Annotated in this window: 49 protein-coding genes and 12 pseudogenes (2 of these 61 only partly in view); 30 read left to right on the forward strand and 31 right to left on the reverse strand. The window is 61.8% G+C overall.

Annotation, left to right across the window (positions count from 1 at the left end; translation table 11 throughout):
• Together ACRY_RS00455 and ACRY_RS00460 are read left to right on the forward strand one after the other, a co-directional pair.
• Positions 1 to 170, forward strand: the end of a protein-coding gene (locus ACRY_RS00455) for a DUF3141 domain-containing protein (protein ID WP_011930497.1). 2095 nt of this gene lie to the left of the window's left edge; the window shows 170 of its 2265 coding nt (coding positions 2096–2265); the start codon falls outside the window, past its left edge; the stop codon is at positions 168 to 170.
• 129 nt (positions 171 to 299) lie between these two features.
• On the forward strand, positions 300 to 2981 hold the full coding sequence (locus tag ACRY_RS00460) for a plasma-membrane proton-efflux P-type ATPase (protein ID WP_011930496.1): 2682 nt from the start codon (positions 300 to 302) through the stop codon (positions 2979 to 2981).
• Positions 2982 to 3234: 253 nt separating this feature from the next.
• Here the strand turns inward: ACRY_RS00460 and ACRY_RS00465 are convergent, their stop codons facing one another.
• From ACRY_RS00465 to ACRY_RS00475, 3 genes and pseudogenes are all read right to left on the reverse strand, one after another.
• Positions 3235 to 4266: an IS110 family transposase gene (locus ACRY_RS00465; protein WP_011941795.1), complete on the reverse strand. Its 1032-nt coding sequence runs from the start codon at positions 4264 to 4266 to the stop codon at positions 3235 to 3237.
• A 124-nt stretch (positions 4267 to 4390) separates the two neighbouring features.
• A complete protein-coding gene (locus ACRY_RS00470; RefSeq protein WP_011930494.1) occupies positions 4391 to 5197 on the reverse strand; it encodes an IS5 family transposase in 807 nt (268 codons plus the stop codon).
• A 173-nt stretch (positions 5198 to 5370) separates the two neighbouring features.
• Positions 5371 to 6138: pseudogene (locus tag ACRY_RS00475) on the reverse strand (IS6 family transposase).
• A gap of 29 nt (positions 6139 to 6167) precedes the next feature.
• Here ACRY_RS00475 and ACRY_RS18305 point away from each other — a divergent pair.
• Positions 6168 to 6347, forward strand: a pseudogene (locus tag ACRY_RS18305) (IS5/IS1182 family transposase); the annotation flags it as partial.
• Between the two features lie 221 nt (positions 6348 to 6568).
• A pseudogene (locus tag ACRY_RS00480) lies at positions 6569 to 7330 on the forward strand (IS5 family transposase); the annotation flags it as partial.
• 40 nt (positions 7331 to 7370) lie between these two features.
• Here the strand turns inward: ACRY_RS00480 and ACRY_RS00485 are convergent.
• A complete protein-coding gene (locus ACRY_RS00485; RefSeq protein WP_011930491.1) occupies positions 7371 to 8594 on the reverse strand; it encodes an IS256 family transposase in 1224 nt (407 codons plus the stop codon).
• A 58-nt stretch (positions 8595 to 8652) separates the two neighbouring features.
• On the opposite strand from ACRY_RS00485, the pseudogene ACRY_RS00490 reads away from it, so the two are divergent.
• Positions 8653 to 9264, forward strand: a pseudogene (locus tag ACRY_RS00490) (IS5/IS1182 family transposase); the annotation flags it as partial.
• 1 nt (position 9265) lies between these two features.
• Here the strand turns inward: ACRY_RS00490 and ACRY_RS00495 are convergent.
• Entirely contained in the window at positions 9266 to 9958 is a 693-nt protein-coding gene (locus tag ACRY_RS00495) for a Crp/Fnr family transcriptional regulator (RefSeq protein WP_011930489.1), read from the reverse strand.
• Between the two features lie 1408 nt (positions 9959 to 11366).
• Between ACRY_RS00495 and ACRY_RS00500 the strand changes: the two genes are divergently transcribed.
• Complete coding sequence (locus ACRY_RS00500) at positions 11367 to 11708, forward strand: hypothetical protein (protein ID WP_155856283.1); 342 nt, start codon at positions 11367 to 11369, stop codon at positions 11706 to 11708.
• A 241-nt stretch (positions 11709 to 11949) separates the two neighbouring features.
• Here ACRY_RS00500 and ACRY_RS00505 read toward each other — a convergent pair whose 3' ends face one another.
• Positions 11950 to 12153, reverse strand: coding sequence for a hypothetical protein (locus ACRY_RS00505; RefSeq protein WP_043508786.1), 204 nt, complete (start codon positions 12151 to 12153; stop codon positions 11950 to 11952).
• 284 nt (positions 12154 to 12437) lie between these two features.
• A pseudogene (locus ACRY_RS19995) lies at positions 12438 to 12542 on the reverse strand (IS5/IS1182 family transposase); the annotation flags it as partial.
• A 109-nt stretch (positions 12543 to 12651) separates the two neighbouring features.
• Here ACRY_RS19995 and nhaA point away from each other — a divergent pair.
• The 3 genes from nhaA (at position 12652) to ACRY_RS00515 (ending at position 15742) form a co-directional block, all read left to right on the forward strand.
• Complete coding sequence (gene nhaA / locus ACRY_RS00510; protein WP_011930488.1) at positions 12652 to 14022, forward strand: Na+/H+ antiporter NhaA; 1371 nt, start codon at positions 12652 to 12654, stop codon at positions 14020 to 14022.
• A gap of 457 nt (positions 14023 to 14479) precedes the next feature.
• Positions 14480 to 14773 (forward strand): DUF2147 domain-containing protein, encoded by a 294-nt coding sequence (locus tag ACRY_RS18315; protein ID WP_269214160.1) that lies wholly within the window; start codon positions 14480 to 14482, stop codon positions 14771 to 14773.
• Positions 14774 to 14914: 141 nt separating this feature from the next.
• Complete coding sequence (locus ACRY_RS00515; RefSeq protein ID WP_011930487.1) at positions 14915 to 15742, forward strand: class I SAM-dependent methyltransferase; 828 nt, start codon at positions 14915 to 14917, stop codon at positions 15740 to 15742.
• Between the two features lie 57 nt (positions 15743 to 15799).
• On the opposite strand, the gene ACRY_RS18320 is transcribed toward ACRY_RS00515, so the two are convergent.
• Positions 15800 to 16054, reverse strand: a complete 255-nt coding sequence (locus tag ACRY_RS18320; protein ID WP_011930486.1) for a hypothetical protein — start codon at positions 16052 to 16054, stop codon at positions 15800 to 15802.
• Positions 16055 to 16348: 294 nt separating this feature from the next.
• On the opposite strand from ACRY_RS18320, the gene ACRY_RS19390 reads away from it, so the two are divergent.
• A complete protein-coding gene (locus tag ACRY_RS19390; RefSeq protein WP_155856284.1) occupies positions 16349 to 16603 on the forward strand; it encodes a hypothetical protein in 255 nt (84 codons plus the stop codon).
• Between the two features lie 145 nt (positions 16604 to 16748).
• Here the strand turns inward: ACRY_RS19390 and ACRY_RS00520 are convergent, their stop codons facing one another.
• Positions 16749 to 17000 carry a zinc-binding dehydrogenase gene (locus ACRY_RS00520; RefSeq protein ID WP_196796254.1) on the reverse strand — a complete coding sequence of 84 codons (252 nt, stop codon included), beginning with the start codon at positions 16998 to 17000 and terminating at the stop codon, positions 16749 to 16751.
• Between the two features lie 151 nt (positions 17001 to 17151).
• On the opposite strand from ACRY_RS00520, the gene ACRY_RS00525 reads away from it, so the two are divergent.
• Entirely contained in the window at positions 17152 to 18360 is a 1209-nt protein-coding gene (locus ACRY_RS00525; RefSeq protein ID WP_011930484.1) for an IS256 family transposase, read from the forward strand.
• On the opposite strand, the pseudogene ACRY_RS20000 reads toward ACRY_RS00525, so the two are convergent.
• Positions 18276 to 18596 (reverse strand): annotated as a pseudogene (locus ACRY_RS20000) (hypothetical protein); the annotation flags it as partial. The gene ACRY_RS00525 and the pseudogene ACRY_RS20000 overlap by 85 nt on opposite strands.
• Before the next feature lie 318 nt (positions 18597 to 18914).
• Here ACRY_RS20000 and istA (ACRY_RS00530) point away from each other — a divergent pair.
• Positions 18915 to 20417 (forward strand): IS21 family transposase, encoded by a 1503-nt coding sequence (gene istA / locus ACRY_RS00530; protein ID WP_419465237.1) that lies wholly within the window; start codon positions 18915 to 18917, stop codon positions 20415 to 20417.
• Positions 20414 to 21289 (forward strand): IS21-like element helper ATPase IstB, encoded by an 876-nt coding sequence (gene istB, locus ACRY_RS00535; RefSeq protein WP_011930482.1) that lies wholly within the window; start codon positions 20414 to 20416, stop codon positions 21287 to 21289. The genes istA (ACRY_RS00530) and istB (ACRY_RS00535) overlap by 4 nt, the downstream gene beginning before the upstream one ends.
• Before the next feature lie 62 nt (positions 21290 to 21351).
• Here istB (ACRY_RS00535) and ACRY_RS00540 read toward each other — a convergent pair whose 3' ends face one another.
• Complete coding sequence (locus tag ACRY_RS00540; protein WP_011930481.1) at positions 21352 to 22998, reverse strand: IS1634 family transposase; 1647 nt, start codon at positions 22996 to 22998, stop codon at positions 21352 to 21354.
• A gap of 106 nt (positions 22999 to 23104) precedes the next feature.
• On the opposite strand from ACRY_RS00540, the gene ACRY_RS00545 reads away from it, so the two are divergent.
• Positions 23105 to 23527 (forward strand): SOS response-associated peptidase, encoded by a 423-nt coding sequence (locus ACRY_RS00545; protein WP_255540005.1) that lies wholly within the window; start codon positions 23105 to 23107, stop codon positions 23525 to 23527.
• 61 nt (positions 23528 to 23588) lie between these two features.
• On the opposite strand, the gene ACRY_RS19400 is transcribed toward ACRY_RS00545, so the two are convergent.
• The 3 genes from ACRY_RS19400 to mobF form a co-directional block, all read right to left on the reverse strand.
• Complete coding sequence (locus tag ACRY_RS19400) at positions 23589 to 23798, reverse strand: hypothetical protein (protein ID WP_155856286.1); 210 nt, start codon at positions 23796 to 23798, stop codon at positions 23589 to 23591.
• Complete coding sequence (locus tag ACRY_RS00550; protein WP_011930479.1) at positions 23795 to 24433, reverse strand: DUF6338 family protein; 639 nt, start codon at positions 24431 to 24433, stop codon at positions 23795 to 23797. Before ACRY_RS00550 ends, ACRY_RS19400 begins: the two co-directional genes overlap by 4 nt.
• An 85-nt stretch (positions 24434 to 24518) precedes the next feature.
• Positions 24519 to 28433, reverse strand: coding sequence for a MobF family relaxase (gene mobF / locus ACRY_RS00555; RefSeq protein ID WP_231295191.1), 3915 nt, complete (start codon positions 28431 to 28433; stop codon positions 24519 to 24521).
• A 9-nt stretch (positions 28434 to 28442) separates the two neighbouring features.
• On the opposite strand from mobF, the gene ACRY_RS20005 reads away from it, so the two are divergent.
• Positions 28443 to 29585, forward strand: a complete 1143-nt coding sequence (locus tag ACRY_RS20005; protein WP_231295192.1) for a hypothetical protein — start codon at positions 28443 to 28445, stop codon at positions 29583 to 29585.
• A 26-nt stretch (positions 29586 to 29611) separates the two neighbouring features.
• On the opposite strand, the gene ACRY_RS00560 is transcribed toward ACRY_RS20005, so the two are convergent.
• Entirely contained in the window at positions 29612 to 29950 is a 339-nt protein-coding gene (locus ACRY_RS00560) for a hypothetical protein (RefSeq protein ID WP_011930477.1), read from the reverse strand.
• Between the two features lie 263 nt (positions 29951 to 30213).
• Here ACRY_RS00560 and ACRY_RS18325 point away from each other — a divergent pair, with 263 nt between their 5' ends.
• The 4 genes from ACRY_RS18325 to ACRY_RS00575 are packed head-to-tail and all read left to right on the forward strand — an operon-like array spanning position 30214 to position 32778.
• On the forward strand, positions 30214 to 30768 hold the full coding sequence (locus tag ACRY_RS18325; RefSeq protein WP_081432810.1) for a hypothetical protein: 555 nt from the start codon (positions 30214 to 30216) through the stop codon (positions 30766 to 30768).
• 9 nt (positions 30769 to 30777) lie between these two features.
• Positions 30778 to 31668: a hypothetical protein gene (locus ACRY_RS00565; RefSeq protein ID WP_011930475.1), complete on the forward strand. Its 891-nt coding sequence runs from the start codon at positions 30778 to 30780 to the stop codon at positions 31666 to 31668.
• The gene (locus ACRY_RS00570; protein WP_231295193.1) at positions 31665 to 32369 is read left to right on the forward strand and encodes a hypothetical protein; all 705 of its coding nucleotides are present in this window, start codon (positions 31665 to 31667) and stop codon (positions 32367 to 32369) included. Before ACRY_RS00565 ends, ACRY_RS00570 begins: the two co-directional genes overlap by 4 nt.
• A 4-nt stretch (positions 32370 to 32373) precedes the next feature.
• Positions 32374 to 32778 carry a hypothetical protein gene (locus ACRY_RS00575; RefSeq protein ID WP_011930473.1) on the forward strand — a complete coding sequence of 135 codons (405 nt, stop codon included), beginning with the start codon at positions 32374 to 32376 and terminating at the stop codon, positions 32776 to 32778.
• Between the two features lie 467 nt (positions 32779 to 33245).
• Here the strand turns inward: ACRY_RS00575 and ACRY_RS00580 are convergent.
• The 4 genes and pseudogenes from ACRY_RS00580 to ACRY_RS00595 all read right to left on the reverse strand — a co-directional run.
• Positions 33246 to 34439 (reverse strand): annotated as a pseudogene (locus ACRY_RS00580) (heavy metal translocating P-type ATPase); the annotation flags it as partial.
• Between the two features lie 63 nt (positions 34440 to 34502).
• Entirely contained in the window at positions 34503 to 35309 is an 807-nt protein-coding gene (gene istB, locus ACRY_RS00585; RefSeq protein ID WP_011930470.1) for an IS21-like element helper ATPase IstB, read from the reverse strand.
• Complete coding sequence (gene istA, locus ACRY_RS00590) at positions 35299 to 36825, reverse strand: IS21 family transposase (protein WP_011930469.1); 1527 nt, start codon at positions 36823 to 36825, stop codon at positions 35299 to 35301. The genes istB (ACRY_RS00585) and istA (ACRY_RS00590) overlap by 11 nt, the downstream gene beginning before the upstream one ends.
• Before the next feature lie 97 nt (positions 36826 to 36922).
• The gene (locus tag ACRY_RS00595) at positions 36923 to 37957 is read right to left on the reverse strand and encodes a heavy metal translocating P-type ATPase (RefSeq protein ID WP_011930468.1); all 1035 of its coding nucleotides are present in this window, start codon (positions 37955 to 37957) and stop codon (positions 36923 to 36925) included.
• 65 nt (positions 37958 to 38022) lie between these two features.
• Here ACRY_RS00595 and ACRY_RS18335 point away from each other — a divergent pair, with 65 nt between their 5' ends.
• Positions 38023 to 38451 carry a MerR family transcriptional regulator gene (locus ACRY_RS18335; protein WP_081432812.1) on the forward strand — a complete coding sequence of 143 codons (429 nt, stop codon included), beginning with the start codon at positions 38023 to 38025 and terminating at the stop codon, positions 38449 to 38451.
• Between the two features lie 9 nt (positions 38452 to 38460).
• Here ACRY_RS18335 and ACRY_RS00600 read toward each other — a convergent pair whose 3' ends face one another.
• A complete protein-coding gene (locus ACRY_RS00600; protein ID WP_081432813.1) occupies positions 38461 to 39708 on the reverse strand; it encodes an MFS transporter in 1248 nt (415 codons plus the stop codon).
• Complete coding sequence (locus ACRY_RS00605; RefSeq protein ID WP_011930465.1) at positions 39705 to 40436, reverse strand: MBL fold metallo-hydrolase; 732 nt, start codon at positions 40434 to 40436, stop codon at positions 39705 to 39707. Before ACRY_RS00605 ends, ACRY_RS00600 begins: the two co-directional genes overlap by 4 nt.
• A gap of 85 nt (positions 40437 to 40521) precedes the next feature.
• On the opposite strand from ACRY_RS00605, the gene ACRY_RS00610 reads away from it, so the two are divergent.
• The gene (locus tag ACRY_RS00610) at positions 40522 to 41187 is read left to right on the forward strand and encodes an ArsR/SmtB family transcription factor (protein WP_011930464.1); all 666 of its coding nucleotides are present in this window, start codon (positions 40522 to 40524) and stop codon (positions 41185 to 41187) included.
• 172 nt (positions 41188 to 41359) lie between these two features.
• On the opposite strand, the gene ACRY_RS18340 is transcribed toward ACRY_RS00610, so the two are convergent.
• The 3 genes and pseudogenes from ACRY_RS18340 to ACRY_RS18345 all read right to left on the reverse strand — a co-directional run.
• Positions 41360 to 41647, reverse strand: coding sequence for a HigA family addiction module antitoxin (locus ACRY_RS18340; RefSeq protein ID WP_011930463.1), 288 nt, complete (start codon positions 41645 to 41647; stop codon positions 41360 to 41362).
• Positions 41648 to 41658: 11 nt separating this feature from the next.
• Positions 41659 to 41937: a type II toxin-antitoxin system RelE/ParE family toxin gene (locus ACRY_RS00620; RefSeq protein ID WP_011930462.1), complete on the reverse strand. Its 279-nt coding sequence runs from the start codon at positions 41935 to 41937 to the stop codon at positions 41659 to 41661.
• 328 nt (positions 41938 to 42265) lie between these two features.
• Positions 42266 to 42496: pseudogene (locus tag ACRY_RS18345) on the reverse strand (site-specific integrase); the annotation flags it as partial.
• A gap of 1204 nt (positions 42497 to 43700) precedes the next feature.
• On the opposite strand from ACRY_RS18345, the gene ACRY_RS18355 reads away from it, so the two are divergent.
• Positions 43701 to 43865, forward strand: coding sequence for a DUF4160 domain-containing protein (locus ACRY_RS18355; RefSeq protein WP_231295194.1), 165 nt, complete (start codon positions 43701 to 43703; stop codon positions 43863 to 43865).
• Positions 43866 to 44012: 147 nt separating this feature from the next.
• Here ACRY_RS18355 and istB (ACRY_RS00630) read toward each other — a convergent pair.
• Positions 44013 to 44758: pseudogene (gene istB, locus ACRY_RS00630) on the reverse strand (IS21-like element helper ATPase IstB).
• Between the two features lie 17 nt (positions 44759 to 44775).
• Positions 44776 to 45123 carry an IS21 family transposase gene (locus ACRY_RS00635; RefSeq protein WP_043508791.1) on the reverse strand — a complete coding sequence of 116 codons (348 nt, stop codon included), beginning with the start codon at positions 45121 to 45123 and terminating at the stop codon, positions 44776 to 44778.
• A 93-nt stretch (positions 45124 to 45216) separates the two neighbouring features.
• On the opposite strand from ACRY_RS00635, the gene ACRY_RS00640 reads away from it, so the two are divergent.
• Positions 45217 to 46440: an IS256 family transposase gene (locus ACRY_RS00640; RefSeq protein ID WP_011930460.1), complete on the forward strand. Its 1224-nt coding sequence runs from the start codon at positions 45217 to 45219 to the stop codon at positions 46438 to 46440.
• Positions 46441 to 46479: 39 nt separating this feature from the next.
• Here the strand turns inward: ACRY_RS00640 and ACRY_RS00645 are convergent.
• Positions 46480 to 47100, reverse strand: a pseudogene (locus ACRY_RS00645) (helix-turn-helix domain-containing protein); the annotation flags it as partial.
• Positions 47101 to 47324: 224 nt separating this feature from the next.
• Between ACRY_RS00645 and ACRY_RS18360 the strand changes: the two are divergent.
• From ACRY_RS18360 to ACRY_RS00660, 5 genes and pseudogenes are all read left to right on the forward strand, one after another.
• Positions 47325 to 47558: pseudogene (locus ACRY_RS18360) on the forward strand (DUF2442 domain-containing protein); the annotation flags it as partial.
• On the forward strand, positions 47555 to 47728 hold the full coding sequence (locus ACRY_RS19405; RefSeq protein ID WP_155856287.1) for a hypothetical protein: 174 nt from the start codon (positions 47555 to 47557) through the stop codon (positions 47726 to 47728). The pseudogene ACRY_RS18360 and the gene ACRY_RS19405, both read left to right, overlap by 4 nt.
• 2 nt (positions 47729 to 47730) lie before the next feature.
• The gene (locus ACRY_RS00650; RefSeq protein WP_011930457.1) at positions 47731 to 48009 is read left to right on the forward strand and encodes a type II toxin-antitoxin system RelE/ParE family toxin; all 279 of its coding nucleotides are present in this window, start codon (positions 47731 to 47733) and stop codon (positions 48007 to 48009) included.
• A 406-nt stretch (positions 48010 to 48415) separates the two neighbouring features.
• On the forward strand, positions 48416 to 48976 hold the full coding sequence (locus tag ACRY_RS00655) for a heme NO-binding domain-containing protein (protein WP_011930456.1): 561 nt from the start codon (positions 48416 to 48418) through the stop codon (positions 48974 to 48976).
• Positions 48977 to 48981: 5 nt separating this feature from the next.
• Entirely contained in the window at positions 48982 to 50844 is a 1863-nt protein-coding gene (locus ACRY_RS00660; RefSeq protein WP_011930455.1) for a putative bifunctional diguanylate cyclase/phosphodiesterase, read from the forward strand.
• A 310-nt stretch (positions 50845 to 51154) separates the two neighbouring features.
• On the opposite strand, the gene ACRY_RS00665 is transcribed toward ACRY_RS00660, so the two are convergent.
• Positions 51155 to 52408 (reverse strand): ISL3 family transposase, encoded by a 1254-nt coding sequence (locus ACRY_RS00665; protein WP_011930454.1) that lies wholly within the window; start codon positions 52406 to 52408, stop codon positions 51155 to 51157.
• 342 nt (positions 52409 to 52750) lie between these two features.
• Between ACRY_RS00665 and ACRY_RS18370 the strand changes: the two genes are divergently transcribed.
• Positions 52751 to 53557: a response regulator transcription factor gene (locus tag ACRY_RS18370; RefSeq protein ID WP_081432816.1), complete on the forward strand. Its 807-nt coding sequence runs from the start codon at positions 52751 to 52753 to the stop codon at positions 53555 to 53557.
• A 182-nt stretch (positions 53558 to 53739) separates the two neighbouring features.
• Here the strand turns inward: ACRY_RS18370 and ACRY_RS18375 are convergent, their stop codons facing one another.
• The 3 genes and pseudogenes from ACRY_RS18375 to ACRY_RS00685 all read right to left on the reverse strand — a co-directional run bounded on the left by ACRY_RS18375 (position 53740) and on the right by ACRY_RS00685 (position 55969).
• Positions 53740 to 54423 (reverse strand): PEP-CTERM sorting domain-containing protein, encoded by a 684-nt coding sequence (locus tag ACRY_RS18375; RefSeq protein ID WP_231295195.1) that lies wholly within the window; start codon positions 54421 to 54423, stop codon positions 53740 to 53742.
• 563 nt (positions 54424 to 54986) lie between these two features.
• Positions 54987 to 55280, reverse strand: a pseudogene (locus ACRY_RS00680) (recombinase family protein); the annotation flags it as partial.
• A 23-nt stretch (positions 55281 to 55303) separates the two neighbouring features.
• Complete coding sequence (locus ACRY_RS00685; protein ID WP_011930452.1) at positions 55304 to 55969, reverse strand: metalloregulator ArsR/SmtB family transcription factor; 666 nt, start codon at positions 55967 to 55969, stop codon at positions 55304 to 55306.
• Between the two features lie 85 nt (positions 55970 to 56054).
• Here ACRY_RS00685 and ACRY_RS00690 point away from each other — a divergent pair, with 85 nt between their 5' ends.
• Positions 56055 to 56169 carry the 5' end (the start) of an MBL fold metallo-hydrolase gene (locus tag ACRY_RS00690; RefSeq protein ID WP_011930451.1) on the forward strand. The gene runs 617 nt beyond the window's last position, so 115 of the gene's 732 nt are visible here — the first part of the coding sequence; the start codon lies at positions 56055 to 56057; its stop codon lies off the right edge, out of view.

The raw sequence follows: 56169 nt of genomic DNA on the forward strand, positions 1-56169 counted from the left end.
CGCGGACAGCGCTGCTGAGCCAGGTGCGCGCGATCGTCGGCGCGGCCGGCCCGCCGAGTTCGGCCGAGAGCGACCGCCTGCTCCGACTGAAACAAGCGCTGGCGCCGCCACCGCGCCGCCCGACCGCCACCGCCGCGGCCTCGGGAAAGCCGCAGGCGGTGTCGCACTGAATCGAACGTGCCCGATCTCGGCGAGCGGGACGGCGCGTGACGATGGCAATGCCCTGGTGACCCAGGCGTGACATCACCCATGCCGCGGCTCACCCGACGCGAGGCGCGGCGCAGACAGGACGATGAGACATGACGAAGACCGCTGTCGGTCACGCCGACGCGCCCGCCTCCAAGCCGAACGCCGAAGCCGTGGCCACGGCGGGATCGAAATCCGAGGCGAAGGACGATTTGAAGACGCTGCCTTTGGCGGCGGTCGAGAAAGAGCTGCGCTCCTCGCCCGACGGTCTCAGCCAGGCCGAGGCGGAACGGCGGCTGAAGCAGTATGGTCCGAACGAGATCGAGGAGAAGAAGACCAGCGAGCTGCTGACCTTCCTCAGCTATTTCTGGGGTCCGATCCCTTGGATGATCGAAGTGGCGGTGATCCTGTCGGCAGTCGCGCGGCATTGGCCGGACTTCGTGATCATCCTGGTGCTACTGCTGGCCAACGCCCTTGTCGGATTCTGGGAAGAGCACGAGGCGGGAAGCGCGATCGCCGCCCTGAAGGCCACGCTGGCGGTCAAGACAAGGGTGCTGCGGGACGGCAAGTGGGTCGCGCCGGCGGCGCGGGAGCTGGTGCCGGGCGACGTCATCCGCGTTCGCCTGGGCGACATCGTGCCGGCGGATGCGCGCCTGCTGGACGGCGACCCGGTGGAGGTGGACCAGTCGGCGCTGACCGGCGAGTCGCTGCCGGCCACCCGCAAATCCGGCGAGGCGATCTTTTCCGGCTCGATCATTCGTCGGGGCGAGATCGGCGCGCTGGTCTATGCCACCGGCGCGAAGACCTATTTCGGCAGAACGGCCGAGCTGGTGCAGGGGGCGAAGAGCGTCAGCCATTTCCAGCGCGCGGTCCTGAAGATCGGCAATTATCTGATCATCCTGGCGGTGGTCATGGTATCGGCGATCATCGCCGTCGCAGTAATCCGCGGCGATCCGATCCTCACCACGCTGCAATTCGCCCTGGTGCTGACGGTGGCGGCGATTCCGGTGGCGATGCCGACGGTTCTGTCAGTGACAATGGCGGTCGGCGCGCGCATGCTGGCCAGAAAGAAGGCGGTCGTCACACGGCTGGTGGCGATTGAGGAGCTGGCGGGCGTCGATGTGCTGTGCGCGGACAAGACCGGCACGCTGACGCAGAACAAGCTCACGCTGGGCGATCCGTTCGGCGTCGATGGCGTCACGCCGGCGGAGGTGGTGTTGGCCGGCGCTCTGGCGTCGCGCGTCGACAATGACGACACCATCGATCTGGCAGTTCTGGGCGGGCTGAAAGACGATCAGGCCCTCAAAGGCTATGAGCCGGGCCATTTCCAGCCATTCGACCCGGTGCACAAGCGCACCGAGGCCGCCGTCACCGGTCCTGACGGCAAGCTGTTCAAGGTGACGAAGGGCGCGCCGCAGGTGATCATGGCGCTCGCCGCCAATGCCCCGCAGGTGAAATCCGCCGTCGACAAGGCGGTCGGCGATTTCGCCGCGCGCGGCTTTCGGGCCTTGGGCGTGGCACGGGCCGAGGGCGATGGCGACTGGCAGTTCCTTGGTGTTCTGCCGCTGTTCGATCCGCCACGCGAGGACGCCAGAGCCACGATCGCGGCGGCCGAACGCATGGGCGTGAAGGTCAAGATGGTGACCGGCGATGCGCTGGCGATCGCGCAGGAGACCGCCGGCAAGCTCGGCATCGGGTGCAACATCCTCGATGCCGGCACCCTGGGCGACGAAGCGCAGCAGAAGACCCCGGCGGCGGCCAAGGCGATCGACGATGCCGAGGGCTTCGCGCAGGTGTTCCCCGAGCACAAATTCCACATCGTCGCGGCGCTGCAAAGTCGCGGCCACATCGTCGGTATGACCGGCGACGGGGTGAACGACGCGCCGGCGCTGAAACAGGCCGATTGCGGCATCGCCGTCGCAAGCGCCACGGATGCGGCGCGCGCGGCGGCGGCCATCGTGCTGATGACACCCGGTTTGTCGGTGATCATCGACGCGATCCAGGAGAGCCGGAAAATCTTCCAGCACATGAACAGCTACGCGATCTACCGCATCGCGGAGACCCTGCGTGTGTTGCTGTTCATGACGCTCGCCATCCTGATCTTCAACTTCTATCCGCTGACGGCGGTGATGATCGTGTTCCTGGCGCTGCTCAACGACGGCGCCATCCTATCCATCGCCTATGACAACGTCCGCTACAAGAACGCGCCGGAGGTGTGGAACATGCGCCTGGTGCTGGGGATCGCCACGGTGCTGGGCGCGGTCGGGCCGATCGCCGCGTTCGGGCTGTTCTTCCTCGGCAATCGCGTGTTCCATCTCAGCCATCCGCAGCTCCAGACCATGATGTATTTGATGCTGTCGGTCGCCGGTCTAATGACTATCTTTCAGGCCCGCACCCATGGGCCGTGGTGGTCGATCCGCCCGGCGCCGATCTTCCTGGGCGCGGTGACCGGCGCGTGGACGGTGGCCACTCTGCTGGTGCTGTTCGGGGTGCTCATGGCGCCGCTTGACTGGCGGTTGGTCCTGTTCGTCTGGGCCTACGCCCTGGCGTGGTTCCTCGTGACCGACCCGGTGAAACTGCTTGCGTATCGGCTCCTCGATCCGGTCAAAGACGCGAGCAGGCCCGAACCCGAAACTGGAGCCAAAGCCAGGCACAAGCCGGACTCCCGCGCCAGGCCAACGGCCACGACCGAAGTCGGTGCCAATGCCACCGCCACCAGCGAAGCCGGACCTGACGCCACGACCCAAGGCAAGTCCGCGGCAGCGCCGAAGCCCGAACCTGAGAGTCCTCTCTGATTGGGGTTATTGGTGTCAAGCTGTTCCTCTTTTCGCAGGCCATTCCCGTAGGTCACTCGCTTCTCTCCGCGGTCGGCGCGTGGCCGCCGCATGATGGGATCAGGAGGATGAGGTGTCTCAATCTGTTTCGCGACCTCCGCGGCATACATCCAGTCGCGGGGATCCGGACTCTCAACGAGATCACCTCGTCCATCGTCCCCACGGGAACGACACTGACTCCGCCCTCGTCAGGCGGAAGCTGCAACTCCTTTTCTCATGCTACGGTGGCCTGTTTGCCCCAGCAGAACTCGCTGCCATCGATCCACATGCGATGCAGGATCACCGCCAGCTTGCGCGCCACAGCGACGCGGGCGCGCGCCATGCCCCGGCGCTTGGCCACGTTCATGCCCCATGCCCGCAGCGCCGACCATTTGGTGCTGCGGATCAGCAACGAATGGGCTGCCTCGTACAGCGCCGTTCGGGCCAGTTCGTCACCACATCGGCTGATGCGGCCCTGCACGTCGGTTTCGCCGGACTGGTAGCGTCGCGGCGTCAGGCCAAGATGCGCGCCGACATCGCGCGACCTTCGAAAGCGGTCCGGTTGGTCGATCGTGGCACGGAACGCCAACGCCGTCAGCGGGCCGACGCCCGGCACTGTCATAAGCCGCCTGCATGTTGGCTCCACGCGCACCTCGTCGAGCACGCGCCTGGTCAGCCGCTCCACCTCCCGGGTCATTGTCTCGACAGCGGCCAGCAGCGATCCAGCCAGGCTCACCAGCACCGGGTCATCCGCTACCAATTCACGCACGCGAGCTCCAAAGTCCTTGCGGCTTGGCGTACCAACCTTCAACCCGACCTCGCGCAGCAACGCCCGAATGCCGTTCTCGACATCACGACGCTTGTTCAGCAGCATCCGCCGCGCCGTCAGCAACGCGCGCCAGGAGCGGCAGGGCGGGCTTTTCACATGCACCGCACGATACCATCCGGTGCGCATGATCTGCGCGATGCCGCGCGCGTCGTTGCGGTCGGTCTTGTTCGGCATCGCACCCATCGCGGCCTTCGCCTGACGCGCTTCGATACAGATCGCCGGAATGCCAGCATCCGAAAGCCCCGCTTGCAGCCAGGCCGTCAGCGAGCACGCCTCCAGACCGACCCGCGCCATCTCCATCCCGGATGCCCCGAAGAAGGCGACCAGCGCCTCCGGCTCGCTGGCAACCCGCGCTTCACGCACAATTCCACCCGTCCCATCGACCACGCAGACCGCGGTCTCTTCCAACGACACATCCAACCCGGCAAAGTATTCCACGGCTGCTCCTCCTCGATGCTTGCGGCCGATGCACACACAACCACGCTCTATCATCCCGAGAGGAGCAGCCACCCAGATCACCCGGGTGAGACCCCAATCACCCCATCTATTTCGAATCGGATAGTCAACGAGCGAGGCGCCTCAGCAAGAACACGCTGGAGGCGGCGTAGAGGAAGGCCTCGACGCTCTCGATGCTTGCCTCGAAATCCTTTGCCAGCCGCCTGTTGCGATTGATCCAGGCGAAGAACCGCTCGACGACCCAGCGTCGGGAGATGACGGCGAAGCCGACCTGGTTGTCGGCCTTCCGCACTACCTCGATGCGGATCGGGCTGGCATTCGCAACCCGAGCGCCGGCATAGCCACCATCTGCGTAGCCCAGCGCCACGAACGGCCAACTCGCACGTGACGCACGGAGCAGCGGCCCAGCCCCGTCACGATCCTGAATGGCCGCCGAATGGGCCTGCAGCTTGAGCGCCCGGCCGTCGGTATCGACCATGGCGTGCCGCTTGCGCCCCTTGATCTTCTTGCCCGCATCGTATCCCCGGGGGCCGCCACTCTCTGTCGTCTTGATGCTCTGACTGTCGATCACGGCCGCCGTCGGACTGGCCTCCCGACCCGCCCTCTCGCGGTCGCGCATCACCAGATGGTGGTTGATCCGCTCCCAGGTGCCATCGTCACGGAACCGGGCAAACCAGCGATAGGCCGTGGGCCATGGCGGAAAATCCTTCGGCAGCAGGCTCCAGGCAATACCGCCTCGCAGGACGTAGAAGATCGCGTTGACAATCTCGCGCATCTCCCACTTCCGATGCCGGCCGCATCGGCTCGGCGCGGGCAGGAACGGCGACAGCAGCAGCCATTCCGCGTCGGTCACGTCACTTCCATAGCGTAGCCCCGTGCGGCTATGCTGCGCACGGGTGGTTGGCGTCCACATGGTGTCTCCGGCAAGGCTTCGAACACCTGCCCGGAATCACATCCGGCCCAACCATCCAACCCCTCATCAAAAGCGTTCCCGTTCCATTTCGAAATGGCCTCTGAGTGAAAGCGGCTCTGTTGCAAATTTTGTGAACAGGGGGAGTGACGTATTCTGGATGGGAGCCGAGCTTATCAGGCCGCCTCGCGTTCCGTTTGTGGGCCGATGAGCTGGACTGCTTCGGCAAGGGCGCAGGCACCGAGGCCGAAGGCGCGTTCGACGATGCGCGCCTCACCGCAAATATCCCGCGTGAGATTGAACATGGCGGCCTACCCCTTACGCAGGGCCCGCATCACCTCGAAGCCCTTGCTCGTGGCATAGGCCGTCTTCAGTGTCTTGAAGCCGCGCACCGGGCGGGTCAGCTGCTTGAGCTTGCCATGGTCCGCCTCGACGACGTTGTTCAGGTATTTGACCTGGCGATGGAGGGTAACCTCGGGACATTTGCCTTCGGCTTTCAGTTCCGCAATGGCGATGGCGTAGGTCGGCGCCTTGTCGGTATTGATGACCTCCGGTTTCTCCCAGTCCTTCAACCCGTTCAGGGCCTTGCCCAGAAAGCGCTTTGCCGCTTTCGCGTTCCGCGTCGGCGAAAGATAGATATCGATCGTGTTCCCATGCTTGTCGACTGCACGATATAAATACGCCCATTCGCCACGGACCTTGATATAGGTCTCATCGACCCGCCAGCTCGTCGAGGCCGGCCGCCGCCATTGCCAGCGCAGCAGCTTCTCAATCTCCGGGGCATATCGCTGAACCCAGCGGTAAATCGTCGAATGATCAACGTTCACGCCGCGCTCACCCCTCATCTGCTCAAGATCCCGGTAGCTGATCCCATACCGGCAATACCAGCGTACCGCCCAAAGCACGATCTCATCGTCGAAATGCCGCCCTCTGAACGCCGACAACACCGCTCCTCCACCAGCCTGCATCCAATCCCATCAGAGGAAACCGGACTTTGCAACAGAGCCCTGTCGACCGCCCTCTCTACGCGCTCCGCAATCGCATCGAGCGCTGCTTCAACAAACTCAAGAACAGCCGCCGGATCGCCACAAGATACGATCAAACCGCCAGCAGCTTCCTAGGTTTCACTCTCCTCGCCTCAATCCGCCTATAGTTCAGGTTTGCCCACGCGGCCTAGTAGGATAGTCACCCGTGAAAAATCGAACTTTGCTGATCTGGGGGCGATGTTTTGGTGGCTGGCAATATTGGGATTTGCAGGGTCTGGGCGAGCTGAGGGGAAAAACCTTGCAAAACCGTTGGAGCGTTGCGCGGTGGTCGCGATCGTGATTCTCTCCCTTTGATGTCGAACATCATGCGTTTGGCGTGGAGGAAAGAATGCCGCCGAAGCTGAATGCCTCGCAGGATGATCTCGAACTGTTCCGCTCGCGGCTGGAGAACATCATCGACCAGCGGCATCCCCTGGTGCGGCTGGCCCGGCTGATCGACTGGCGGGTTTTCGAGGAACGCTTCGGCTCACTCTACGCCGAGGCGGCGGGACGTCCGGCACTGCCGACCCGCCTGATGGTGGCGCTGCATCTTCTCAAGCACATGGATGGGCTGTCCGACGAAGCGATCTGCGCGCGCTATCTCGACAGTCCGTATGTCCAGGCATTCTGCGGCGAGACGCATTTCCAGCACACGCTGCCGCTTGACCGATCCTCGATGACGCGCTGGCGCAAACGGATCGGGCCCGAGCGGATGGAGGCCCTGCTCGCCGAGACGCTGGCGGCCGCCGAGCGGGGTGGGGCCGTGGCGGAGAAGCACTACAAGCGGGTCACCATCGATACCACGGTCCAGCCAAAGGCCGTGACGCATCCGACCGACAGCAAGCTCCTGCACAGCGGCATCGAGACACTGGCGCGGATGGCACGCAAGCACGGTATCACGCTACGCCAGTCGTATCGCCGGGTCGCGCGCTACGCCAGGCAGGAGGCGGCGCGCCTGCACCATGGTGGCAAACGCCGCGAGGCCGAGGCTCGCGTGCGCAAGCTGCGAACCTGGCTGGGCCGGCTGGCTCGTGACATCACCCGCAAGATCGCAGGCAACGCTGAAGCGAAGGCCACTTTCGCCGAAACGCTGGGCCTGATCAATCGCCTGGGCAGTGTCAGGAATTCCGTGTATGGGCGGCGGTTGAACATCAGGCCGCCATGGCCCTTACGAAGCGATCGCCGAAGATGACGGCGAACTGAGCCTTTGCCATAGCCCATTCTCGAGGTGGCATCACCCACTCTTTCTCCGAGCGGTTCAGGATCAGATAGAGCAGCTTGGCCGCGGCCTCGTCGCTGGGGAAATGGCCGCGCGCGCGGATGGCCCGGCGCAGCTTGGAATTCAAAGCTTCTATGGCGTTCGTTGTATAAATGATCCGACGAACGTCGCCCGGAAAGCCGAAGAAAGGGATGACTTCCTGCCATACCCGGCGCCAGCTCTGGCCGATGGCGGGGTATTTCTGGCCCCATGGACCGGCCTCGAAAGCGGCGAGAGCGGCCCCGGCGGCCCTGGCATCCACGGCCCGGTAGATGTCCTTGAGGGCGGTGGCGACCGCCTTGCGGTCCTTGTAGGACACGAAATCCATCGAATTCCGGAGCAGATGGACGATGCAGGTCTGCACGATCGTCTCGGGAAAGACGGCCGTGATCGCCTCCGGGAACCCCTTGAGGCCATCGACCACCGCCAGCAGGATGTCCTCGACGCCGCGGTTCTTCAGCTCGTTCATCACGCGCAGCCAGAATTTGGCGCCCTCGTTCTGCTCGATCCACATCCCGAGTACGACCTTCGTCCCGTCGGCCATAACCCCCAGCGCGATATGGATCGCCTTGTTGCGGACCACGCCCTCGTCGCGGATCTTCACCCGGATGGCATCGAAGAATACCAGCGGATAGACCGGGTCCAGCGGACGCTGCTGCCAGGATGTCACCTCGTCCAGCACCGCATCGGTGATCGTGCTGATCAGCTCCGCCGAGGCATCCATGCCGTAGATCTCGCGCAGATGTTCCGCGATCTCCCGGGTGCTCATCCCCCGCGCATACATCGAGATGATCTTGTCATCGAAGCCTGGAAACCGGCGCTGGTATTTGGCGATCAGCTGCGGATCAAAGCTGCCCGCACGGTCTCGCGGGATCGCAATCTCGATCTTTCCCGTGCCGGTCGACACCGACTTGCGGCCATAGCCGTTCCGGCTGTTCTCCGCCTCCGCTTCGTCACTCAGATGGTAATCCATCTCCGCGCTCAGGGCCCGCTCCGCCAGAGCCTTCTTCAGTGCGTTCACCAGATCCCCGGAATTCAGCGCTGCCGCCGCGTCTCCCCCAGCCAGAAGCTGGTCCAGCAATTCGTCCGGGATCGCCGGCGCTCTCCGTCGTGCCATATGGGTCTTCCTTTCTACCCACTATGCCACTCACACACGAAATTCAGGACACTGCCATCGCCTGCTTCGCCAGAAGCGCTCCGACCGCGGTGCCGACAAGCTCTATTCCCTGCACGCGCCTGAGGTGGAGTGCATCGGCAAGGGCAAGGCCAGGACGCGATTCGAATTCGGCGTGAAGGTCTCCATCGCCACCACCAACGCCGCCGCACCCGGCGGTCAGTTCGTTCTCGGCATGCAGAGCCAGCCGGGAAATCCCTATGACGGCCACACCCTGGCCGGCCAGATCGAGCAGGTCGAGCGGATCACCGGCGTTGCCGTCGCCCGCGCCTATGTCGACCGCGGCTATCGCGGCCACGGCGTCGAAGCCGAGGGCAGAAGGATCTTCATCTCCCGCCAGAAACGCGGCATCACCCCCACCATCCGCCGCGAGTTGCGCCGACGCACAGCCATCGAACCCGTCATCGGCCACATGAAGACCGATGGCCATCTGGGGCGAAACTTCCTGCTCGGCTTCGACGGTGATGCCATCAACGCCATCCTTGCCGGCGCCGGCCACAACCTCCGGCTGCTCCGCAGATGGCTGATCAGGCTTCTTTGCGCCATCTTCACATGGCTCTCGGCCGCAAGACCCTCTCCAGACCTTCGCCTACCGAACTACCACATCGCTTAATTCACAGACGACTAGGATAGAATCCACCGGAGACATGGCACATGCTTGCGGAGTCAATGATGGTGATTGTGGCGCGGTCGCTGACTGTGATCATGCGATGGTCACGAAGCCACCGAAGGACCCTTGATATGGTTTCGCTCCTTATTCCGAGATAATCGGCAATATCAATGCGAGACATCGGCAGATGGATCGACGCGTCGCCGTCATCGTCTTGCTGTTCCTTCATCATGAGGAGGAACCAGGTCACTCGTTCTGTTGCAGACATACGGCCAAGCCGCAGCATCTGTTGTTGCGCCTGTATCAGGCTACGTTCAGTTGCTAAAAGCAGGTCGCTTGCAAACTTGGGCTGATCGGTCAGCAAAGCATCAAGATTTCGAAGCGGCAGGCTGATGATCTGCATATCAGTTAGGGCTTCTGCCGTACAGGTTGCATTTTTGTTAATGCCAACTACAAATCCGGATGGCACGAAAAAATCGCCGGCGAAGAGGAATCCTAACACTTGCCGTCGTCCGTCTTGCAAGCCCTTTGAAAGTCGAACGATACCAGAAACAATTTGGTACATCTTGTCCGCAATTTGATTTTCCATGAAGATGGTAGTGCCGGCTTCAAGCGCTCGTGCGTGATAACCTAGCTGACCGCAGGTCGTCCGAATTGCAGCCTGAAACTCCAGAGCTTCGACCAAAATGCGACCCATTAGCGTGCCGTCTCCTATTTTGAGATCAGGTCTATAAATTTAATCGGGACTTCATATCTAATAATTGTAACAGATAAATGTTATTTTGCCGCAGTTTGTTGGCAATTCCCGAAGGGTAATGGCAATTTGTATCGCAAAATTACAGGCTATTAATTTAGGCGGATTTGAGCGTTTTTCGATCGATTTGTATCGATGAGGGATTCTCTATGCGAGTGAATGCGAGTGAATTCTGATTCGGGATCTGTGCTGGTAAAGGAGGCCGGCATGGATGGGACATCCTCTTTCGATGGATTTGCGCATGCTGTTGATTTCCACTTAAATTTGTTGGGGGAGGAATTCCCGGGTCAGCGGAATTCAACACACAGGATGACCGCTGACATGGAATCGGTGTCGTGAAGTTGCGGTCTGCGTACAGCGGAGAACTGGAAATGGCCAGCCCCTCGCCGATCGCCATTATGAAAGGCCCATCACGATGCCAGGGCTCTCCGCTGGCACATCCTTGACGATCCTTTCCACAACCATCCCGCAGGATTTAGCAGGCCGCTTTTACCTAAACGACTGCCGCCTCGTGGCAGACGCCGATCCGAAAGATGCTGCGGCTCAATGGCTCAGGGCCGGGTGTTGACCCTCCGAAAGTGCGTTGTATCAGCAAGTTGTAATGCCGATCGGCGTTGGGACCCCACACGGAACCACAAACAAAGCCAACTGTTCATAGGTGGCACAAACGGCTAGAAACAAGCACGAGGCCGAAGGAGAAAACAATGTCCCTACAACCAGATGGTGCAGACATAATCATACTGCAAAGGATCGAAGGGAAGATAGACAGGCTTACAGAGGATCTTGCGGATTTGAAGCGCCGCACAGCCTCTATGGAGGAGCGTACCTCCCGCGTTCAGGCAGAATTATCATCCATACATGGTGATTTTTCAGGCCAGTCCATGAGGATTGATCGGATCGAGAATCGACTTGACCGCATTGATAACCGTCTAAGTATTCACGAGTTTTAGCGCCGTAACACCCTCACTATCGCCCGGCCAGGCCGGACGATAGTGAGTTTAGCGGCAGTACACTCAAATTCATTATATCACGAATTCAAGAACCTTCACAGGGATTTTGCGGGTGTCCAGCTCAAGGGCGTGGCGCCCAGGGGACGCATAGAGCGAGGACGCGATCGTCCCGGCGTGCGAGTGGCATAAGATTATTACTATAGTTTTCAAATAGTTTCAAAAATTATCAGAAATAAATATTGTTTAGTACCAAATATACTTAAATGATGTCATCACAATAGCCTAATTGCATCAAAAAAATATGTATTTTATGATTCATACTAATGCTACCGTATCTAGTTTTGATTTCATTTTGAAAGTTCTGCATGATTCCATGCGGAATTCGAAAACAGGAGAAAATGATGAAGCAATCACCAGTCACTGAGCCAGTTCGTGCGACTCTTACAATAACCTCAGCAGCAGCTGTACTAGCGCTTCTTGGTATTGGTTCCGCGTGGGCAATGACGCCTGCGGCCTCGGTATCGGGCACTCATGGTTTGATCGCGTCCAGTTCGCCGGCGGTGCACGGGATTATCTTGGCGCAGTCCGATGAGGCAGCTAAGACCGAAGGTATGAAAGAAGAGGAAAAGGGCGCCGAGGAGACGAAGAAAGGTATGGAGGACGAGCAAAAGGGCGCCGAGGAGATGAATCAAGGTATGGAGGACGAGCAAAAGGGAATGGAAGAAGAAGATAAAAAAGATTGATGTGCGGCGGCTTCTGAAACTCTGGAGGGCATTTCGAGATGGAATGGCCTCTGAAAAATCCGTCATCGCCTCAGCGAACGCAGAAGATACCCATGATGTGATGATGCGCCGCCGGGGCTGACCGCTTTGATCGACTTGATTGACGTCTGGAGTTTTCGGCGCCGGAGGAATTTTCCTGAAACAGGTCCTCGGGTGGACTGCGAAGGCGGCCCGGGCTGGTCCCGGGCCGGCGTCGTCGAAGTTACATGGATTTTGTGTGCTCAGTGGTCATCTCGTGAGCCTCGGTCGACTGCCTGAGTGCCGTCTCGGACAGGCCATGCGCCTTCTTCGAATACTCAGCGGCCATTTTGCCGTCACCCTTGATCTGCTGGGCGGAGGCTTTGTGATGGGCCTTTGCTGCATCCTCGTGTGATTTTGCGGCGATGTTATGAGTATTGTTGGTCATTATTGATTCCTTTCTTAACAATCCGCACAGTGCGCGGTCACTTCGGTATTGATTCGCTCCGAAATACAACAAACAAAACCTGCATGACGTTAGTAAAAAACCAGAATAAATTGTCTGATTTCTTGTAAGTGGTTAATCATGACAAAAAAGCAAGCTGCGTATTCATAATATATATTTATTCTAATTCGTTCGTATTTAGCTTTTATCGGATATTCTGGCCACCTTTCTTTCAGTGTCCATACACAGGTTAACCTGAGAGCGCTCAGAGTCTGTTCCGAATCACATTAGCAACGAGCGAGTCTGTGGACGTGGAGCATGACGAAGGCGGCGTAGCCGAAGGTCTCCGCTGAGGCGATTGTTGCCTCGAAGTCTTTGGCTAGCCGGCGGTCATGCGAACTTATGCAGTCGGCGGGAAAAATTGGGCTTGCCGGGACGGGTAACCGCCTCGACACCCCGGGCGGGGTGGGTTTTCTCGAGATATAAGGGGAGATGGCCGATTTGATTACGGACCAGAACAGTAAGCCGCAGCAAGGCGAACTGCCGACCACACACATCGACGCGCTGACCAACTCGTTTTCGCAGTTCCTGCGCATCGAAGCCACGAGTGGTGCCGTTCTCCTGTTGGCCACCGTCGTTGCATTGACGCTTTCCAACTCACCCTGGTCCGATGGCTTCAGATCTCTTTGGGAGACACCAATCGGCATTCAGATCGGTGCGTTCCAGTTTCTGCGCTCTTTGCGGGATCTGATCAACGACGGTCTAATGACGCTGTTCTTCTTCATCGTCGCGCTCGAGATCAAGCGCGAAGTGGTGCTTGGTGAACTTCGGAACCCGCGCATGGTGGCTCTCTCGGTCGTAGCTGCGGCAGGAGGCATGCTTGTGCCCATGGGCTTGTATCTGGCGCTGCAGCATGGCCAACCTGGGCAGCATGGTTGGGGCGTCGTGATGCCGACCGACACAGCTTTCGTCATCGGCTGCCTGGCGCTCCTTGGTTCGCGTGTGCCTCCGGGCCTACGCGTCTTCCTGCTATCGCTTGCGGTCGTCGACGACCTTGCCGCCATCCTCGTGGTCGCCGTCGGTTACAGTCGATCAATCGACTGGACTGCCCTTGCGCTCGGCGCCGTCGGACTGGTGATAATTCGGGGGATGGCATTACTCGGCGTTCGTAACATCCGCGTCTACTTTCTGGCTGGGGCAATAATCTGGCTCGCCGTCAATGCGTCCGGCATCCACGCGACGATTGTTGGTGTTATCCTCGGGCTCATGACACCGACGGCTGGCTGGGTGAGCGACCAGCGTCTGGGGGAAATCTTGCGAAAGGTGCTCTCCTATCCCCCGGGAGATCATTGGAGTGGCGATACCGAGGATAACCGGGCGCTGCAGGTTGCCGGTATCGCGGTGCGCGAGACGTTGTCGCCCGTCGAGAGGCTCGAGGCCATGCTCCATCCCTGGGTCGCCTTCGGCGTTATGCCGCTTTTCGCGCTTGCAAACGCGGGGGTACCGATCACGATCAAGGGACTTATCAACCCAGTCTCGCTGGCGGTGATGGCGGGCTTCGTCCTCGGCAAGCCGATCGGCGTCACAGCATTCGCATGGCTGGGGGTGCGCACGGGTGTCGCCATTCGGCCGGCGGGGCTCACCTGGGGGGGACTTGTCGGTGGGGCTCTTCTTACCGGTATCGGATTCACCATGGCGCTGTTTATCGCCGGCCAGGCATTTCAAGATGCCACGCTCAACGCAGCGAAGCTGGGTATCCTTGCTGCCTCAGTCGTCTCTTCTGTTGCTGGTCTCACGCTGCTGTGCGCGTTGCCTCGGAGTGACGGAACGCCTATGTTTCGGGGGCGCAGAGGCGGAGGAGAACACCCATGACATACCCCGCTCTGGCCCATCGCGGCATGAAAAAAAGTCTCCCAAGAAGCTAGTTGGCCCTGACTCCTTTACACATCGATAACCGGGTCAGTTGCGTTATGTTCGGATGCTGCTTGAATTGGACGCGAGCCCGGGTCGACACGCCTTGAGTCGATCGCCATCTGAACAGCGGAGAGCTCTGAGCTGTTCCATTTGACGATCGGCATGGCACCACGAGGTGATCGATCCTCGCCCTATTTGGTGGCGCCAGTCTAAGGGAGAAGCTCATGACGAGAGCTGATAGCCGCGCACGCATTTGGCGGCTCGGCGGTAATTTGCATTCCAGCAAGCGCATGGCGTCCCTCCGCGCGATCCGCCGTCCCCTGCTGATCGCAGCCCTCATCGTTGCGGCCGCTCCATCCACATCCTTATCCGCGTCGATTCCGCAGGGGGTCTGGCTAATGGACGGAAGGTCGCGGTGCAGATTTTTGACTGTGGAAACAAGATGTGTGGCCGGATCCTCTGGCTGCTCGTCCCTCGGAAGCCGGAGGGCCAGCTCCAGCGCGACAAGAAAAATCCGGATGCCGCCCTGCGGAGCCGACCGCTCTGCGGCCTGACGATACTTTGGAACCTTCGGTCCACGGGCCCTGCCAGCTGGGGCGACGGCTGGTTCTACAATCCGGACGGCGGTAGAATTTTGATTTCCACTGAGAAGTGTTGGGGTGGAACGGCCCACGGCATCGGATGTGCCAAGATGAGGTCGCTCAAATGACCATCATGAAAGGGCCGTCATTACGCAATGTCGATGAATAGAGTGTTTTGCCTGCAGCGGATACAAAATGCGACGAAAATCCGGTAGATCGACCCCGCTTTTGGGGACTAGAACTGGCGCTCACAGGCTCGTGAGGGTATCATGGCCACGGCTGCCGATACTGCCATCCAGCCCCATAATCTCCGCGCCGCAGCGATCTGGAACGTTGCCGGGGATGCCTACGATGAAATCAGTCGGGGTATCGCGGATTCAATCGACCATGCGGTTCGCCGCCTCGCGCCAGGTCCGGGTGAAAGAGTGCTCGACGTTGCCACCGGCACCGGCTGGACTGCGAGATCCATAGCAAGAAGCGGCGCGATCGTGTCCGGTGTTGATCTCGGGGTGGACCTAGTCACAGCCGCTCAGAATCGGGCACGGGCGGAAGGTCTCAATATCGACTATCGCGTCGGGGACGCCGAGGCCCTTGCCTATGACGATGCCACGTTTGACGCGGCAATTTCCACCTACGGCGTGATGTTCGCCAGCCATCCTGAGGCTGCCGCCGCCGAACTGGCCCGCGTCACGCGGCCGGGAGGCCGGCTCGTGCTCACGACGTGGAGGCCCGACAGCTCGGTCTTCGGCATGTTCCGTGTGCTGCGCGAGTTCATGCCGCCGCCCCCTGATCCTGCGCCGCCATCACCATTCGAGTGGGGCCGCGAAGACCGTGTCACCGCGCTGTTGGGGGAGGCATTTGACCTCGAATTCGAGCCCGGCATTTCAGTCTACCGCGTGGCGGACGGCGAAACCGCATGGTCTACGTTTGTCCTTGGATATGGCCCTGCGCGCACCCTGGCCGCCAGTCTTGATGAAAGAAGGCGCGCCGACCTTCAGCGTGCATTCGTCCAATTTCACGAGAACTTCCGCGATGGTGACGAGATCTTGGTGCCTCGCGAATACCTGCTTTCCTATGGCACAAGGCGCGGGGACTGATCCACAAACCGGGCGCGCTGCGGTCACTCAGACAGATCAGGGCGGACCTGGTGTTCGCTACCCGGAATGCATCCGGAACAGCGCGAAAAAGGCGAGGCCGATCAGGCTGGCGCCTCCCATCAGTAAAACGCCAATGGCCTCGGATCTGTTATCGGATTTCGTCTTTTGCGGATAGGCGTGATGCATGGAATGTCTCCTGTCCAGGCGCTCTACCGATTGCCGGATATAGGGGTTGATTTGTGCTGATCCGGCCAGTTTTGCATGTTGAACGCGGCGAGCCATGCGCAGGTCGCACCTGACACGGTCAGACATGCGTCTTCATTGAAGCCGGTCGTGCTGATTGGAAGGCTGCTGCTGGCGACTATCTTTTTTCTTTCGCCTTAGCGGATGGTATAGCGAATTATTCAGATATAGCAAGGCTTCTAAAAATAATATGAAAATTGATGCGATACAAACTATAATTAAAACCAAAATAATAGGGTGAGTTATCAGATCATAATACCAAGACAGGAATTTTATCATTTAAATTTTTCCAGATAAACAAACCGAGTTTTCACAAATTTATCGAAATAAATATACTTTTTAATTGTAAATTAATGTGCGGTTATGCCACGCGAACGCGCGCTGTTCACGCAACGCCGCAAGGAGGCTTACGAGGCGCTGCATCCTGAGACGAAATTCAAAAGCACACTTCACAAGGGATTGGGTCGCCAAGTTGGCGACGAGGAGGAGGGCGCCCCACGCTTCACCGCCGACACAGACGCCTGCTTGCCTCCCGACCGCTCCGGAGTCATCAATCCAGAGTGGGACAACAACGGAACATTGTCCTACCTTTTTATGCGGTGCGGATCCGCGACCTGATCGCGCCGCGCGCTGTGATCGAGGTAACCATCCGGCGAAGCATTCAATTACCCATAAGGCTATATGGCGCAGCAAGTCGGCCCTCTCCCTGTCCATCCGCGGCTGGGCGAAGTCGGTTTCGTTATCGTCTCAACGGATGGGGTCTTCAGGCGAGCATGATGATCTGTTTGCCTCGACTGCCGCTGGTCTCGAAGGCGCGGTGCGCATCGGCGATGCGCGCGAGTTCGTAGACGCCGTCCACATGTGGCCTGACCACGCCTTCCTCGACATAGCGGGCGAGCGAGGCCAGCATTTCGGTATCGGGCGCCGCATTGAAGTAGCGGATCCGCCGACCACCATGGATGCACGAGAGGCTGACATAGGCCATCCATAGCAGCGGGTGTCTCGGATCAGGCACGATCGCTGCCATGCGTCGCTTTTGGGCCAGCAGGTAGTGTCCGGGGTCGTGGTGGACTTTTGGGCCCTGTAACGGTGTAGTTTGAGGTGGCCATCGGATCAGTCGGCTATGGTGGAGTTGCGAGACTTCAACCTGAAGCCTGGAGAACCCGATGACCGAAGATAGATTACCACTGGCTGAGCTACTGGCCAAAGCCGGGGACGGCGATTTTCTGCGCAGCGTCGCGGAGGCGGTGGTTCAACTGCTGATGGAGACGGATGTGGATGGGCTGATCGGCGCCAGCCGCTACGAGCGCAGCGGCGAGCGCGCGACCTATCGCAACGGCTACCGGGAACGCGCATTGGACACGCGGCTTGGCAGCTTGCAGCTTCGGATCCCGAAGCTGCGGCAGGGGAGCTACTTCCCGCCGTTCCTGGAAGCTCGCCGGACCTCGGAGAAGGCGCTGGCCGCGGTCATCCAGGAAGCCTGGATTGGCGGCGTCTCGACCCGGCGGGTAGACGAGCTGGTGCAGGCCATGGGGCTGACGGGGATCAGCAAGAGCACGGTCTCGAAACTGTGCAAGGACATCGATGAGAGGGTGAACGCCTTCCTCGACCGGCCACTCGCCGGCGAGTGGCCGTATCTGTGGTTGGATGCGACCTATCTCAAGCAGCGCGAAGGTGGGCGGATCGTCTCAGTTGCAGCGATAATCGCAGTGGCGGTGAACACCGACGGTCGGCGCGAGATCGTCGGCCTGCACATCGGCCCGTCCGAGGCGGAGACCTTCTGGTCGACCTTTCTCAAGAGCTTGGTCCGCCGTGGGTTGCGTGAGGTGAAACTGGTGATCTCCGATGCTCATGAAGGATTGAAGGCGGCGATCCGCCGGGTGATGGGGGCATCCTGGCAAAGATGCCGCGTTCACTGGATGCGCAACGCCTTGTCCTATGTGCCGAAGGGGCAGCAGAGCATGGTGTCTGCAGCGTTGCGTCAGGCGTTTATCCAGCCGGATCGCGTCAGTGCCAGCCAGACCCTGCGCCATGTGGCCGACCAGCTCCGGGGCAAATGGCCAAAACTTGGCGCGTTCATCGACGACAGTGAAACCGACGTGCTGGCGCACATGGACTTTCCCGCCCAGCACCGAACCAAAATTCACTCGACGAATCCGCTCGAACGCCTGAACAAGGAGGTCAAGCGCCGCGCCGATGTCGTCGGCATCTTTCCCAATGAAGGTTCGATCATCCGCCTGATCGGGGCCGTGCTGCTCGAGGCCAACGACGAATGGCAGACACAGAACCGCTATATGCAGATCGAGGGAATGGTCGAACTCATGGCACCCGCCATCGATGCCGATACACCACGAATTTCCACCGTCGCCGCGTGACCATTGGCCGCTTCAGCTACACCAGAATTTCCACCACATTGACGGACGCTATCGGCCAGCAGTCGCCGATACGCGGCGACGTTTGTCCCGACTGTATCGAGGATGACATCAAACGACCGGAGAGTGGCAGGTTCGAGGCCAGCATAGTCAACCGCCTCGTCAGCGCCGAGATCGCGGACGAAGGTGAGATTGCGGCCACTTGCCAAGCCGGTGACGTGCGCGCCCATTGCCTTGCCGTGTCAAACCCCACTTGGACAGTTGGTTTTATAAAGTCTGGTGATATCAATAGTTTATTTGCCCGCGTGCGGGTGTTGCCACTACATTTTTGGGGCGTTGGGTCGGCGGTGCGTGGCCGCGGCTTCAGTCTGTGTCGCGCGACGATCAACGTGAGAATCCGGCGTCAATCAGGATGAGAAGACGGCTGGGGAGGCACCGGCGAAGGGCGTAGCCCGGAGCCGGTGCCTCCCCAGCCGGGCGGCGTCCTTGCCAGGGCGCCGCCGTGGTCGCGGCCGGCCGGGTCGCGGAGGATGCCTCCTCGCAACGGGGAGACCTTCGTGCCCGGCCGCCACATCAACGACCACCAGAAGAGGCTTTTCATGAGATATCGACAGACAGACGGCGTTGCCCTGGCGGCCGCCAGGGCCGGCTTCAGCACGGCCGCGGGCTACCGGCTGGAGCAGAAGCGGCACCTGCCATCATCGGCGAAGCCGCCACGCGGCCGGCGCCGCCCGGATCCGCTGGCGGCGATCTTCGACGCTGAGGTGGTGCCGCTGCTGGAAGCCGCGCCCGGCCTCAGGGCCGTGGCGATCTTCGAGGAGATGTGCCGGCGGCATCCCGATCTCGCCCCGGGTGTCCGGCGGACGCTCGAGCGGCGTATCCGCACCTGGCGCGCGCTGCACGGGCCGGAGCAGGAGGTCATCTTTCGCCAGACCCATGAGCCGGGCGCGATGGGCCTGTCCGACTTCACCGACATGAACGAGCTCGGCATCATCGTCGCCGGCGCCCCGCTCGACCACCGGCTCTATCACTTCCGCCTGGTCTGGTCCGGCTTCGAGCACGCCCATGTCATCCTGGGCGGCGAGAGCTACGTCGCCCTCGCCGAGGGGCTGCAGAACGCCCTCTGGCTTCTGGGCGGCGCCCCGCGCGAACATCGCAGCGACAGCCTCTCCGCCGCCTTCCGCAACCTGGCCGCCGAGAACGTCGCCGACCTGACCCGCCGATATGACGCGCTCTGCGCCCATTACGGCATGACCCCGTCGCGCAACAATCGCGGTGTCGCTCATGAGAACGGCGCCATCGAAAGCCCCCACGGCCATCTCAAGCGCGTGGTCCGCGACGCCCTTCTCCTGCGTGGCAGCACAGTCTTCGTCGATCTCGAAGCCTATCGCCGCTTCATCGCCGAGATCGTCGGCCGCCAGAACCGGCGCCACGCCGAGCGCATCGACGCCGAGCGCGCCGCCCTGCAGAAACTCCCCGAGCAGCGCACCGCCGATTACGAGGAGACCGTCGTCACCATCACCTCCTCCGGCGGCTTCACCCTCAGGAAGGTCTTCTACACCGTCCCCTCCCGCCTGATCGGCCAGCGGCTCCGCGTCCGCCTCTATGACAACCGGCTCGAGCTGTTCCTCGCCGCCACCCCGCTGATGACACTCCCCCGCGGCCGGCCACAACCGGATGGCAGACACGGCCACGTCGTCGACTACCGCCACGTCATCCACAGCCTGCGCCGCAAACCGATGGCGCTGCTCAATCTCGTCTATCGCCACCAGCTCTTCCCGCGCGATGCCTATCGCCAGACCTTCGAGCACCTGCTCGAGCAGACACCGCCCAGGGACGCGTGCAGGATCATGGTCGAACTCCTCGCCATCGCCCATGAGCGTGCCTGCGAGGCTGAACTCGCCAGCGTCCTCGCCGCCGATAGCAACGCCGGCCGACAGCCCGACCTCAATGCCATCCGCCAGCGCTTCGCACCCGATCCCGCCAGCCTGCCCGCACTCACCATCCCGACCATGCCGCTCGCCAGCTATGACATCCTGCTCCAGGGAGCAGCCGCATGAGCGAGACCGCACGCACCGTCGACGCCCAGCGCCTTACCCTGCTGCTCAACGAGCTCAGGCTCCCCGCCATCAAGCAGGTCTGGCCCGACTTCGCCGCCCGCGCCGACAAGGAAGCATGGCCCGCCGCACGCCTCCTCGCCACGCTCGCCGAGCACGAGGTCGCCGAGCGCGACCGCAGGCGCATCGAGCGCCACCTCCTCGAAGCCAGGCTGCCGCCCGGAAAGACCATCGCCACTTTCGCCTTCGAGGCCGTGCCGATGATCTCCAAGGCCCAGGTCCTCGCCCTCTGCTCCGGCGACGGATGGCTCGATACCGGCGCCAATCTCCTCGCCTTCGGCCCACCCGGCGGAGGAAAGTCCCATCTCGCCGCAGCCATCGGCCTCGCCCTCGTCGAGAATGGCTGGCGCGTGCTGTTCACCCGCACCTCCGACCTCGTCCAGAAGCTCCAGATCGCACGTCGCGAACTCGCCCTCGAGGCCACCATCGCCAAGCTCGACAAATTCCACCTGCTGATCCTCGACGACCTCGCTTACGTCACCAAGGATCAGGCCGAAACCTCAGTCCTCTTCGAACTCATCAGCACACGCTACGAGCGCCGGTCCCTGATGATCACCGCCAACCAGCCCTTCGGCGAGTGGGGAAAGGTGTTCCCCGATCCCGCCATGACACTCGCCGCCGTTGACCGCCTCGTCCACCACGCCACCATCTTCGAGATGAACGTCGAAAGCTATCGCCGCAAAACCGCCATCCAACGACGAACCGGACCAGGACGCCCACCCACACGAGCGACAATCACCGAAAACGGCAGATTGTCGCGCCACGACAATCAAGTCGCCGAAACCCGCTTGCCAGCATCAAACCAATCCGATTAACGTTCCGAGGTCGCGATCACTTTCTCATCCTGATCGTCGCGCTTCTCATCCTGATTGTCGCGCTACAAGTCTGCGGGGTGCTCGCTGATGTTGTGGGGCAGCGCGATGCCGGCGGCCTTGAAGACATTGCCGACCTGGCCGGTGACGTGGGTCCTCGTGGTGATGACCTTGCCGCCCTTTTCGATGGTTGCCTGCTGGAGCCTGTCGAGATCGTTCAGCAACTTCTGCCATTCGGGCTGGAAGCCCCTGGCGCCGCACAGGCGGTTCAGTTCCTTGGCAAGTGTCAGGGCCAGGAAGGAACAGAAAACGTGGCCGCGGATCGCGGCGTCAGCCTGGTGAAAGATCGGCCTTGTATCGAAGCTGGCCTTGGCGGCGCGGAACAGGGCCTCGACCTCGAGCAGGTCGCGATACCGGATCACGGCCTGCAGGGGCGTGACCCTTGCGTTGGTCCTGAGCACGCTGAGGCCATCGAAGCGGGCCTCCTCGGCCAGCTTGCCCGGATCGATCTCGAAGGCGTTGCCGCGGCTGCGGAGATAACGTCGGTAGGCCGAGTTGCCGACCAGCGCCTTGTCGCCCTTCTTCAGCTGGGCCTGCAGCCCGTCGATGATGGCCTGGCGGTCCTCCCTGTCCTTTCTCGCCTCGGCCTCATTGACCGTGACGATGTAGCGCTGGGCCGCCTTGCCCTTGCCAATCCGGACCTCCTTCACCCACAGCTGGGTCTCGCCATGCTGGCGATCGAGCACGAGCGGGACCATCGCGGCCTTGTCCTTCAGCACGACGTCGCGGATCACCCGGCTGGTGCGCTCGCGCGCGCCGAGGATGTATTCCACCCCCAGCGCTTCCAGTGCCGCGATGGTATCGGCGCTGATCATGCCGCGGTCGGCGACCACGCAGGCGCGGGTGATGCCGAAGCGCTCGCGCAGGCGCGTGACCACCGGCATCAGGATCTTCACGTCGGCGGTGTTGCCCGGCACCATCTCGGTGCAGATCGGCCGCCCTTCGGCATCGATCACCAGGGCCAGGATCATCTGCGCGAGGTCGGGGCGATAATCCTTCGAATGGCCACGCCGGCCCAGCGTCTCGCCGCCCTCGCCGTAGAAGGAGAGCGAGGTCGTATCCATGAACACCAGGCTGAGATCGGTGAACAGGTCGCGCCGGCGTTCGAAGAGTTGCTCCTCGATCACGTCCTTGACGCAACGTGGCGCGAGGGCGCCCGCTTGCCTGTCGCCGAGTTCCTCGCCCAGCCAGGCCATCGCGCGATAGAAGTGGTGCAGCGCCAGATCCTCCGCGCCATCGATGGCGTAGCTCTGCATCCAGTCGACACAGGAGCGGTCGGAGCCCGAGACGAACAGCCGGTGCAGTGTGGCGACGAAGACGGCGCGCTCGACGGCAAAGCCGAACTGGCGGCCCTCGAGGAGGTTGTTGAGCACCTCGCCGATGCCGAGCCGGTCCCAGAGGCGGCCGAACAGCAGGGGGCCACCGATCCTGTGGGCGGCGATCCGGCCGGCATCGATATCGGAGAGGATGATGGAACGTTCGGCGTGCCGTGCGATGGAGGCGACGAGCCTGTCGAGTTCGCCGGATGCGGCGAGGACATCCTTGCGACCGAGGGGTTTGATGGTGCGCTGGCGGACGGATTTGCCCACGCGCACGCTTTCGACGAGGTAGAGATAGCTGTGGCCGCGGGCGACTCTCTCGACGACGAACATGCTGATGTTGTGACGGCAATGCCATGCCGAATTCAACAAAAAACTGCCATTCAGCCAAAACTGTTGTTACTACACATTTTTCGCGCCCAAATGTCACCCATTATATATCAATGACTTATATCCATTCGTTCCCCATCCGTTCTCACCCCACTGTCCAACTCGGGCCTGGTATGAGTGGCAGGTGACGCCAAAGGGCAAGCAACCCTTTGCCTTCGCCCGGCCGGATCGTGAAACGATGGCCTTTGCGGGCATTTGGGAAAGCTGGGTGACGCCTGGCACGGCGAAAGTGCTTCGCACCTTCGCCATCATCACCACGGCAGCCAACGCCACGGCGGCGCCCGTGCATGACCGCATGCCGGTCATCATTCGCCAGGAGGATTGGCCGATCTGGCTGGGCGAAGCGGCGGGCGAGTCTGCTGGCCTTCTTCATCCACCGCCAGATGAGTTGATTGAGGCGTGGCCGGTGGGGCAGGCGGTCAATTCGCCCCGGAACAACGGGCCGGACCTGCTGGCGACGGCTGCGGAATAGCCCCCACGCGAAGTTAAGGGGGGGGGCGATCGCTCGTGGTTAAGTTACTGAAAAATCATGATTATTTCTTGTTGTTGGTTGTTGCCGGGGCAGGAGCTTTTCCGCCTTGCGTTAGGACGGCAGGAGCTGGCGGGCGCTGCGTGATTGTAGAGGAAAGATTCCGTCCGCCCTTGGCAATATAGCCCTCTGTCAAAGGCTTAATCTTGCCAAAGCCATCCATTTCCATTCCGTGACCCGCTTTAGACTCCTTTGACATCGAAAACTCCTTCATCCACCTGCTTCATGCGGAAACTCAATATTGATCTTCTCCGGGGCACGAGCAAGGTAAAGCCTCGGGGTTTCATATAACTGCTCACCATCCAAATTATAGACGATCACCCGCAGCAAAACCAATTCTCGAAGCTTATCAGTCTCGGAAAAAGTATCCACCCAGCCCGCATAGAGAAAGCCGTGGTCCAAATCCCGGACGTGAGCGTATTCAACCGCCGCTTCGCCCGAGTTTAGCATGAAGTCCCAAACATCCTCATCCCCATATTTTTTCGTGGCTTTTATCAGTTGTAAAAAGCGCGTCAGAAGTTTGTAGGTTGAGGCATAAAGCCAGAGGAGGGCCATTATGAGGCTGATTCCCACCGCGCCTAGAACCTCATGGGCTATAGGGGCGGTCAGAACCTCATGTGAATCAGCAGCAGCAAGATCAACTATTGGAAATGGCCAATGCAACCACTCAAAAACCATATATTCAACAACATAGACAGTCAGCCCAAAAACGAAGGCTCTCACTACAAATTCGATTTCGGAGGGCTTCACTTTTGCCGCATAGGTTGCGTCTAGCTTCGCCCAGATAATTCCCGGTAGGAAGATAACAGCTACTTGCACAAGAAACAGATTCACGCTCACATCGTCCATTGCAGGCCCATAGATTTCCGAATCAGCCTATAGCATCCTTCCTCAGCTTCCCCGCAAAACCGCATAAATCGTCATACAATCGCCCCTATCGCCCGCGTCCGCGCTTGCGGCTTTCCTGCTCAAGCGGCCGTTCCTCGGCTTGGCGCTGCGCCTGGCGCCGATGCCCCTCTAGCGCTTTCTGTAGCCGCGCCCGGGCACTCCGGTGCGCGGCCTCGATCAACGGCCGCGCCCGCTCCCAGCCGGCCGCCACGGCTGCTCTTACGGCCGGGGGCGCCCGCTCGATGCGGGCCAGCGTCTGCCCCTTCTCCTCACCGGCCCGCGCCATGGTGTCGGCCAAGCCGCCTTGCGCGCCCGCACGGACCTGGCTGCGCGCAAAACGCTGGGACAGGTCAGCGGGCAAGCCAGCGGCCGCGCGCTTCTCGTCAGCCGCCAGCCCTTTGAGGAAGGCGCGGGCGGCATTGCGGCGGGCCTCCTCGCCGATCTTCACCAGATCGAGCGCATTGGTCTTTTCAGGCTGGCGCGCGATGTTCCGCGTCCAGTTCGCCCAGATGTCGTGCTCGCGGATCGGGCGCGGATCTCCAAGCGGCCGGCGGCCCCCGATCTCCTGACGCTCAGCCCCCTCCGAGGTCAGCCAGTAATCCCGCTCCCGGTGCCTCGACCCGGAGACATAGGTCTTGAAGCCGTCCGTGGTCTGCGAACCGCCTGGCGTTACAAAGATATGCTCGGTCGTGGTGATGCCCTGGGCGGTGTTGGTGGTCATGGCATAGCCATAAGCCAGCCGCATCCGGCCGGTTTCCTTGTCGGCGAGCGTGTCCCATTTCACAAAGCCTTCGCGGCCATGGTCGTTCCGCAGCACCAGACCCTCCTCGCGGATGCTGGTGATTTCGAGGATCGAGCCGTTATCGCCGATCGCGCCCTTGCCGCCATCCAGCATCGCGGCGTTGGTCCGGGCGAATAGCCGGATTTTTTCGCCCGTCGCGATCGGCATCGCGTAGTGCTCGCCGGTGTTCTTGTCGATCGCCGCCAGCGTCATGCGGCTCTGCCCCAGCTCGCCAGAGGCCAGCAGCCGTTGCCGGATTGCCTCGCCGATCGCCCGCGCATCCTGATTGGTCGGTGTGCTGATCGACAGCGTAAAGCGTGGCCGGTCAGCATTCGCTTTCCGGCGCTCATCCCAGAGCGCAGCGGCTCGCGCGATCACCTCATTATGCCCGCCCGCGACGATCTCGGCCGTGCCATCCTGCCGCTTCATGTCCAGCGCCTTGCCAACAGCCTCAGCACCACCTTTGCGCAGCAAGCCCGTAATCTCGCGCGCCCGCTCATTGGTTTGGCGCACACTGCTTTCGATTGACGGCACCTCACCCAGACCTTTTTCGAGAAGGCCGATCACCTGGCCTGCCTCGATCGACTGGCATTGCTTCGGATCACCGATCGCCACCATGCGGAACCCGTGCTGCTCCTGAAGCCGCAACAAATCGAGCATCTGGCGCGTGCCGATCGTGCCCAGCTCATCGATCACCACGACACTGCGGTTGGACAGGTCCAGCCGGCCGCTCTCCACCCGGTTGATGAACACCGATACAGCCGCAATCGTATCACGCCCGCCTGTCTCGGCCTCGGTATTCAGCCCGGCCTCGCGCAGCTCGCGCGCCTGGCGCCAGCCAAGGCTGATGCCGTGAATGTCCGCACCCTGGTCACGCCACGCGGCCACAAGCGGCTTCAACAGCGTGGTCTTGCCGGCCCCGGCTGCCCCGATCCCCACCGCGAACCGGCCGCCCATGCCGAGATGATCGATCATCCGGCGCTGCGCCGCGCCATGTGCGCCGGTGAAGCTCAGCCCGCTCGCCTCGATCCCGCGCTTGATCTGTACCGGGTTGAGCGTGCCGCGCCGATCGCGGCCAGCCTGTCCCGACAGCTCGACCAGCGCGCTCTCCTGCTCGACATGGGCGCGCGTGGTCAACCTGGTTGTAGTGATCGTCACATCCGGGTTGTCCGGGTCATCCCGCTCGGTCTCGACCGCGATGATCTGCGTGCGCGCAGACTCACCGTTGCCGCCAGCACCGCCCGTCTCGACAACCCCGCGCGCCCGCAACCGCGCGATCACCTGATCAACATCGCCGCCATCCTTGATGCCGGCCGCCACCAGGCCACGCGCTGCGGCAACGCGCTCATCCTCGGCCTTGATGACCGCCCGCCGGGCAAACTGCTCGCCCAGCACCCGCGAAGCCGCCTCATAGGCCAGATCAAGCCGGGCCGCTTCGGTCATCTTCTCCGCCGGCGCAGCATCCTGCAGAACGCTCTTGTGCTGATAGCCACGTGCCTCCGCCTGGCGCCGCCAGCTCGCAAAGTCGCTCAGATCGTCGGCCTTGGCACTGCGGCTCGCAAAGGCGCCGCCTTTCAGCAGCTTGATGCGTTCGTCGCCCGTCATGCGGTCCCAATCCGCCCCCAGCGAGGCGGCATAGGCTTTCGCGTCGGAGAGGGCATCGCGGGTCCGCTTACTGAACGCCGCCCGGATCTCCTCCGGCACGGCGCTGAGCCGCGCCGCGCCGGTGGCTCGGTCCAATTCTATACTGGCTCCCGCCCGCCGGAGATTCTGCGCAAGATGGGCCTGATAGATTGCTCCCCATTCATGGATGCGGCCGTGCATCTGCAACGTGTTCAGGGACACAACCCGGCCGCTCTCAGTGACGATGACATTCGGCACCGCGACATGCGTATGAAGTTGCGGATCGCCGGCCACTTTCACCGACACGATCTCGGTTTCCGTGCGGCCATCCGCTGTCTCGCGGGCAATTTCGAGGGTGGGCCGGGCTGTGTAGTGATCAAAGGTGATCCACCCGATGCGGCCCTGCTCGGTGCCTTCCTTGCCGCCTTTGCCCTTCCGTGCCTGGCCAATGACCTGTTCGATCTCGGCCATGGTCGCGGCCACCGCATCCTTGTGCGCCTGGGCCAGTTGGTTGCGCTCCGCCTCGGTCGGCGCGAAGGCCCATGCCAGCGAAATCGTCTTGTCCGCCGAGAAGGTAAAATCAACGTAGCCGATCGGAGTTTTCGAGCGGTTCACCGCGTTCCGCCAATCGGCCGCATCCAACGCCTTGCCGTCCGCCCGCTTGCCATCAAGGATGTTGGCCCGCTCGGTCTCGGAAAGGACGCGTCCGTCTTTGGCGCCGAGTGCCTTGTAGAGCCGCACAAGCTCGGGATGAGGCGCGGGCGGGCTTTGTTCAGCCTCTTGGGCGGGCGGGCCGTCCGGCGCCGCGCTGGGAGAGGCGGGCGCCAGCTTCGCCTCGATCCGCGCCCGGTCGGCAGCACCCGACGCCTCAGCCGCCGCCAGCGCCTGCCGCAAACCGGCAGCGCCACCTTCACGCAAGGCATCAGCCCAATCGGCGCCCTTCGCTCCGCCCGCGACATCAGCCGGCGGTTCAAGATAGACCGCCTCGCCGCCATTGGCCTCAATCAAGGCCGCGGCCTTGGCGGCCGCCTTCTGCCCGGCCTCGCCAACATCACGGCCATTATGGAGGCGGGCATTGTCGCGATCAGCCAGCAGCGCAACCGGCGTCGAGCCGGTGAACTGCCCGGCCCAAGCCACCAGGCCGCCAGCATTATAGCCGACAACACCAGCCTGCCGCGTTTCCTGCACGACACTCGCGACGGTCTCGAACCCTTCACCGGCCACCCGCGCCTGGTCATGGCCGCCAATCGGCACCGCCGCGCCAGCCGGCGGATGCAACAGCCAGGCGCCCGAGGCCCCCAACATCCGGCGGCCGATCTTCTCGCCGCCTTCGGTCAGATAGGTGCGCTGCACGCCCGTCAGCCGCACCCGGCCATCCTCATCCTGGCCGAACATCGGCGTCAGCATCACCACCGCCGCCCCGGCCGACACTTCCGCCGAATCATAATTCGGATGCGGCCGGACCAGCCGCACATGGCTCATCAGCCAATCGGCATCGAGGCCGCGCCCGCTGAGATAGGCACGGGCTGACGCCCGCAGGGCCTCGGCCTCGTCCACACGCGCCGCATGCGCCGCGCGCTGCTGCAATTTCTGCCCCACCGCCCCGTGCAAACGCGGCGCGCGCAGCTCGCCCGTGCCCGGAATCGCCTCATCCCAGAGTTTCCCGGCGATGCTCTTGCGGAAAGCACTGCGCCGCACCTCGGCCGCGCGCGCCGCCTTCGCCGCCTCGGGGTCCAGCTCGACCGCCTCGGCTTTGACGCCCAGCCGGCGCACCAGGCTCTCGAACCGCCCGCCTTCGCTGGCGGCAAAGTCGGTCCATTGGCCAGTGGTGGCGTTGACCGAGACTGTCCAGCTTTCCCCTCCGCGCCAGGTCGCTTGCAGCCGCAACCTGCCGCCGCTGGTCCGGTAGGGCACACCAGCGGCATCAAGCGCCGCCGCAACATCGATCGCCCGTGGCTCCGCTGGCCGCTCCTCGGCCGCCGGGCCACGCGGCGGCACCGCCGGTTCACCGCCCCGCGCAATATCGGCCTGCCAGTCAGCCGCCAGCGCCGCATCCCGATCATGCCCGACCACCTCCTCCATCGGGGGCGGGGCAAAATCATCTGGCCAGGGCGGCGGACCATCGGCCGCCCTTCCCAGCTCGCCAAGCGCCGCCGCTTCGGCCGCAAGGGCGGCGTCGCGATCCTCCGCCTCGTTCGGCTCAACAGCCTTTGGCGCTGCGGTCTGCGGAGTGATCGCGGGGGCCGCCTCGACTGGCGCGGCCGGCAGATCAAATCCGTCAGCCCGTTTGCCGGCGAGCAGGTTTTCCAGCTCCGCGCGGGTCGGCAACCGCATCGGGTCAAACCCGAACACCTCGGCAAGCGGCGTCACTGCGCGCTGATACTGTTTGCCCGCGATCTTCTCGCCATCCGCCCGATTGCCCGCCAGCAGCTCGGCAATCTCGTCACGGGTCAATGGGCGCGACGTGTCGATCCCCAGCGCGGCGGCAACGGTGGGGTGCATATCGCGGCGAGGCTCGGGAATGGTGCCAGGGCGGGCCGCGTCCAACGCGGTGGCCGCCGCGTTATCTTCCGCCGCTGCCGTGCCGGGCTGCCAAAGCCCGCCATCAACCGTCATGCCGCGCTGATAATACGCCGCCATGTCCTGCTCGAACCCCGGCAGTGTCATGGTCATCAGGTGATCCGCCATCTTCCCGGCGGCACCGGATGAGGTGGACGCCGCACCGGCGCGGAACGTCAGCACGTCTCTCCGCCCGCCCCGGACTGTGATCCGTCGTCGCCCGGTTCGAGCGCCGTGGCCAGGCCACGCATCACCCCGGCCTCAACCTCTGCCCCCAGCCCGTCCAGCGTCGTGCCGATTTGCAGAAGCGCGGTGGTCTGGTCGCGCAGCGCACCGGCGATGCCTGCCAGGGCGTCCTCAAGCGGGCTTTCTTCCGAAGGGGTCGCCAGCTCGATCAACCGCGCCAGCATTTGGCTGTGCGTGTTCTGCGTTTCGATCATCAGCCGCATCGCCTGGATGACGGCATCGAGGCGGTCATCTTTCGGGGGCGGCGGGGCGGTTTCGGGCTCGGGCATCGGGCGGAACTCCTGCCGTCACCGTAGCCCCATTGTCACTTGCGCCGCAAGCTCCATAGGTGCAATGGTCTGTGACTTATCTCCTGAACTTTCCACCCGCATAGTGGCGGGGGTTTGGCGGACTTTATGGCGCGGATTTGCTGTGCTTATGCTGTGAATTTGCATCGTATCTGCTGCGAAAATGGAGGACATTATGCTGTGAATATGCTGTGGTTGTGCTGCGTTCTATTGACGTGCAGAGGTTGAAATCGGTAGGATTCCCCATGCCCGTACCTGATCTCGATATTGAAAAGCTCGGTGCGGCGATGGCTTCCGGCCTTCGTCGGCGCTCCCCGTTGATGGTCTGGTTTATCGAGCACCACGACGAATTTGCCGCCCTCCTCGACAAGCATGGAGCGCATTGGAAGGGGTTGGCGGAGCACTTCGCGGCGGCCGGGCTGGTCTCCCGCACCGGCCAGCCGCTCACGCCGCGCACGGTCGAAAACTACTGGCTGCGGGCACGGCGCCTGGTCGCCAAGCGACGGGCGGAAGGGCGCCCGGTTGCGGCGGCCCCGGCCGGCACGCCTGAGCCCGAACCGAGATTCAAACCCTTCACCATGAGCAACGAAGGGCACGGTGTTTCCGCAGCGGAACCCCAGGCCCCCGGCACTCCTGCGGCACCGGCCGACCAGGCGGCCCAGCCGACACCCAAGTTTCAACGGTCATGGATGAGAAATGAGGGCCGCGGCGTTTCTCCTGCGGAACGCCGTGCCCTTGGTGATCCAACAGCTCCGGCAGATCCCGACGATCCGAAATGGAGAGGCGACAAATCCCGATAGGAGAATTTGATGACTGAGGCCCCCTCATCAGAAAAGAAACCCAACGGCGCCCACAAACCCACAACCCCCGTATTCCGCCCCGGCAGCGTGGCCGCCGGACTCAAGTCGGCGGAAATCAAACCTCTGCTGACCAGAGAGCAATCCAGTTCTGAACCCGTCGCCCAGGGCCTCGATCTCGCTGATCGGCCCAAGATCATCCTGACGGCCGGCCGGGGCAAAACCGGCAAGACCACCTTCCTGCGCTGGATCGCGGAGATGGCGCAGCGGGACGGGAAAGCGCCTCTCCTGGCTGACATTGATCCCACCAACGCAACCTTCTCGACCTATTTCGGCGGGGTCGCTCGGCCGGACACCTTCAACCAGGCCGCGGTTCGCGACTGGCTCCAGGACTTCATGGAGTTCGCCATCGCCGAAAAACAAACCGCCATCGTCGATCTCGGGGGTGGCGATACGATCCTCCGCACCATAGCCGGAGAGATGCCCGGCTTCGATGCAATGATCGAGGATGCGGGCATGGCCGTGGTGATGTTCTACCTCGCCGGCCCGCATCCCGAGGATCTAACCCCTGCGGCCACGCTCGGCGCCTTGGGCTTCAAGCCCCGCGCGCGGGCCTTCGTGCTCAATGAAGGCATGGCTCAAGCCGGACAATCCCGCGACCAGGCGTTCGGGCGCCTTACCTCCTCGAACGTCTATCGCGATGAAACGGCGGACGGTGCGCTCACCCTCTGGATGCCGCGCCTGCATGCGGCCGAGGCTGTCGAGGCGCGCACCGCGAGTTTTATCGCCGCTCGGGACGGTCAGACAGAACCGCCGCTCGGGGTGTTCAACCGCTCGCGGGTGGGCCACTGGCTCAAGGCGATGGATGAGCAATTCGCCGGCGTGAAATCGTGGATGCCATGAGCGAGGCCGTCGATCAGGGCGGAGCAGAAGCTGCGATCCGCGCCGCGCAAGCGGAGCTGGATCGGGCCGAGCAGCTGGCCCGGCTCGACAATGACCCCACCGCGCACACGCTCCACGCGCTCCGGGTCTTTCTGGGCTCGACGGCCGCCATTGCCGCAGATCAGCGGCGCGCTATGGCTGAGCACCGCTTGCATGTCGATCGGGATTTTAGCGCCGTGCGCCAGGCGCGGGATGGCTTGGCGCAAACCATCGATCAAGCTTTCAAGGCCGCAAAGGCGCAGGCCGAAGCGGCGCATGCGGATCTCTCGCGCCAGTTTGTGGCCTCCTTCGCGAAAGAGGCAGAACAGCGCCTCAAGTCCATGTCGCGGTGGATATGGTGGCGCACGATCGCCTCGGGCGCGGCGCTGGCCATCGTGATCCTCTCCCTTGGGTTCGGCCTGGGCTACTGGCGCGGCAACGCGGCCGGTTACAGCGAGGCCGCCGGCACCATTCACGCCACCGGGGCCGTTGAGCAATCCGTCCTCGCCTCACAAGGCCCGGCTGGTTTGGCACAATGGCACCAGCTCATGCGCGACAACGCGATCCTCGACACCATGAAATCCGACTGCACCGGGAAGAACGTGGCGCATCAGGACGGCCGCACGGCCTGCCATCTCTGGCTATGGACAACGCCGAATGTTGCGTCCGCAGCGCATGGGTAGGGGGATGGAGGAGCGTTTTACCCCCACCGCGGATGGGTCGGCTCGCTCGGCCGGCTTCGTCTCCCAGCTCGGCCGGGTTTTGCTCGGCCTGCTTCGGGGCACGTTGCGTTTTCTGCTGGTGGCCGTGCTCGACGTGCTGATCCTCGCGGTTCGGTTCATGCTCTGGTTCCGCCGCCTCTTGTTCTGGCTGGGCCTCTTCTCAGCTCTGTCCTGCATTTTGAATTATCAGGCTCATAAGCCGCTGCTCGCCGCGTTCGCGCTCGGGGCTGGTATCCTCATGATGACGCTCTCACGCGCCAGCCTGCTCCTCAATGACCGGCTGCGCTTCTGCCAGCTGCAACTCCATGCCTGGGCTCAAGGCTGGCCGGTAGCGCGTTATGCGTTCACCGCCCTCCCGCCCCGGCGTTGATGAGGTTGGCCGATTTAATGCCTAACCAGCAGCTGAACGGTGACATGTAAGCATGTTGTTGTGTTGGTAGGGCACAAATCGATCCTGGTCACTGGATGGCGGATTGTCTGCCTCCGAAACCAGCCGTTCAATGCCGACACGCACCGGCGACTTCGCGCCCATCCCGGTCGCCCGGCACTCCAGAGGGCATTCTCCGAAGCCGACACTAGAGGTCGCCCGCAGGTCGTCCCGCATGAGCCAAACGCCGGATGCGGCCACGAGGATCGCCGGGATCCAGAGCGTTGGAAGGGGTGCCTGGACAAATTGAGCGATAAGGCCGAGCAACGGTGCGCCAAGCACTGAGCCAGTATTGCGCCAGTAGAGAGGACAACATGAAAGTGCTTTTCATGTATGCTAGGCATGGACATTAAGTGAACGGCAATGGATTGCCGAGGTAGAAGTCCAATCTAGCGATCAATTTGGGTCGATCATGCGATTTGCGAACTAATTTTCGGGCGTGATCCATTTGCATTGATACTTGAATGAACGATTATGGCGTTCTCCTGAGTTTGCGGTTTGAAGCGCAGAAGGCGAAGTGCGTTGGCCGTGACGAGTACCGTGGCCCCGGTATCGGCAAGGATCGCCATCCAGAGCGGCGTGATGCCGGACAGGCTGGTGACCAGGAACACGCTCTTGAGCCCGAGAGCCAACGCGATGTTCTGCCAGATATTGATGATGGTTGCGCGCGATAGGGTCACCATTTCGGCGACGCCGGTGACCCGGTTCTTCAGGAGTGCGGCGTCCGCCGTTTCGAGCGCAACATCCGTCCCGCTCCCCATTGCGACACCAACCGACGAAGCTGCCAGGGCTGGCGCGTCGTTGATGCCATCACCGACCATCGCGATCGGCGCCTCGGCCTTGTAACCCGAGATAGCGGCAAGCTTGTCATCCGGCAGAAGACTGGCACGAACCTCGATCCCCGCGGCGTCGGCGATCCCTTGTGCGCACCGAAGGTTGTCGCCGGTGAGCATGACCGGTCGAATGCCAAGCGCACGCAGTGTCCGCACAGCTTCGGAAGCATCGGCTCTCAGTTCGTCCCGCAATGCGATCAGACCGATCAGGCGCTTGCCTTCGCACACCGTGACGACGGTTTTTCCCTCATCCTCGAGGGCTGAAATCCGTTCCTGTGCCGTATCATCGAGCAATGCCTGTTCAGCGGCATGAAGCGGCGAGGCGACCGTCACGAAACCGGAGCTGATCCGCCCCATGACGGACTTGCCCGGCGCCGCCACGGTGCCGCCGAACACTCGCGGCATATCAAGGCCGCGAAGTTCAGCTTCCTTGACGATCGCCGCGCCGAGCGGGTGGCTGGATCCGCGTTCCACGGCCGCGGCCTTCGCCAACACGTTCGCAACATCGCCCTCGACGGGGACGACGTCAGTCACCTGAGGCTGCCCCATCGTCAGTGTGCCGGTCTTGTCGAAGGCGACCGTTCTGATCTTGCCGAGTGTCTCCAGCGCCGCGCCGCCCTTGATCAGCAACCCGTACCGGGCACCGCTCGCGAGTCCCGATGCAATAGCCGCAGGTGTTGAGATCACCAGCGCGCAGGGGCAGGCGATCAGCAGGACAGCCAACCCCCGATAGATCCAGGTGAACCAGTCGGCGCCAAGGGCGAGAGGCGGACCCTGTTGATTTCCACTGAGAAGTGACCCGGGAATTCCATCGAGATTTGACCCGCCTTTTGGTTATGATTTGGGTTTCATGATGGGGTCAAGGGCTGCTTTTCTCCTTTCGTTTTGAGATTTCTGCACTGAGCTGTTCTTGAACCGGAAGCTGTCATTGCCGGTCTCCAGGATGTGGCAGTGGTGCGTCAGGCGGTCGAGGAGAGCGGTGGTCATCTTGGCGTCGCCGAAGACCGCGGCCCATTCGCTGAAGCTGAGGTTGGTGGTGATGGCGACGCTGGTGCGCTCGTAAAGCTTGCTGAGCAGATGGAACAGCAAAGCGCCGCCTGAGGCGCTGAAGGGCAGATAGCCAAGCTCATCGAGGATGACGAGGTCGGCATGGATCAGGCGGCCGGCGATTTGCCCGGCCTTTCCCTGAGCCTTTTCCTGCTCCAGAGCATTGACCAGCTCGACGGTGGAGAAGAAGCGGATGCGCTTTTTGTGATGCTCGACGGCCTGCACGCCAAGCGCGGTGGCGATGTGGGTTTTGCCCGTGCCCGGGCCGCCGACGAGCACGACATTGTCGGCGGGCTCGATGAAGTCGCAACGATGCAACTGCCTGACCAGGGCCTCATTGACCTCGCTGCTGGCGAAGTCGAAGCCGGCCAGGTCGCGATAGGCCGGGAAGCGGGCGGCCTTGAGCTGATAGGCCATGGAGCGGACCTCGCGCTCAGCGGTCTCGGCCTTGAGCAACTGGGAGAGCACCGGGATGGCGGCTTCAAAGGCCGGAGCACCCTGCTGGGCCAGTTCATCGACGGCCTGTGCCATGCCGTGCATTTTGAGGCTGCGAAGCATGATGACGAGCGCACCCGCGGCGGGATCATGACGCATGGCGAGTCTCCCCGGTTTGACGCAGGGTATCGTAGCGCTCGACATCGGCCCTGGGCTCATGGGCCAATGTCAACGCCTGTGGTGCGGTGATGACTGGCGGCGGCGCCTGTTTGCCGTCGATCAGCCTGTGGAGCCGGTTGAGGATATGCGTCTTGGACGGCACGCCATCGGCCAAGGCCAGTTCCGCCGCCATCAGAACCAGTTGCTCATCATGGTGCAGCACCAGGGCCAGGATCTCCACCATATCGCGGTCACCGCCTGGATGCTGCAGGAGATGCCGCTGCAAATGCCGGAACGCATCGGGCAATTCCAGGAACGGCGCGCCGTTGCGCAAGGCGCCCGGCTTGCGCTGGATCACCGCCAGATAATGCCGCCAGTCATAAATCGTGCGGCCGGGACCGTGTGTCCGCTCGACGACGCGGGGGTGTTCGCAAATGATTTGCCCTTCCGCCGCCACCACCAGCCTGTTGGGGTAAACCCGCAGGCTGACCGGCCGGTTGGCAAAAGAAGCCGGCACACTGTAGCGGTTGCGCTCCAGGTGGATCAGGCAGGTCGAGGAGACGCGCTTGGTGAATTCCACGAACCCATCGAATGGCCGCCCCACGGGCATGAGGCTCTCGACCTCCTGGGCCCAGACATCGGCAATGCTCCCTGGCTCGCCGCCATGTGCGGTCTGCTCCCAAAGCTCCCGGCAGCGCTGTTCCAGCCAATCATTGAGGGCGTCGAGGGTTTCGAACGGCGGCATGGATTGCCACAGGCGATGGCGGGCATCCTGGACGTTCTTTTCAACTTGCCCCTTCTCCCAGCCTGCGGCGCGATTGCAGAAATCGGGCTCGAAGAGATAATGGCTGGTCATCGCCTGGAAGCGCAGGTTGACGCTGCGCTCCTTGCCGCGACCGACCTTGTCCACGGCAGTGCTCATGTTGTCGTAAATGCCCCGCCGCGGCACGCCGCCAAGCGCCCGGAAGGCGTGGTTGTGCGCATCGAACAGCATCTCATGCGTCTGCAGCAGATAGGCGCGGATGATGAACGCGCGGCTGTAGCAGAGCTTGGTGTGCGCCACCTGCAGCTTGACGCGGGCGCTGCCAATGACAGCGAAATCCTCGCTCCAGTCGAACTGAAAGGCTTCGCCGGGCGCAAAAGACAGCGGCACAAAGGTGCCACGCCCGGCGGTCTGCTGCAGAAGTTTGCATTCTTCCTTCCAGGCGCGGGCAAATGCCGCTACCCGGTTGTAGGAGCCGTCATAGCCAAGGCTGACCAGGTCTCCGTGCAATTGCTTGACCGTCCGCCGCTGCTTGCGCGGCCGGTTCCCCTCACGCCGGAGCCAGAGGGCCAACTTCTCGGCATACGGGTCCAGCTTGCTCGGCCGGTCCGGAACCTGAAACTTCGGCTCAATCTGATCAGACCGCAGATATTTGCGGATTGTGTTCCGTGACACGCCAAGCCGCCGTGAAATCTCCCGGATCGGCACATACTCACGCTTATGCCACCGGCGGATAATGCTCAAAAACGCCATGTCCAACACTCCGTTCGCCCCCGCCTCTTCCAGACGGGGAAACAGTCAAACATGGGTCAAATCTCAGTGGAAAAATCCGGCCTTCCCGGGTCACTTCTCAGTGGAAATCAACAGGCGGACCCAGCATCACGAGGGCTGAGAACGCCATGGCGGCAGGCGTATACCAACGGCTGAACCGGTCAATGAACCGTGCCGTCGGGGCTTTCGTAGCCTGAGCTTCCTCGACCATGTGGATGATGCGAGCTATCGTGTTGTCGGCAGAGGTGCGGGTGATCTCGATGCGAAGCTCGCCATGTCCGGCAATGCTGCCGGCATAAACCGGCGCCCCCTCGGCTTTGACGACGGGCGCGGATTCCCCGGTCACCGGTGCTTCATTGACCTGGGACGTGCCCCCGACCACCGTTCCATCGGACGGTACCCGATCGCCGGCGCGAACCGTCACAACGTCGCCGATGGCGAGGGTCTCGACCGGCACCGTTTCAATCGCGTCGCCGCGCACTCGGCGTGCGGTGCGCGGCACGAGGCCGATCAGCCCCTCGATACCGGCCCGCGCCCGGCCAGCGGCGACGCCCTCTAGCAGTTCACCCAGCGCGAACAGGAACACGACGATTGCGGCGTCAGCACCCTCGCCGATCGCAAGGGCGCCGATCGATGCAATCGACATCAGGGTTTCCATTGTGAAGGGCGTGCCAGTCCGCATGCCCGCCAGCGCCCGGCGGACAATCGGCAGCAGGCCGACCAGCGCGGCTGCGACATAGGGCCAGGGCGACCAGGCCGGCTCTGCCTGCGTCACGACAAATCCAAGCGCGAGGAGCAACCCCGTGACGCCGACCAGTCGGACCTTGCGGGTCTTCCACCAGACGTTTCCGCTGGCTGATTCCGTCCGGACCTTATCCGCATCCGCCTGCCTGGTGCCTCCGAGAGGCGTGAAGCCGAGCGCTCTGATCCTCGCCTCGATCATGGTTCTCGCGGTGCGGTCTTCGTCCAGCATGAGCGACAGGGAGGCGGTGCTGAAACTGACAGAGACATCCGTGACGCCAGGCAACCGCTTCATGGCATTCTCGATCTTCACGGCGCAGCCGCCGCAATCCATGCCTTCGATCTTCAGCTTGACACTAATCGCGGCAGCCATGGCTTTTCCTCGACAATCACGACATGAATCCGATATGATCCCTGTAGTCACTATAGGGTCAAGCGATGTCAGGTGGATTTTTGGCAATCGGCGAACTCGGTCGGCAGACCGCAACCAGGGTCGAGACCATCCGCTACTACGAACGTATAGGGCTATTGCCGGCTCCAGCGCGAACCGCCGGCAACTATCGGGCATACGGCCCTGAGCATCTGAACCGATTGAGCTTCATTCGCAGGTCACGCGATCTGGGTTTTTCACTCGATCAGGTCCGTGCTTTGCTGGATCTTGCCGATGAGCGCGCCCGCTCTTGTGAAGCTGTCGACGCAATTGCCCGCGATCATCTGGCGGAGATCGATCGCAAGATCGCCGATCTGCGTGCTCTGCGGCGCGAACTCGGCAACATGATCAGTCAGTGCCGCCAGGGGACGGTTGCCGAATGCCGGATTATCGACGCGCTATCCCCTGGAGCCAGCCAAAAGAAGCGGCGGAAGTGACGAGAGGTTTCATTGAGGGCGGGGCAGATCCCGCATGAGCCAGATTCCTGATCCGGCCACGAGGACCGCCGTGATCCAGAGCGTCGGAAGGGTTGCCTGCGCAAATTGAGCGATGAGGCCGAGCGCGACGGCGCCGAGCGCGTAGCCGGTGTCGCGCCAGTAGCGGTAGGTGCCGAGGGCCTTGCCGCGGATCAGCGGTGCTGCACGGTCCGACATCGCGGCGATGAGATTAGGATAGAGCAGCGCCATGCCGAGGCCCATAACGATCGCCCCCGGCAGCCAGAGCGACGCATCGCGCCCGGCCGCCGTGATCGCGATGCCGGCGGCCAGGAGGAAGAACCCGACGATCACCGGGGCGCGGCGGCCGACCCGGTCGCCCAGATGGCCGGTCCAGAGCTGCGAGACGCCCCAGACCATGGCGTAGGTGCCGGTCAGCCAGCCGATTTCGATCAGCTTTGCGCCATGTGATTTGAAAAACAGCGGGAACATCACCCAGACCAGCGTGTCGGCGATTTTGTTGACGATACCGCCCTGGCAGATCGCCCGCCCGACCCGATCGCGGAAAGAGATGCGGACGAAGATCTCGCGTAGCGTGAGCGTATGATCCTGCGACGCGCCGGCACCGGCCTCGGCATGTTCGGCCTTGACCCAAGCGAGCGTATCGCGGACCCGGGTGATCGTGGCGAAGGCCAGAACAATCGTGGCCATGCCGAAAATTAGCAGTGCATTACGCGCGCCGACCGCCTCGGCCAGCAGGGCGGCCACGGCGCCGGCCAGACCGACGGCAACATATCCAGTAGCCTCGTTGATGCCGACGGCAAGCCCGCGCTGGTGACTGCCGGCGAGGTCAATCTGGCTGGTCACCGTCATCGTCCATGTGAAGCCCTGGCTGATCCCGAGAAACACGTTCGCGATCACGATCCACCACCAGTTGGGTGCCGCCCAGATCAGCAGCGGGATGGGAATGGCTGCGATCCAGCCGGCAATGAGGACAGGCTTGCGGCCGAACCGGTCGGCGAGCCCGCCGGCGACAAGGTTGAGCGCGCCCTTCACCAGGCCGAAGGAGAGCACGAAACTCGCGAGAAAGAGAAAGGCACCGGGTGCGACGCCGAACTCGTGCGCGAGGGTCGGCAGGACCGCGCGCTCCATGCCGATGACAAGACCGACGAAGAAGACCTGTAGCGCCTGTAGCGTAAACTGGCCGCGATTGGCCGCGATGCCGCGGATATGATCCGAGGCGTTCGCCACCGTGGTCACGCGGTGAAGCCCGCATTCCAGGCACGCAGTTCGGCTGCGCCCTCGGGGGCGGGCGGGATATTCTCGAGCATGAAGGCGACGAAGCGCTCGGCATCGTCGATGCGGAAGGCGGGGTTGTACCGCCGCTCAAAGCCGATAGTGGACACCGGTTTGCCTGAGAGACCTCGGCCACAGACCGAGCCAGCCAGAGCCCCGGGTAGCACCTCGATATGATCCGGCAGCGCCTTGAGCCGGACGAGGCTGGCGAAGAGGTCGCGCGCGCCGCGCGCGGCGTCGGTGGCAAGCTCGGTCCGGCCGACATCGCCCACCATAAGCGTGTGGCCGCCGAGTACGCTCCACGGCTCATCCGCGCGGGTGCGGTCGGTCACCGTGAGGCAGAGATGCTCCGGCGTGTGACCGGGCGTGTGCAGAACCTCGAGCACGACATTGCCGAGTTCGAGCCGTTCGCCGTCTGCGAGGCGGCGGCACGCATAGCCGACCTTGGCGGATTCGTGGATGGCGTATTCGGCGCCAGCCGCTTCGGCCAATGCGCGGCCGGCGGAGCGATGATCGGCATGCAGGTGCGTATCGATTACCTGGCGGATCGGCGTCGCCGAGGCTGATGCGGCCTGCAAATAAGGCTCGATCGGAAACAGCGGGTCGACAACCACGCCGGCGCCCTTGCCGACACAGCCGAGCAGATAGGAGGCCGCCGTGGGATCGGTGTGCAGGAACTGTCGCAGGATCATGAGTGTTGCTCCCGGCTGAGGTGGCGATCTTGTCGCCAGCGCGCTATCACATTATCATTCGCGATATTGATCGAATGAGTCGAAGATGAAGTCAAGCAGCGGTCCAAAGCAACAGATTTTCAGCCATCTCGCCGAGATCGCAGCTGCACTTGCGCATCCGCACAGGATCGAAATTATCGAACTGATCGCCCAAGGTGAGCGCAGCGTAGAGGATCTTGCCGAACGGATCGGCCTGTCGCTCTCGAACACGTCCCGCCACCTGCAGGTCTTGCGCCGTGCCCGCCTTGCGGCGCCGCGGCGAGAGGGCAAGAACATGTTCTATAGCCTGGTCTCCGAGACCGAGGTGGTGACGTTGCTGGGCAGCCTGGGGCGAGTGGGCGAGCGGAACATCGCGGAAATCGATCAGGTGCTGCAGGCGTATTTCCGGGCGCGGGATTCTCTCGAGCCCGTATCGCGCTTGACCTTGCTTGAACGCCTGCGCGAGGGCAGCGTGACACTCCTCGATGTCCGACCGGCGGATGAATTCGCGCGGGGCCATTTGCCGGGTGCGTTGAACATTCCCCTCGATCAGTTGGATGCGGCGCTGGGCCACTTCACTGAGAACATCCCGGTCGTCGCGTATTGCCGGGGACCGTATTGCGTTCTGTCATATGAAGCCGTGGCGCAGTTACGGGCGCGAGGCGTTCAGGCCAGCCGCCTGGAAGATGGCTATCCTGAGTGGAAGGGAGCGGGTTTGCCTATCGAGACCTGAGCTGCGGGGGCGGACCGGCTATCCGATCTTACGGCGACCGTGAACCGACGCGAACCCGATCACACCGGGGACGTATTTCGAATCAGCTGCTTGGAATGCCGATCGGCGTCCAGACCCTAGGTCGATAACAATAAGTCCATGAGTCTACTGGTCGCTGCCCGAACTTGGTTGTTCAGGCCGCATTTTCCTGAAAACGGCGCACTGGTGGCTGCTGGTGTTGTCGTGCAAGCCAAAGATCATAGTTTGCCTGCATCCCAAGCCATGCCTGCGCCGTGCTCACGCCAGCCTGTTCAAGCCGGATCGCCAAATCAGGGCTAATGGCAGCCCTGGCGTTCAACACACGCGACAACGCTGCGCGGGACATAGCCAGCCTCTGGGCGGCCTCGGTAACGGAAAGCCCCAGCTCACCGATGACATCCTCTCTTAGCAGTTCGCCAGGATGTGGCGGATTATTCATCATTTTACCTTCTCCTAGTGGTAGTCTTGATAATTCACCAACTCAACGCCAGCCTCAACGAACCGAAATGTCACTCTCCAATTCCCGTTGACCCACACGGACCAGTGCCCGGCAAGGTCACCTTTCAGTGGGTGCAGCTTAAACGCCGGGATGTTCATATCCTGCGGCGTCTGCGCCACATCCAAAAGGCCAAGAATGCGCTTCAACTTGCCAGCCTGTGCGGCTTGAATCCCGCGCATGGAGCCCGTGCGGTAAAAAGCCTCCAGGCCCTTATGTCGGAAACTCAAGATCACAAATCAGTGTAACGCGTAGCGCGTCACTATACAACTTCAATCAATGTGATCACGTCCAAAACCGACCGGTTTCGGACACCTCGCCGAGAGCATGCCCAAAACTATGCTTGACGGCATTGTGGGCATTGTCCGATATTACAGGCAGGTTTTTGGACGTAATTGCCCTATGTCGCGCGTGTTTTTGTATGCCCGTGTCCCGACGGTCGAGCAGACCGCCGAGAATCAGATCGCCGAGGCGAAGGCCGCCGGCTTCGCCATTCGTCCGAACCGGATCATCACGGAAACGATCTCGGGCAGCGTCGCGGCTCGTCAGCGGCCGGAGTTAGAGAAAACGAAGCGCGCAGACCGTCTGGTTCAGCGCCGGCCACGACATGCCGCCGGCAACAAGGTGGACCTGAAAAGCACGGACCTCCTCAAGGCCGAGCTTCTCCGGCGAGCGGCTGAAAAAACGGCCAAACTTGGCGACCGCATGCACGTATGATCGTTGGGTCGCAGGCGATAGATTGCGGACCGTCATATCCTCAATCATGCGGCGGCGCAGAGGGCCCATCTCGGTCATCGGGGGGCTCCCGTCCAGGGTTGGGGTGAAAAGCACCCAAATCCTGGCAGACTACCGCCAGACCATGGGAAAACCGCCGCCTCAGACGCAACTACCGCGCCAACGGTTTAGTTCAATCCCAAAAATCACCAGAATCGCAACTTTCTGCCAAAGTAGTGATAGAGCCCACCAAAACAAGCCAGGTTCGGCCGGTAAGCCGTCACGCCCGCACGATGTCAGGTTGCACAGCACGCCTGAGAAAAATCAGAGGAAATGCGCTCGCGAATTATCCCGGTTAGTGCCGGGCAAACTGCCCATAAATGACATGATAAGAAGATATCTTGGATTATGGTGAAATATCAACATGATAAGGGCGTTACAGCGCGATAAAACGGACAACATCGAATGCTGTAAATCACCAAAAATGCACCAAAAATTACCCAATATTTGACATGGGAATAGAGGCCGCCATTCATTCTGAGCCAGCCACGCTTTCGCAATAGCGTCATACGATAAATCACCAATATTGGTGAAATATCGGCATAAAACAGGAATCAATGTGAGTTCAAATTGTCCTGCGGGACTAACGCCAGACAAACCAGCACTATCTGTCGAAACTAGACGCAGTAACGGGGGTAAGGAGTGGTGAGGAGTGGGTGGCGGAAGAGGTGGTGGGTTGGGTGGAAATGGGGTTGGTGTTGGTAGTGGGGAATGAGGCGGTGTTGGAGCGGGGAGTAGCGGGCAAGCGGCGGTGTTGGAGCGGGGAGTAGCGGGCAAGCGGGGTGGCGGGCAAGCGGCGGTGGTCGGGCGCGGATGACGGATGAGATCGCCGGGTGGCGGGCAAGCGGCGGTGTAACAGTCGTCTGTGCTATGCAGAACTGAGCGAGAGGAACGAGGCTTCAGATGATAGCCACAGTCAAAGCGTGTGTCGGCCGAGAGGTCGACGGGACGTCGATATATCTAGCCAGGCGCGGCGGCGGCATTGTCCTGAATTTCGTGTATGGGCGGCGGTTGAACATCAGGCCGCCAGGGCCCTTACGAAGCGGTCGCCGAAGATGACGGCGAACTGAGCCTTTGCCATAGCCCATTCTCGAGGCGGCATCACCCTCCTTGGCCGCGAGGGTTGTCCGGAGCGCCTTATTTTCAGCTTCCAGGGTCTGGTCTGGCCCCTGTGAGGCCGAAGCCCACGGGAAGCGTTGCATGTGCATGTCGAGAGAAGGACGATGTGGAAGCCAAATTTTGGCTGTATCCCGAGGTTTCGGTGGCATACGATGACGGCTTTAATGCCAAGGCCCTGGGGTGCCTGATTGCGATGATCGAGACCAACCGGCAGCGGATTATAGGAGTATGGGATGAATTCTTCGCCTGGAGCCTGCGGCGTGCGGTTTGACTGCGGATTCCGGAGAATTCGCCCATGGATTCCGATTTTAATTCGCCCACGATTCCGACGTTTATTCGCCCGGGGATTCCGAGATTTATTCGCCCGGGTAGCGGTCTCTGTGGCTGTTGATTTCGTTGCTCTCCTGTTCTTGTTGGGTCAAGCGGTTTTTGGGGTTTGCTTGCGGGTCTTGCGCAGGCTTTCACCGGTGAGTTCGATGCGGTGGGCATTGTGGAGCAGACGGTCGAGAATGGCGTCGGCGTAGGTCGGATCGCCGATCAGCTCATGCCAATGCGCCGGAGGGATCTGGCTGGTGATGATGGTGGCGCGACGGCCGTAGCGATCCTCGACGATCTCGAGCAGGTCGTGACGGGCGCTGGCGTCAAGCGGTGCAAGGCCGAAGTCGTCGAGGATCAGCAGATTGACGGTGCCGAGAGTGCGGATCATCCGGCCGTGCCGCCCTTCGGCGCGGGCGAGTGCGAGTTCGGTGAAGAGTTTCGGCGCGCGCTGATAGAGCACGCTCCTGTCATCACGACATGCCTTGTGACCGAGGGCGCAGGCCAGCCAGGATTTTCCGACCCCTGTCGGCCCGCTCAGGACGAGATTGTCGTGCGCGTCGATCCACTCACCCTGGATCAGCTTCTGGAACAGAGCCCGATCGAGGCCGCGGGCACTCCGGTAATCGACATCCTCGATTGCAGCGTCATGGCGCAGCTTGGCATGGCGCAGCCTTGTGCTCAACCGCTTGTCACGTCGGACGGTGATCTCGCGGTCGAGCAGAAGGCCGAGCCATTCGGCGTGACTGAGGCTGGGGTTTCGGGATTGGCGTGCAGCTCGGTGAACGCGCGGGCCATGCCTGCAAGACCGAGCTGGTGGATCTGATCGAGGGTCGGATGGTTCAGCATGAGGCTTCTCCTTGTCATCAGTGGAAATATCCGCCGCCCCGGATGTTGGGGTGGCGGATCGGGGTGGGATCGGGACTGGCGGAGCCGGCGGCTCGCTCCAGCCGGTGATCGAGGATGGATTTGACCGAGCTGTAGGTCAGGGTGCCGATGGTGAGCGCGCGCTCGGCCGCGGCGTCGAGCCGGTCGGCGCCGACGCTGCGGGCCAGGCGAAGGATACCGATGCAGGCGCGGAACCCCTGCTCCGGATGAGGCCGGCGTTCGAGGATCAGGGTGCAGAGTGTCGCGACCGAGGGACCAAGCCGTGTGGCTTCCTGATGGATCCGCGCGATGGTCCAGTCGCCGTAACGCCGGTGGCTCGAGGGCATGTGCTCGGCGATCGTCGTATGTTTGCCGTTGCCCGACGGCAGTGTCGTGAATTTCGTGTGTGAGTGGCATAGTGGGTAGAAAGGAAGACCCATATGGCACGACGGAGAGCGCCGGCGATCCCGGACGAATTGCTGGACCAGCTTCTGGCTGGGGGAGACGCGGCGGCAGCGCTGAATTCCGGGGATCTGGTGAACGCGCTGAAGAAGGCTCTGGCGGAGCGGGCCCTGAGCGCGGAGATGGATTACCATCTGAGTGACGAAGCGGAGGCGGAGAACAGCCGCAACGGCTATGGCCGCAAGTCGGTGTCGACCGGCACGGGGAAGATCGAGATTGCGATCCCGCGAGACCGTGCGGGTAGCTTTGATCCGCAGCTGATTGCCAAATACCAGCGCCGGTTTCCAGGCTTCGATGACAAGATCATCTCGATGTATGCGCGGGGGATGAGCACCCGGGAGATCGCGGAACATCTGCGCGAGATCTACGGCATGGATGCCTCGGCGGAGCTGATCAGCACGATCACCGATGCGGTGCTGGACGAGGTGACATCCTGGCAGCAGCGTCCGCTGGACCCGGTCTATCCGCTGGTATTCTTCGATGCCATCCGGGTGAAGATCCGCGACGAGGGCGTGGTCCGCAACAAGGCGATCCATATCGCGCTGGGGGTTATGGCCGACGGGACGAAGGTCGTACTCGGGATGTGGATCGAGCAGAACGAAGGCGCCAAATTCTGGCTGCGCGTGATGAACGAGCTGAAGAACCGCGGCGTCGAGGACATCCTGCTGGCGGTGGTCGATGGCCTCAAGGGGTTCCCGGAGGCGATCACGGCCGTCTTTCCCGAGACGATCGTGCAGACCTGCATCGTCCATCTGCTCCGGAATTCCATGGATTTCGTGTCCTACAAGGACCGCAAGGCGGTCGCGGCCGCGCTCAAGGACATCTACCGGGCCGTGGATGCCAGGGCCGCCGAGGCCGCTCTCGCCGATTTCGAGGCCGGTCCATGGGGCCAGAAATACCCCGCCATCGGCCAGAGCTGGCGCCGGGTATGGCAGGAAGTCATCCCGTTCTTTTCCTTCCCCGGCGAGGTCCGTCGGATCGTCTACACCACGAACGCCATAGAAGCTTTGAATTCCAAGCTGCGCCGGGCCATCCGCGTGCGCGGCCATTTCCCCAGCGATGAGGCCGCGGCCAAGCTGCTCTATCTGATCCTGAACCGATCCGAAAAAGAGTGGGTGATGCCACCTCGAGAATGGGCTATGGCAAAGGCTCAGTTCGCCGTCATCTTCGGCGACCGCTTTGTAAGGGCCCTGGCGGCCTGATGTTCAACCGCCGCCCATACACGGAATTCCTGACAGTGCCGGCACCAGCAGCGCCGGCACGCCGCCAATTGCTGCCAGAGTGCGATTATGCGCCTCGATCCAGTCCGGCAGGGTCTGGGTCCAGGTCGCCTCAGCATAGGTGAAGCTCGATGCGCCGAGAACGGCGACGAAGATCTGGGCCGCACGCGTCTCGCCGGTGAGCCGGTCGATCACCACCGGCACTGTGTCGCCTGCATAATCGACGAACAGCTTCTTGCCCGATGCGTGGGTCTGGCGCATCGTCACCGGCAGCCGGGCTTCCCAGCTCCGGTAGAGCTCGCAGAACCGGCTGTAGCGATACCCGTCCGGGTGCTCGGCGATATACTCGTCCCACAGGATCGACAGCGTCACGTGCTTGCGCTGCAACTCGCGGCGGATACGCCCCCAGTCCGGCTCATCCACACGTCGATGCCCCGGCCGCTTGCCCGCCGAGCCTTCGAACAAGCGCCTTTCCAAGGCCGCCTCGGACAGCGCCAGAGCCCCTGGCCCATCGAGCCCGGCCGCCTCCAGTCGCCGCAGCGTCAAGCGCACCGTCGATGCCGCAACCCCGACCCGGATCCCCACCTGGCGGGTCGAAAGCCCCGCCATCCTCAATCTGACAATCTCGCGCACATCGCGCATCGCAATCCGCTCCACTGGCATTCATCCACTCCCTCGATCAGACAAAGGGAGGGAACCTGAACCAGCCAGCAGAGACCTCAATCCGACCCGGCCAACCCCGCCCGCCTGGGCGAATAAAAGTCGGAACAGGTGGGCGAATTAATCTCGGAATAGGTGGGCGAATAATTCCCGGAATCCCGGGCGAGTTAATATCGGAATCCCGGGCGAATTGAGCCCGGAATCAGCAGTTTGACAAGGACTCGATGTGGATCACGCTGGATGACGGCCGAGTTCTCGGCGTTCCGCTGGCATGGTTCCCCCGCCTGTTTTATGCGACGCCGGAACAGCGTGTTGCATGCCGGATCAGTTCGCGCGGTCTTCATTGGGAGGGGCTGGACGAGGATATTTCCATCGCCGGCCTGCTCGCTGGCCGCGGTAATCAGACCCATCGGCCTCGCTCGATCCCCTCGGCGGCATGAACCGGACCGTTCCCCAGATCGATCTTGAACTCGAGGCCGAGCGGCGGCTCCTCGAGGCCGCCGTCGCCGAAGCCCGGGCCGATCTCCGCTCGCCCGTGCCGCATGAGCAGGTGCGAGCCGATCTCCTGCGCGAGATCAAGCGGCTGAACCTGGCGATCGCCGGTCACTGAGCATGCAGGTCGAATGGCATCAGCTTGCCCTGGAAGATCGTGATGTCATTGTTGCTTATCTCGAACTGCTCAACCCGAACGCAGCCTCAAGCGTTCTGCGTGGACTGGTTCTCGCCGGCGACAGCCTGGCGCTGTTTCCCACCCGGGGCCGCGTGGGCTTGGCCGCCGGCACCCGGGAACTGGTGGCGGTGTGGCCGTATCTGATCGTGTATGAGGTCGATACGTCATCCGATACGGTGCGGATTCTCCGTATCTGGCACGAAGCCCAGGAACGACCGTGATGAATGCCAAAAAGAAAATGGCGGCCTTTAAGGCCGCCAAGTTTTAAGATTGGGAGGGAACGTCAGCGGAGATCGCTTTCCGCTTCATGGCCCGATATGGCCCGGTTTGGCGGGGTTACAATATGCGTGTTTTGAGATGTGATCTGGGGCGGTGGCCAGTCTGCCGCCATGACACGAGAGCGTAATATCGCCTTGAAATCAGGGCTGGAAAACGCACTTCAAACTCCGGACAAGGCTTTTTGGGTAGCCTTTCCAGTCGTCTCAGCATTTAGCGACCGGTCACTCGGCGACCCTGGACCATGGGGTCGCCATTTTCTTGTCCACCCCATCCCAGACGCAACGCATCCTCACGGCGGAGGGCGATTTAGATAACCATAAATCAAGTATTTCGTGCGATAAGGATCGAATGCTGGGCATCATTCCTCATACGATCGATCAGTACCTCAAGACCCGCGTTCCGCCTGAGGCCAGGGCGGGAATTCTCGGGCGAGCGGGATTTCCGGACGGGCAGACCTTCCGGCTCGATACGGAATATGACGACGAGTCCTGTTGCGCGCTGGTCGATGCGATCGCCGCGGAAACCGGCACGACAACCGAGGCCGTATTCGATGAGATCTCGGCGTTCTTCCTCGACTGGGCGGAACGCACCTTCTCGGGATTTTTCAAGGTTGCGCCGGATACGCGCGGCTTTCTCCTGCTGCAACCGGAGATCCATAGCAGCCTCGCCTGTGGGCTGCGGGCCAGCGGGCAGCGAAAGGTGGCCGACAAGTTCAGGGTCGAGGCGCTGCCGGATGGGGTGCGAATTCATTACCGCTCGTCGAACCGGCTCGGCTATTTCTACTGCGCGCTCGCCCACTGCCTCGCCGCGCGCAGGGGCGAGGTGGCCGAGATCAGCTTTCTCGACGGCGATGTCGGCTCGGCCGCCGCGATCATCGAGGTGAGGCTGAAACCGGCGCTGGCGGCCTGACGCGCATGGATCAGGCCGAAACGCTCGATCGCGCCGCGGTCGAGGCCCTGTGCGAGGCGATGTGTGGCGTTGTCTCCGGCGACCTGTCGGTGCGGCTGCGGACGGCGAGCGCGGACCTGACGGTCCAGAAGCTGTCGCTGCTCGCGAATTTCATGCTGGAGACCGCCCAGCGCGCGGTGGAGCGCAGCCTGGCCTATGCCGGGGCACTCGACAACGTGCAGCGCATCGCACGGCTTTCGGCCTGGCAACTGGTGTTGCCTGACCAAGAGGTCGTGCCGGTCGGCACCGCGGCGGGCCTGCCGGATGCGGCGGCCGCGCCGCTGCAGGGGACCGCTTGGTTCCTCGACCGCGTGGGCCCGGGCTGTCGTGCCGCGATGGCCGCCCTGTTCCAGGGCGATGGCGGGACGCTCGAATGGCTGGCGGCGGATGGCGAGGCCTGGTTCCGCACCGAGGTCGCCGCCTTGCGCGACGAGGGCAGGCTCGCGGGGTATCTCGTGATCACCCAGGACATCTCCGAGCGCCGGCGGGCGACCGAGCGCATCCGCTATCTCGCCGAGCACGACCCGCTGACCGGGCTCGCCAACCGGAGACGGCTGCACGAGCAACTCGAAGGGGAACTCGAGGCCGGCCGCCGGCAGGGTACGAAATTCGCGGTCCATGTCATCGATGTCGACCGATTCAAGACGGTGAACGACCTGTTCGGCCATGCCGCGGGCGACCGGCTGCTGGTCGATCTCGCCACCTGCCTGCGGCAGGAAGCGCGGGAAAGCGACATGATCGCCCGCATCGGCGGCGACGAATTCGTCGTCCTGCAAGTCGGGATCGGCGACGCGCGGGACGCCGGGGCGCTGGCCGGGCGGCTGGTCGGGGCGGTGAGCGCGCGGCTCGCCGAGCCCGGCGCGCGCGCGCTGGCGGCGACGGTCTCGATCGGCATCGCGCTGGCGCCAGATGACGGCACGACCGCCGAGGCCCTGCTCTCGCATGCCGACATGGCGCTCTACCAGGTGAAGTCGACCGGACGGAACGGCTTCGCCTTCTTCAACACCGAGATCAACGAGGCCCAGCTCGCCCGTCGGCGGATGGAGGCGGAACTGCGCGGCGCCTGCGAGCGAGGCGAAATGGCGGTGCACTACCAGCCACTGTTCGAGATCGCGTCCGACCGGGTCGTCGGGTTCGAGGCGCTGGTACGCTGGCGGCGGGACGGCGAGGACGTCTCGCCGGCCGTGTTCATCCCGATCGCCGAGGAGTCGGGCAGCATCATCGAGATCGGCCGCTTCGTGCTGCGCGAGGCGTGCCGCGAGGCAGCGGGCTGGCCGGTAAAGTTGCGCGTCGCCGTCAATATCTCGGCGCTGCAGATCCAGGACGGCGGGCTGCCCGATCTTGTCGCCACCGTGCTGGAGGAGACCGGTCTGGAGGCCGGGCGGCTCGAACTCGAGGTGACCGAGTCGCTGCTGCTCGCCAATGCCGAGGCGGCGACCGAGGTGCTCGCGCGGATCAGGGCGCTGGGGGTGACGATCTCGCTCGACGATTTCGGCACCGGCTATTCCTCGCTGGCGACGCTGCGGATGTTCCCCTTCGACAAGATCAAGCTCGACCGCTCCTTCGTCAATGATCTCGGGCGGCTCGGCGAGGCGGAGGCGATCGTGATGGCGGTGCTCGGGCTCGGCCGCGCGCTCGACGTCTCGGTGGTCGCGGAGGGGGTGGAAACTGAGGAACAGGCCGCCATGCTGCGCGCGGCAGGATGCTCGCTGCTGCAGGGCTACCTGATCGGCCGACCGGCACCGATCGCCCGGTTCAGCGCGGAGGTCGGCCGCGACGTTACGAGCAGGATGACGAAAACACCGATACCTGCGGATTCGCCTGGTTAGGCAACCCGGGCCAGCTAGGCTGATAGCTCATTAGCTTGACATAGGCTTCGAACTGATCGTCGTTGCGCGAATCGGTCATGCACAAGCTGGCGACCAAAGGGGGTAGTCCTGCGGTGGACGTGGCAGGTAGGTCTTCATCGAGCAACGCCGCACAATCGGTCGAGCCTGACTGGCGCTCTGCTCACATGTCCTGAACCCCCAGACATCGTCGCTGACAAAAATGCCACTGGCGGCATTTTCCTTCATATTGTGATATCATATTTAGCCATCTTCATTTCCCATAGGGTTATAAATGTGGCTCTTCGACGTCTCAAGTGGAATGGAAGACGTCGAGCATGGCGTTGATGGGCGCGCCGAGCAGGTAGATGATGCACGCGAAGGTAGCGGTGTTGCGATAGCCTCGGGCGCGAGCGCGGGCTGCCTGGAACAGCCCATTGAGCGCTTCGAGGCGGGCATTGGAATGGCCTGACTTCCAGCGTCGAATGATCCGCTTGGCATTGCGCCGTACGGTATCGACGGCCTGTCGAACAGGATCGAGCAGGTGGTCGGGATCGTCCAGCCGGGCGGTGACGTGGTTGAGGAAGTTGGTCAGCCGCCAGCGCGCGGCCTGTGGCGTTGCGGCCAGGCGAACCCAGCGCAGCATCTCCTTGGCGCGATAGGCTTCGGCTGTGGCGAAGCCGCTGTTCTCCAACTGGTCGAGCGCCTGCCGCTGGGCCATGGTCAGGTTTTCCGGTCGCTTCAACGTGGCCCAGCGTACCCCCTTGGGCAGGTTGTGCTGATGCGCCTCGGCGCGCCGCACCTGCTCGACCGCGGTGGTGAAGATCTGCACGACGTGGAACCAGTCCACGGTGACCGAGGCCTGCGGGAAGCTCTCCGCCGCAGCAGCAAGGAAGGCCGCCGACATGTCACACACCACCTCGGCGATGCGGCGGGCCTCGCCGCCGTGCTCCGCCAGGAAGGCCCGGAAGGCGGTCATGCATTCCTTACCCTTTCCGGGGGTGACGAACAGCACCGGGCGCTCGGCCGCATCGAGGTCAATGAACACGGTGACGTAGCTGTGGCCTCGCTTGGCCGCGGTTTCGTCGAGTGCGATCGCCTCGACCCCGCTGAGATCGAGCCGCTCGATCGCCCGGCCGACATAGTACCGCAGAATGCGCCACAGCCGCTGGTCGGTGACGCCGATGATGCGCGCGGCAGCGGCAACCGGCATCTCGCGCATCAGAGCCAGCGCGGCCTGCTCGAACAACAGCGTGAAGCCGCTGTCGGGACGTGCCCAAGGCACAGCAATGCGGAGTACGCCGTGCTCCGGACAGTCGGTGCGTGGCACACGGGCCTCGATGATGCAGGCGTGCTGAAAGAAGTTGAGGTGCCGCCAGCTCAGTTCCTTCCAGTCGTGCGGTTTGCACAGCCGGCCGCAGGTTGGGCAGGGGAAGCGGGCGCCTGGGTCGGCGGCGACGGCCAGATGCAACTCATGCGGCTGGTAGTCGGTTTCCAACCGCTGGTCGACCACGCGCCAGGGTGGGGTCAGTCCGAGGCCGAGGGTGAAGATGTCGCTGCTTGCCATGGCGGTGCTCCGCGCAATCAGAGTGTCCCGTGCGGGCTGGCACCGCATGCCGCGCCAATGCGCGATCGGACTGCGGGATGCGGCTGCTCGGCCCGTCTGCCTCAAGACTGGCGCCGTGCTCGCCGCCGTCAAGAACGCTGCGCGTCGCTACGCGATGGCCTGCGGCCATTCTTGACCGCGGCTGTGCACGACGCCCCGCGCACGATCAGGCCGGGACGAAGAAACGGCACTCCAGCCGAACCAAGAAACTGGCCCCAGCGTGGCAGGGCTGCTACCTGCGGTGGTGGTCACGCCACTTTCAGGAACCGCCGAAGTTCCACTCGCGGCGTCGAGGAGGCATAAATGTCTGCTGCCTTCACCGTTTATCGAAACAATAAAAATAACTATCCGTATTCGTTGTGCGTAATATCATACGAAAAAGACGTTGTGAAAGCCCTCCGTTCAAAAAATATTATTCTTGAGTCCATTGTTACGGCTGACGATGAAGCTATATTCTATTCAATATTCGATTATGAACAAAAGGATTCGAATTATGATTTGTGTATATTATATTCCGAGAATTATTCATCTCACGTAATTACAATGCTTTCTGAGCTAAAGCTAATAATAGAAATTCCAATTATCGTTATATCTGCGGTATATGATGAGGCATATGCTGTAAATATTCTGAGACTCGGCGCAGATGATTATATCGTTAATAATGTAGGAAGGCGCGATTTAAACGTACGAATTGAAAGAATAATCAAAAATAAAAAAAATTCTCGTATAATTAACGATAATGATATAAATACGAAAAAACAAAACTCAGAATTTGATGACAATATACTGATATTTAACAACTTTTACAAGTATTTTACTCCTAATGAAATCAAAGTTTTAAATAAATTGGTAGAAAACGTGGGCGAAATCGTTTATAGGCAAGATCTTTCGATTTATACGCGCGGATATTATCATAAGCAGCCTGACAGAAGTGTAGATAATCTTATATCACGAATCAGAAAGAAACTTCGATTGATTGGAATTTCTGATTATCAAATAAAGTCATCAAGCTCTCTTGGATATGTATTGGTTGGTGACGGGAGTAGATTTTTTAATGAATTATCAAAAAATATAGAATTATATGAAAAAAGTATCGACACAAAATTATAGCACATTGTGTCTATCTCATCCAACGATGATGCTTGGAAAGGAGCTGTCCTACCTTCGTTTAAATTACACCATCATGCCGCGGGACAGCCAACCAGCAGAGATGCATGCGGCAGAAAGATATCCCTCCTGAAACGCGGTCCCGGGTGAGCGGGACCGCATCAGTCAGGATCGACCAGCGGGTCTCAGAGGGTTTTCTGCCGCCTCCGAACAACGAGACCGAGAACGAGCAAGCCTGTTCCAAGGAGCAGAACACTGCCCGGTTCCGGTACGTCCACTTTGAGAACTGCCGGCGCTCCGTTCGCCTCAACGTAGTCGACAGCGAAACTTGTCATCGATCCCACAGGTAACGTGCCGGTATCGCTGACGGCTTGAGTTTCGCCAGGCGAGTAAGTCACCTTGTTGCCGTTTGCATAGCTGCTGGCGCCATCGTCGTGGGTGATCGTGACGTAGGTGCCTGCAGCTATATTCGCAGCGGGGCCTTGGAGCGAGAACTCCAGATATGAATAATTCGAGCTTCCTGGAGAACTCATCGTGGTTCCAAGGAACGCAGCCTCACCACCCGTACCGCTGAAATTTGAGATGTTGGCGGTATTCGTAAAGAAGTCGGCGTACGTATTCGACTGTCCCTGGTTATTGGTGTTGTCGAAATTCAACTGCCCTGAGTATGTGAAGGAAGCCAGTGCATCTACGGCCGATGGCGCAGGCTGGCTTGCAGCGTTTATGAAGTTGGTGCCGCCAATCTTACCGGTCGTTGTGGTCCAGGCCGTTACTAGCCAGGTCGGATTATAAATATCCGCCCGCGCTATTCCCGTGAGGCCGAGGAGCACCACGGCTCCATGTAACAGATATTTGCGGACGCTAGACATGTTCAATCTCCAAACGTTTGAGAAATCATGCCATGAATGACCACGGACACTTCATACATTGAAGTGCGTTCAATAATCAGGCAAAAATTGTGCCGTATTTGCAATATGAATAGAATCAGATGTTTATCGAGCATCGGCCCGTCGAGTGTAAAGTTTCCTGACAGAATATTATTTCAATATATACGCTAGATAGTTATTTTATAAAAAATTCACTCCAGGTTGTAAGCATTGGGATGCCTTTCGTCTGCTTGTCTCGCATCCACGTATTCAGAATATCTCGATGCCCACCTTATTCTTAAGTAGTACTTAGCCATTTGTATACTCATCTTGGCTATTCTGTGCGAGCTTGTCGCTGATTTGCCAACGAAGAGGTGAGCAAGGGCGCATCCCGCAGCAACCGAGATTACTGTACTTGACCAATGTCCGACCCTGTCCCGCTACCCGGCCTGATGGTCAGTTTTTCGTTCCCTCTGGTCCGACGAATTTGTCAGCAACGCGACCGGGAACTTGCCGCATTCCCTAATTTAGGACCTTCGGAAATCGAACGCCCTTCCCCGGCCGCCCTATTGGTGTTTTTCCAAGGCTCGGTAGAGTGTGGCCCGGTGGACACCCAGCAAACGGGCAACCTCGGCCACGGGTTTGCCGTCCGTCTCGATGAGCTGACGGGCATGAGCGATCTGCTCGGCCGCGAGAGCAGGCCGCGGCCCAAAGCGCACACCGCGCGCCTTGGCTGCGATCCTGCCGGTGCTGGTGCGTTCGACAATAAGGGACCGCTCGAAATCGGCCATGCCGGCGAACACAGTCAGCACCATGCGGCCGGCCGGCGTCGTGGTATCGGCCCACCGCTCGGCCAGTGAAAAGCGACGCAGCTGAGAAACTTCTAGATTTTGACAGGAAAGCCTGCCGCCTTCCACTCGGGATAACCCTCCTCCAGTCGCATCGCTTCGATGCCACGTGTGCGAAGACGCGCCACCGCCTCGAAGGAGAGAACGCAGTATGGCCCACGGCAATAGGCAACGATCGGCGAGCGCGATGCAAGACTGTCCAGCATCGCGTCAAGGTGATCAAGGGTGACATTGAGCGCCCCAGGCAGATGCCCTTGAGCAAATTCTTCCGGCGGCCGGACATCGAGCAGCGTCACGCTGCCCTCGCGCAGGCGTTCAAGCAGGGTCAAGCGCGATACGGGCTCGAGAGAATCCCGCGCCCGGAAATACGCCTGCATCACCTGGTCGATTGCCGCGATGTTCCGTTCGCCCACTCGCCCCAGGCTGCCCAGCAACGTCACCACCTCGGTCTCGGAGACCAGGCTATAGAACATGTTCTTGCCCTCTCGCCGCGGCGCCGCAAGGCGGGCACGGCGCAAGATCTGCAGGTGGCGGGACGTGTTCGAGACCGACAGGCCAATCCGTTCGGCAAGATCCTCCACGCTGCGCTCACCTTGGGCGATCAGTTCGATAATTTCGATCCTGTGCGGATGCGCAAGCGCAGCGGCGATCTCGGCGAGATGGCTGAAAATCTGTTGCTTTGGACCGCTGCTTGACTTCATCTTCGACTCATTCAATCAATATCGCGAATGATAATGTGATGGCGCGCTGGCGACAAGATCGCCACGTCAGCCGGGAGCAACACTCATGATCCTGCGACAGCTCCTGCACACCGATCCCACGGCGGCCTCCTATCTGCTCGGCTGTGTCGGCAAGGGCGCCGGCGTGGTCGTCGACACGCTGTTTCCGATCGAACCTTATC

It is taken from the genome of Acidiphilium cryptum JF-5, from assembly GCF_000016725.1.
GTDB classification, from domain to species: domain Bacteria; phylum Pseudomonadota; class Alphaproteobacteria; order Acetobacterales; family Acetobacteraceae; genus Acidiphilium; species Acidiphilium multivorum.

Coding starts and splice junctions, on each gene's coding strand:
- ACRY_RS00460 (WP_011930496.1), top strand. CDS start 300: ATGACGAAGACCGCTGTCGGTCACGCCGACGCGCCCGCCTCCAAGCCG.
- ACRY_RS00470 (WP_011930494.1), bottom strand. CDS start 5,197: ATGTGGACGCCAACCACCCGTGCGCAGCATAGCCGCACGGGGCTACGC.
- ACRY_RS00485 (WP_011930491.1), bottom strand. CDS start 8,594: ATGGCACGACGGAGAGCGCCGGCGATCCCGGACGAATTGCTGGACCAG.
- ACRY_RS00495 (WP_011930489.1), bottom strand. CDS start 9,958: ATGGGTCGCATTTTGGTCGAAGCTCTGGAGTTTCAGGCTGCAATTCGG.
- ACRY_RS00500 (WP_155856283.1), top strand. CDS start 11,367: ATGAAGCAATCACCAGTCACTGAGCCAGTTCGTGCGACTCTTACAATA.
- ACRY_RS00505 (WP_043508786.1), bottom strand. CDS start 12,153: ATGACCAACAATACTCATAACATCGCCGCAAAATCACACGAGGATGCA.
- ACRY_RS00515 (WP_011930487.1), top strand. CDS start 14,915: ATGGCCACGGCTGCCGATACTGCCATCCAGCCCCATAATCTCCGCGCC.
- ACRY_RS18320 (WP_011930486.1), bottom strand. CDS start 16,054: ATGTCTGACCGTGTCAGGTGCGACCTGCGCATGGCTCGCCGCGTTCAA.
- ACRY_RS19390 (WP_155856284.1), top strand. CDS start 16,349: ATGCCACGCGAACGCGCGCTGTTCACGCAACGCCGCAAGGAGGCTTAC.
- ACRY_RS00525 (WP_011930484.1), top strand. CDS start 17,152: ATGACCGAAGATAGATTACCACTGGCTGAGCTACTGGCCAAAGCCGGG.
- istB (WP_011930482.1), top strand. CDS start 20,414: ATGAGCGAGACCGCACGCACCGTCGACGCCCAGCGCCTTACCCTGCTG.
- ACRY_RS00540 (WP_011930481.1), bottom strand. CDS start 22,998: ATGTTCGTCGTCGAGAGAGTCGCCCGCGGCCACAGCTATCTCTACCTC.
- ACRY_RS19400 (WP_155856286.1), bottom strand. CDS start 23,798: ATGAAGGAGTTTTCGATGTCAAAGGAGTCTAAAGCGGGTCACGGAATG.
- ACRY_RS00550 (WP_011930479.1), bottom strand. CDS start 24,433: ATGGACGATGTGAGCGTGAATCTGTTTCTTGTGCAAGTAGCTGTTATC.
- ACRY_RS20005 (WP_231295192.1), top strand. CDS start 28,443: ATGCGCCGCGCGCTGCTGCAATTTCTGCCCCACCGCCCCGTGCAAACG.
- ACRY_RS00560 (WP_011930477.1), bottom strand. CDS start 29,950: ATGCCCGAGCCCGAAACCGCCCCGCCGCCCCCGAAAGATGACCGCCTC.
- ACRY_RS18325 (WP_081432810.1), top strand. CDS start 30,214: ATGCCCGTACCTGATCTCGATATTGAAAAGCTCGGTGCGGCGATGGCT.
- ACRY_RS00565 (WP_011930475.1), top strand. CDS start 30,778: ATGACTGAGGCCCCCTCATCAGAAAAGAAACCCAACGGCGCCCACAAA.
- ACRY_RS00570 (WP_231295193.1), top strand. CDS start 31,665: ATGAGCGAGGCCGTCGATCAGGGCGGAGCAGAAGCTGCGATCCGCGCC.
- ACRY_RS00575 (WP_011930473.1), top strand. CDS start 32,374: ATGGAGGAGCGTTTTACCCCCACCGCGGATGGGTCGGCTCGCTCGGCC.
- istB (WP_011930470.1), bottom strand. CDS start 35,309: ATGCGTCATGATCCCGCCGCGGGTGCGCTCGTCATCATGCTTCGCAGC.
- istA (WP_011930469.1), bottom strand. CDS start 36,825: ATGGCGTTTTTGAGCATTATCCGCCGGTGGCATAAGCGTGAGTATGTG.
- ACRY_RS00595 (WP_011930468.1), bottom strand. CDS start 37,957: ATGGCTGCCGCGATTAGTGTCAAGCTGAAGATCGAAGGCATGGATTGC.
- ACRY_RS18335 (WP_081432812.1), top strand. CDS start 38,023: ATGTCAGGTGGATTTTTGGCAATCGGCGAACTCGGTCGGCAGACCGCA.
- ACRY_RS00605 (WP_011930465.1), bottom strand. CDS start 40,436: ATGATCCTGCGACAGTTCCTGCACACCGATCCCACGGCGGCCTCCTAT.
- ACRY_RS00610 (WP_011930464.1), top strand. CDS start 40,522: ATGAAGTCAAGCAGCGGTCCAAAGCAACAGATTTTCAGCCATCTCGCC.
- ACRY_RS18340 (WP_011930463.1), bottom strand. CDS start 41,647: ATGATGAATAATCCGCCACATCCTGGCGAACTGCTAAGAGAGGATGTC.
- ACRY_RS00635 (WP_043508791.1), bottom strand. CDS start 45,123: ATGCCCTCGAGCCACCGGCGTTACGGCGACTGGACCATCGCGCGGATC.
- ACRY_RS00640 (WP_011930460.1), top strand. CDS start 45,217: ATGGCACGACGGAGAGCGCCGGCGATCCCGGACGAATTGCTGGACCAG.
- ACRY_RS19405 (WP_155856287.1), top strand. CDS start 47,555: ATGAACCGGACCGTTCCCCAGATCGATCTTGAACTCGAGGCCGAGCGG.
- ACRY_RS00650 (WP_011930457.1), top strand. CDS start 47,731: ATGCAGGTCGAATGGCATCAGCTTGCCCTGGAAGATCGTGATGTCATT.
- ACRY_RS00655 (WP_011930456.1), top strand. CDS start 48,416: ATGCTGGGCATCATTCCTCATACGATCGATCAGTACCTCAAGACCCGC.
- ACRY_RS00660 (WP_011930455.1), top strand. CDS start 48,982: ATGGATCAGGCCGAAACGCTCGATCGCGCCGCGGTCGAGGCCCTGTGC.
- ACRY_RS00665 (WP_011930454.1), bottom strand. CDS start 52,408: ATGGCAAGCAGCGACATCTTCACCCTCGGCCTCGGACTGACCCCACCC.
- ACRY_RS18370 (WP_081432816.1), top strand. CDS start 52,751: ATGTCTGCTGCCTTCACCGTTTATCGAAACAATAAAAATAACTATCCG.
- ACRY_RS18375 (WP_231295195.1), bottom strand. CDS start 54,423: ATGTCTAGCGTCCGCAAATATCTGTTACATGGAGCCGTGGTGCTCCTC.
- ACRY_RS00685 (WP_011930452.1), bottom strand. CDS start 55,969: ATGAAGTCAAGCAGCGGTCCAAAGCAACAGATTTTCAGCCATCTCGCC.